57 protein-coding genes and 1 other RNA gene (2 of these 58 only partly in view) are annotated in these 53842 nt (G+C 70.3%); 35 read left to right on the forward strand and 23 right to left on the reverse strand.

Features of this window, described 5'->3' with window-relative positions; genetic code table 11:
- Positions 1 to 390 carry the 3' end of a diacylglycerol kinase family protein gene (locus tag AAFN86_RS05450; RefSeq protein ID WP_347542213.1) on the forward strand. 459 nt of this gene lie to the left of the window's left edge, so only the last 390 of its 849 coding nucleotides appear in the window; its start codon lies beyond the left edge, outside the window; it ends in the stop codon at positions 388 to 390.
- The gene (locus AAFN86_RS05455; RefSeq protein WP_347542214.1) at positions 387 to 1136 is read left to right on the forward strand and encodes a metallophosphoesterase; all 750 of its coding nucleotides are present in this window, start codon (positions 387 to 389) and stop codon (positions 1134 to 1136) included. The genes AAFN86_RS05450 and AAFN86_RS05455 overlap by 4 nt, the downstream gene beginning before the upstream one ends.
- Before the next feature lie 315 nt (positions 1137 to 1451).
- On the opposite strand, the gene AAFN86_RS05460 is transcribed toward AAFN86_RS05455, so the two are convergent.
- Positions 1452 to 2204 carry an IclR family transcriptional regulator gene (locus tag AAFN86_RS05460; RefSeq protein ID WP_347542215.1) on the reverse strand — a complete coding sequence of 251 codons (753 nt, stop codon included), beginning with the start codon at positions 2202 to 2204 and terminating at the stop codon, positions 1452 to 1454.
- An 81-nt stretch (positions 2205 to 2285) separates the two neighbouring features.
- On the opposite strand from AAFN86_RS05460, the gene AAFN86_RS05465 reads away from it, so the two are divergent.
- The 5 genes from AAFN86_RS05465 (at position 2286) to xdhB (ending at position 9664) form a co-directional block, all read left to right on the forward strand.
- Positions 2286 to 3251: a hydroxymethylglutaryl-CoA lyase gene (locus tag AAFN86_RS05465; RefSeq protein ID WP_347542216.1), complete on the forward strand. Its 966-nt coding sequence runs from the start codon at positions 2286 to 2288 to the stop codon at positions 3249 to 3251.
- Positions 3252 to 3300: 49 nt separating this feature from the next.
- Positions 3301 to 4452 carry a CoA transferase gene (locus AAFN86_RS05470; RefSeq protein ID WP_347542217.1) on the forward strand — a complete coding sequence of 384 codons (1152 nt, stop codon included), beginning with the start codon at positions 3301 to 3303 and terminating at the stop codon, positions 4450 to 4452.
- Positions 4453 to 4604: 152 nt separating this feature from the next.
- Complete coding sequence (locus tag AAFN86_RS05475; RefSeq protein ID WP_347542218.1) at positions 4605 to 5576, forward strand: tripartite tricarboxylate transporter substrate binding protein; 972 nt, start codon at positions 4605 to 4607, stop codon at positions 5574 to 5576.
- 405 nt (positions 5577 to 5981) lie between these two features.
- Positions 5982 to 7394: an FAD binding domain-containing protein gene (locus AAFN86_RS05480; RefSeq protein WP_347542219.1), complete on the forward strand. Its 1413-nt coding sequence runs from the start codon at positions 5982 to 5984 to the stop codon at positions 7392 to 7394.
- Positions 7391 to 9664, forward strand: a complete 2274-nt coding sequence (gene xdhB, locus AAFN86_RS05485; protein WP_347542220.1) for a xanthine dehydrogenase molybdopterin binding subunit — start codon at positions 7391 to 7393, stop codon at positions 9662 to 9664. The genes AAFN86_RS05480 and xdhB overlap by 4 nt, the downstream gene beginning before the upstream one ends.
- Positions 9665 to 10083: 419 nt before the next feature.
- Here the strand turns inward: xdhB and AAFN86_RS05490 are convergent, their stop codons facing one another.
- On the reverse strand, positions 10084 to 10797 hold the full coding sequence (locus tag AAFN86_RS05490; protein WP_347542221.1) for a trypsin-like serine protease: 714 nt from the start codon (positions 10795 to 10797) through the stop codon (positions 10084 to 10086).
- A 254-nt stretch (positions 10798 to 11051) separates the two neighbouring features.
- Between AAFN86_RS05490 and AAFN86_RS05495 the strand changes: the two genes are divergently transcribed.
- A complete protein-coding gene (locus AAFN86_RS05495) occupies positions 11052 to 11450 on the forward strand; it encodes a hypothetical protein (protein WP_347542222.1) in 399 nt (132 codons plus the stop codon).
- Positions 11451 to 11537: 87 nt separating this feature from the next.
- On the opposite strand, the gene AAFN86_RS05500 is transcribed toward AAFN86_RS05495, so the two are convergent.
- Positions 11538 to 11843 (reverse strand): phosphoribosylamine--glycine ligase, encoded by a 306-nt coding sequence (locus AAFN86_RS05500; protein WP_347542223.1) that lies wholly within the window; start codon positions 11841 to 11843, stop codon positions 11538 to 11540.
- Between the two features lie 26 nt (positions 11844 to 11869).
- Complete coding sequence (nth, locus tag AAFN86_RS05505; RefSeq protein ID WP_347542398.1) at positions 11870 to 12514, reverse strand: endonuclease III; 645 nt, start codon at positions 12512 to 12514, stop codon at positions 11870 to 11872.
- 111 nt (positions 12515 to 12625) lie between these two features.
- Between nth and AAFN86_RS05510 the strand changes: the two genes are divergently transcribed.
- Positions 12626 to 13129 carry a DUF2244 domain-containing protein gene (locus tag AAFN86_RS05510; protein WP_347542224.1) on the forward strand — a complete coding sequence of 168 codons (504 nt, stop codon included), beginning with the start codon at positions 12626 to 12628 and terminating at the stop codon, positions 13127 to 13129.
- Positions 13130 to 13148: 19 nt separating this feature from the next.
- On the opposite strand, the gene AAFN86_RS05515 is transcribed toward AAFN86_RS05510, so the two are convergent.
- The 4 genes from AAFN86_RS05515 to AAFN86_RS05530 form a co-directional block, all read right to left on the reverse strand.
- Positions 13149 to 13457: a hypothetical protein gene (locus tag AAFN86_RS05515; RefSeq protein ID WP_347542225.1), complete on the reverse strand. Its 309-nt coding sequence runs from the start codon at positions 13455 to 13457 to the stop codon at positions 13149 to 13151.
- Complete coding sequence (gene nudC, locus AAFN86_RS05520; RefSeq protein WP_347542226.1) at positions 13454 to 14377, reverse strand: NAD(+) diphosphatase; 924 nt, start codon at positions 14375 to 14377, stop codon at positions 13454 to 13456. The genes AAFN86_RS05515 and nudC overlap by 4 nt, the downstream gene beginning before the upstream one ends.
- Positions 14378 to 14443: 66 nt before the next feature.
- On the reverse strand, positions 14444 to 15043 hold the full coding sequence (locus AAFN86_RS05525; protein ID WP_347542227.1) for a hypothetical protein: 600 nt from the start codon (positions 15041 to 15043) through the stop codon (positions 14444 to 14446).
- A 361-nt stretch (positions 15044 to 15404) separates the two neighbouring features.
- On the reverse strand, positions 15405 to 15875 hold the full coding sequence (locus tag AAFN86_RS05530; RefSeq protein ID WP_347542228.1) for a YHS domain-containing (seleno)protein: 471 nt from the start codon (positions 15873 to 15875) through the stop codon (positions 15405 to 15407).
- Positions 15876 to 15975: 100 nt separating this feature from the next.
- On the opposite strand from AAFN86_RS05530, the gene ffs reads away from it, so the two are divergent.
- The 7 genes from ffs to AAFN86_RS05565 all read left to right on the forward strand — a co-directional run bounded on the left by ffs (position 15976) and on the right by AAFN86_RS05565 (position 23563).
- Positions 15976 to 16068: signal recognition particle sRNA small type (ffs, locus tag AAFN86_RS05535), an RNA gene on the forward strand.
- A gap of 64 nt (positions 16069 to 16132) precedes the next feature.
- Complete coding sequence (locus AAFN86_RS05540; protein WP_347542229.1) at positions 16133 to 18058, forward strand: DNA polymerase III subunit gamma/tau; 1926 nt, start codon at positions 16133 to 16135, stop codon at positions 18056 to 18058.
- A gap of 18 nt (positions 18059 to 18076) precedes the next feature.
- The gene (locus AAFN86_RS05545) at positions 18077 to 18400 is read left to right on the forward strand and encodes a YbaB/EbfC family nucleoid-associated protein (RefSeq protein ID WP_347542230.1); all 324 of its coding nucleotides are present in this window, start codon (positions 18077 to 18079) and stop codon (positions 18398 to 18400) included.
- Positions 18401 to 18517: 117 nt separating this feature from the next.
- Positions 18518 to 19114, forward strand: coding sequence for a recombination mediator RecR (recR, locus tag AAFN86_RS05550; protein ID WP_347542231.1), 597 nt, complete (start codon positions 18518 to 18520; stop codon positions 19112 to 19114).
- 242 nt (positions 19115 to 19356) lie between these two features.
- A complete protein-coding gene (locus AAFN86_RS05555) occupies positions 19357 to 20268 on the forward strand; it encodes an alpha/beta hydrolase (protein WP_347542232.1) in 912 nt (303 codons plus the stop codon).
- On the forward strand, positions 20268 to 22643 hold the full coding sequence (locus AAFN86_RS05560) for a hypothetical protein (RefSeq protein WP_347542233.1): 2376 nt from the start codon (positions 20268 to 20270) through the stop codon (positions 22641 to 22643). The genes AAFN86_RS05555 and AAFN86_RS05560 overlap by 1 nt, the downstream gene beginning before the upstream one ends.
- Positions 22640 to 23563, forward strand: coding sequence for a protein-L-isoaspartate O-methyltransferase (locus AAFN86_RS05565; protein WP_347542234.1), 924 nt, complete (start codon positions 22640 to 22642; stop codon positions 23561 to 23563). The genes AAFN86_RS05560 and AAFN86_RS05565 overlap by 4 nt, the downstream gene beginning before the upstream one ends.
- A 291-nt stretch (positions 23564 to 23854) precedes the next feature.
- Here the strand turns inward: AAFN86_RS05565 and AAFN86_RS05570 are convergent, their stop codons facing one another.
- Positions 23855 to 25477, reverse strand: a complete 1623-nt coding sequence (locus AAFN86_RS05570; protein ID WP_347542235.1) for an ABC-F family ATP-binding cassette domain-containing protein — start codon at positions 25475 to 25477, stop codon at positions 23855 to 23857.
- A gap of 96 nt (positions 25478 to 25573) precedes the next feature.
- Positions 25574 to 26317 carry a metallophosphoesterase family protein gene (locus tag AAFN86_RS05575; protein WP_347542236.1) on the reverse strand — a complete coding sequence of 248 codons (744 nt, stop codon included), beginning with the start codon at positions 26315 to 26317 and terminating at the stop codon, positions 25574 to 25576.
- A gap of 293 nt (positions 26318 to 26610) precedes the next feature.
- Here AAFN86_RS05575 and hemP point away from each other — a divergent pair, with 293 nt between their 5' ends.
- Complete coding sequence (hemP, locus tag AAFN86_RS05580) at positions 26611 to 26772, forward strand: hemin uptake protein HemP (RefSeq protein ID WP_347542237.1); 162 nt, start codon at positions 26611 to 26613, stop codon at positions 26770 to 26772.
- Between the two features lie 200 nt (positions 26773 to 26972).
- A complete protein-coding gene (locus AAFN86_RS05585; RefSeq protein WP_347542238.1) occupies positions 26973 to 27428 on the forward strand; it encodes a hypothetical protein in 456 nt (151 codons plus the stop codon).
- 9 nt (positions 27429 to 27437) lie between these two features.
- On the opposite strand, the gene AAFN86_RS05590 is transcribed toward AAFN86_RS05585, so the two are convergent.
- From AAFN86_RS05590 to AAFN86_RS05600, 3 genes are read right to left on the reverse strand one after another with little or no spacing between them, the layout of a single operon-like run.
- Positions 27438 to 27545, reverse strand: coding sequence for a DUF2474 family protein (locus AAFN86_RS05590; RefSeq protein ID WP_347542239.1), 108 nt, complete (start codon positions 27543 to 27545; stop codon positions 27438 to 27440).
- Positions 27545 to 28549 (reverse strand): cytochrome d ubiquinol oxidase subunit II, encoded by a 1005-nt coding sequence (gene cydB / locus AAFN86_RS05595; protein ID WP_347542240.1) that lies wholly within the window; start codon positions 28547 to 28549, stop codon positions 27545 to 27547. Before cydB ends, AAFN86_RS05590 begins: the two co-directional genes overlap by 1 nt.
- A complete protein-coding gene (locus tag AAFN86_RS05600; protein WP_347542241.1) occupies positions 28546 to 29958 on the reverse strand; it encodes a cytochrome ubiquinol oxidase subunit I in 1413 nt (470 codons plus the stop codon). The genes cydB and AAFN86_RS05600 overlap by 4 nt, the downstream gene beginning before the upstream one ends.
- A 66-nt stretch (positions 29959 to 30024) precedes the next feature.
- On the opposite strand from AAFN86_RS05600, the gene AAFN86_RS05605 reads away from it, so the two are divergent.
- A complete protein-coding gene (locus tag AAFN86_RS05605) occupies positions 30025 to 30525 on the forward strand; it encodes an Rrf2 family transcriptional regulator (protein ID WP_347542243.1) in 501 nt (166 codons plus the stop codon).
- Here AAFN86_RS05605 and AAFN86_RS05610 read toward each other — a convergent pair.
- Complete coding sequence (locus tag AAFN86_RS05610; RefSeq protein WP_347542244.1) at positions 30492 to 30761, reverse strand: metalloregulator ArsR/SmtB family transcription factor; 270 nt, start codon at positions 30759 to 30761, stop codon at positions 30492 to 30494. The genes AAFN86_RS05605 and AAFN86_RS05610 overlap by 34 nt on opposite strands.
- A gap of 123 nt (positions 30762 to 30884) precedes the next feature.
- Between AAFN86_RS05610 and AAFN86_RS05615 the strand changes: the two genes are divergently transcribed.
- The 5 genes from AAFN86_RS05615 (at position 30885) to yghU (ending at position 33945) form a co-directional block, all read left to right on the forward strand.
- Positions 30885 to 31103 (forward strand): DUF2892 domain-containing protein, encoded by a 219-nt coding sequence (locus tag AAFN86_RS05615; protein WP_347542245.1) that lies wholly within the window; start codon positions 30885 to 30887, stop codon positions 31101 to 31103.
- A 1-nt stretch (position 31104) separates the two neighbouring features.
- On the forward strand, positions 31105 to 31533 hold the full coding sequence (locus tag AAFN86_RS05620; protein ID WP_347542246.1) for a YeeE/YedE thiosulfate transporter family protein: 429 nt from the start codon (positions 31105 to 31107) through the stop codon (positions 31531 to 31533).
- A 29-nt stretch (positions 31534 to 31562) separates the two neighbouring features.
- A complete protein-coding gene (locus AAFN86_RS05625; protein ID WP_408906580.1) occupies positions 31563 to 32015 on the forward strand; it encodes a DUF6691 family protein in 453 nt (150 codons plus the stop codon).
- On the forward strand, positions 32012 to 32905 hold the full coding sequence (locus tag AAFN86_RS05630) for an MBL fold metallo-hydrolase (RefSeq protein ID WP_347542248.1): 894 nt from the start codon (positions 32012 to 32014) through the stop codon (positions 32903 to 32905). Before AAFN86_RS05625 ends, AAFN86_RS05630 begins: the two co-directional genes overlap by 4 nt.
- A 164-nt stretch (positions 32906 to 33069) precedes the next feature.
- Positions 33070 to 33945: a glutathione-dependent disulfide-bond oxidoreductase gene (yghU, locus tag AAFN86_RS05635; protein ID WP_347542249.1), complete on the forward strand. Its 876-nt coding sequence runs from the start codon at positions 33070 to 33072 to the stop codon at positions 33943 to 33945.
- Positions 33946 to 34271: 326 nt separating this feature from the next.
- Here yghU and AAFN86_RS05640 read toward each other — a convergent pair whose 3' ends face one another.
- Together AAFN86_RS05640 and AAFN86_RS05645 are read right to left on the reverse strand one after the other, a co-directional pair.
- Positions 34272 to 34931: a YdcF family protein gene (locus AAFN86_RS05640; protein WP_347542250.1), complete on the reverse strand. Its 660-nt coding sequence runs from the start codon at positions 34929 to 34931 to the stop codon at positions 34272 to 34274.
- Positions 34928 to 35815 (reverse strand): alpha/beta fold hydrolase, encoded by an 888-nt coding sequence (locus AAFN86_RS05645; RefSeq protein ID WP_347542251.1) that lies wholly within the window; start codon positions 35813 to 35815, stop codon positions 34928 to 34930. The genes AAFN86_RS05640 and AAFN86_RS05645 overlap by 4 nt, the downstream gene beginning before the upstream one ends.
- A gap of 369 nt (positions 35816 to 36184) precedes the next feature.
- Between AAFN86_RS05645 and AAFN86_RS05650 the strand changes: the two genes are divergently transcribed.
- The 6 genes from AAFN86_RS05650 (at position 36185) to AAFN86_RS05675 (ending at position 45380) form a co-directional block, all read left to right on the forward strand.
- Positions 36185 to 37153 carry a tripartite tricarboxylate transporter substrate binding protein gene (locus AAFN86_RS05650; protein WP_347542252.1) on the forward strand — a complete coding sequence of 323 codons (969 nt, stop codon included), beginning with the start codon at positions 36185 to 36187 and terminating at the stop codon, positions 37151 to 37153.
- A 4-nt stretch (positions 37154 to 37157) separates the two neighbouring features.
- Positions 37158 to 38210 carry an NAD/NADP octopine/nopaline dehydrogenase family protein gene (locus AAFN86_RS05655; RefSeq protein ID WP_347542253.1) on the forward strand — a complete coding sequence of 351 codons (1053 nt, stop codon included), beginning with the start codon at positions 37158 to 37160 and terminating at the stop codon, positions 38208 to 38210.
- A gap of 341 nt (positions 38211 to 38551) precedes the next feature.
- Positions 38552 to 38779 (forward strand): zinc-finger domain-containing protein, encoded by a 228-nt coding sequence (locus tag AAFN86_RS05660; protein ID WP_347542254.1) that lies wholly within the window; start codon positions 38552 to 38554, stop codon positions 38777 to 38779.
- Between the two features lie 43 nt (positions 38780 to 38822).
- Positions 38823 to 41651, forward strand: coding sequence for a DNA polymerase I (polA, locus tag AAFN86_RS05665; RefSeq protein WP_347542399.1), 2829 nt, complete (start codon positions 38823 to 38825; stop codon positions 41649 to 41651).
- A gap of 2 nt (positions 41652 to 41653) precedes the next feature.
- The gene (locus AAFN86_RS05670; protein WP_347542255.1) at positions 41654 to 42874 is read left to right on the forward strand and encodes an MFS transporter; all 1221 of its coding nucleotides are present in this window, start codon (positions 41654 to 41656) and stop codon (positions 42872 to 42874) included.
- A gap of 283 nt (positions 42875 to 43157) precedes the next feature.
- Positions 43158 to 45380, forward strand: coding sequence for an ATP-binding protein (locus AAFN86_RS05675; protein WP_347542256.1), 2223 nt, complete (start codon positions 43158 to 43160; stop codon positions 45378 to 45380).
- Positions 45381 to 45794: 414 nt separating this feature from the next.
- On the opposite strand, the gene AAFN86_RS05680 is transcribed toward AAFN86_RS05675, so the two are convergent.
- The gene (locus AAFN86_RS05680) at positions 45795 to 46214 is read right to left on the reverse strand and encodes a DUF2237 domain-containing protein (protein WP_347542257.1); all 420 of its coding nucleotides are present in this window, start codon (positions 46212 to 46214) and stop codon (positions 45795 to 45797) included.
- Complete coding sequence (locus AAFN86_RS05685) at positions 46214 to 46396, reverse strand: succinate dehydrogenase assembly factor 4 (protein WP_347542258.1); 183 nt, start codon at positions 46394 to 46396, stop codon at positions 46214 to 46216. The genes AAFN86_RS05680 and AAFN86_RS05685 overlap by 1 nt, the downstream gene beginning before the upstream one ends.
- 54 nt (positions 46397 to 46450) lie before the next feature.
- Between AAFN86_RS05685 and htpX the strand changes: the two genes are divergently transcribed.
- On the forward strand, positions 46451 to 47383 hold the full coding sequence (gene htpX, locus AAFN86_RS05690; protein ID WP_347542259.1) for a zinc metalloprotease HtpX: 933 nt from the start codon (positions 46451 to 46453) through the stop codon (positions 47381 to 47383).
- Between the two features lie 16 nt (positions 47384 to 47399).
- On the opposite strand, the gene AAFN86_RS05695 is transcribed toward htpX, so the two are convergent.
- Both AAFN86_RS05695 and AAFN86_RS05700 read right to left on the reverse strand, forming a co-directional pair.
- The gene (locus tag AAFN86_RS05695; RefSeq protein ID WP_347542260.1) at positions 47400 to 47585 is read right to left on the reverse strand and encodes a hypothetical protein; all 186 of its coding nucleotides are present in this window, start codon (positions 47583 to 47585) and stop codon (positions 47400 to 47402) included.
- Between the two features lie 160 nt (positions 47586 to 47745).
- Positions 47746 to 48303: a histidine phosphatase family protein gene (locus tag AAFN86_RS05700; protein WP_347542261.1), complete on the reverse strand. Its 558-nt coding sequence runs from the start codon at positions 48301 to 48303 to the stop codon at positions 47746 to 47748.
- 122 nt (positions 48304 to 48425) lie between these two features.
- Between AAFN86_RS05700 and AAFN86_RS05705 the strand changes: the two genes are divergently transcribed.
- Positions 48426 to 49091 (forward strand): Tim44/TimA family putative adaptor protein, encoded by a 666-nt coding sequence (locus AAFN86_RS05705; protein WP_347542262.1) that lies wholly within the window; start codon positions 48426 to 48428, stop codon positions 49089 to 49091.
- Positions 49092 to 49275: 184 nt separating this feature from the next.
- Positions 49276 to 50502: an MltA domain-containing protein gene (locus AAFN86_RS05710; RefSeq protein ID WP_347542263.1), complete on the forward strand. Its 1227-nt coding sequence runs from the start codon at positions 49276 to 49278 to the stop codon at positions 50500 to 50502.
- A gap of 7 nt (positions 50503 to 50509) precedes the next feature.
- Here AAFN86_RS05710 and AAFN86_RS05715 read toward each other — a convergent pair whose 3' ends face one another.
- Positions 50510 to 51475, reverse strand: a complete 966-nt coding sequence (locus AAFN86_RS05715; RefSeq protein WP_347542264.1) for a helix-turn-helix transcriptional regulator — start codon at positions 51473 to 51475, stop codon at positions 50510 to 50512.
- A 53-nt stretch (positions 51476 to 51528) separates the two neighbouring features.
- Positions 51529 to 51657 (reverse strand): hypothetical protein, encoded by a 129-nt coding sequence (locus AAFN86_RS05720; protein WP_347542265.1) that lies wholly within the window; start codon positions 51655 to 51657, stop codon positions 51529 to 51531.
- A 208-nt stretch (positions 51658 to 51865) separates the two neighbouring features.
- Between AAFN86_RS05720 and AAFN86_RS05725 the strand changes: the two genes are divergently transcribed.
- Together AAFN86_RS05725 and AAFN86_RS05730 are read left to right on the forward strand one after the other, a co-directional pair.
- A complete protein-coding gene (locus AAFN86_RS05725) occupies positions 51866 to 52891 on the forward strand; it encodes an NAD-dependent epimerase/dehydratase family protein (RefSeq protein ID WP_347542266.1) in 1026 nt (341 codons plus the stop codon).
- Complete coding sequence (locus AAFN86_RS05730; protein WP_347542267.1) at positions 52891 to 53529, forward strand: TetR/AcrR family transcriptional regulator; 639 nt, start codon at positions 52891 to 52893, stop codon at positions 53527 to 53529. The genes AAFN86_RS05725 and AAFN86_RS05730 overlap by 1 nt, the downstream gene beginning before the upstream one ends.
- Before the next feature lie 10 nt (positions 53530 to 53539).
- Here the strand turns inward: AAFN86_RS05730 and AAFN86_RS05735 are convergent, their stop codons facing one another.
- Positions 53540 to 53842: the 3' end of an FkbM family methyltransferase gene (locus tag AAFN86_RS05735; RefSeq protein ID WP_347542268.1), read on the reverse strand. Its footprint extends 474 nt past the window's final position; 303 of the gene's 777 nt are visible here — the last part of the coding sequence; the start codon falls outside the window, past its right edge; the stop codon is at positions 53540 to 53542.

A 53842-nucleotide genomic window follows, 5' to 3' on the forward strand; every position in this document is an offset into this window, starting at 1 on the left:
CCTGGCTGGCTGCCCCTGATCCGCGCCGCGCTGCGTGCGGTGGCCCGGCCGCCGCGCCGATCCCTGCGGCTGCGCGGGCAGGACCGCGCAATGCGCGCCGACGCCGTGGTGGTGACGCTGCCGCTGCCCGGCGCGGCGGCGCAATTCCAGGTGGACGCGGTGCGTCGCGGCGGCGTGCTGACCGGGCTGCGCCAGGCCTGGCGCTGGATCCGCGGTCGCCTCGCCGAGGATTCGGACGTCGCCTCCTTCGCCCGGCCCCATCTGGCCGTGCAGGGCCGCGACCGCATGCTGCGCGTCACGCTGGATGGCGAGCAACTGCTGCTGGCGCCGCCGCTGCGCTATCGGCTGCGGCCGGACGCGCTGCGGGTGTTGCGGCCGCGGAGCGCATGATCCGCATCGCGCATCTGTCGGACCTCCATTTCGGCGCCCATCGACCCGAGCTGGTCTCACCGCTGGTCGAGGACATTGCCCGCTTCGCGCCGGACGCCATCGCCATCAGCGGTGACCTGACGCAGCGGGCGCAGCAGGCGGAATTCATCGCCGCCGCCGCCTTCATCGCCGCGCTGCCGGCGCCGGTCGTCGCCGTGCCGGGCAACCACGACATTCCGGCCCATGCGATCATTGAACGGATGTTCGATCCGCGGCGGCGCTGGCGGCGCGTCATCTCCGGCACCACCGAACCGGTGTTGATGCTGCCGGGCCTCGCCCTGATCGGGGTCGACACGGTGCGCCGCGCCCAACCGCATCTGGACTGGTCGGCCGGTGGCCTGTCCGCCGCGCGGCTGGCCCGCCTCGCCACGCGCATCGAGGCCGCGGCTGACCGGACCGTGGTGGTGGTGGCGCACCATCCGCTGCGCCATCCGGCCGCGGCGGTCGGCCGCGCCAGTCCGATCGGCGCGCAGCCTGCGCTGGCCCTGATGCGCCAGGTCGGCGTTGCCGCGATCCTGTCGGGGCACCTGCACGTAAGCGCGCAGCCGATCGGTGAGCCGCCGGTGATGATCGTCGGCAGCAGCCTGTCGGTCCGCGTGCGCGGCGTGCCGAACGCGTGGTCACTGGTGGAGGTCGGGGACGGGCCGCCACGCCGCCATCTGCGTGTCACGGACGGGGCGCGGTGGCGGGACGCGTCGGAGGATTGAAGGGGCTGGTGCGGTGCTGGTGATTGGAGAGGGGCGCCGCCCCTCTCCAAGCCTCACCCCGCCAGGGTGCCAGGGCACCCTGGACCGCCGGGACCTGGTTCCGGGCTTGCATGTCGCGCCGGCAGAATCACTGTGTTGCGGGCATGGTGGCCGGATGGGATCCCGGTCCTCTCGCCGGAACGTCCATCCTGCCCGATGCCGGGGGATGGCGTCCGAAGGCTTTGGGCCTTTGGCGGGAGTGGTCTGGAGGGCAGGGCCCCGCCAAGCCTCGGCCCGTCAAGCCGGCATGGACGAAGCCCTGATCCGATGCGCGACCTACGCCCCCAGGTGCCGTGACAGTTCGCGCGCTTCCTCTGCGACCAGCGGCGCGATTGCCTCCGCCTCTGCCTTTCCCAGCCGCAGCACCGGCCCCGAAATCCCGAGCGCGCCGACCAGTCGCCCGCCACGGCCGAACACCGGCGCGGCAACCGCGGCGATTTCCGGGTCGCGCTGGCCGATCGAAATCGCCACCCCCGCCGCGCGCACCGCCGCATGGACCGGCAGCGTACCGTCGCTGAACGCCATCAGCACATGCGCACTGGCACCCCGGTCGAGCGGCATCGCCGCTCCTTCGTCGATATGCAGCCGGATCGGTCGCGGGGAGGGTTCGCGGAACAGGCAGATGCGGCGATCGCCCTCGCGTACGAAAAAGCCGCCGGTTTCCCCGGTGCGCGCCACCAGCCGTGACAAGGCCGGGCGAACCTGCGCCGCAAGATCGTAGCCGGCGCGATACTGCGCGCCGAGGCGAAACGGCGTCGGGCCGAGCCGGTAGCCACCCTCCGCACTGCGCGCCAGGTAGCCGAAGCGGATCAGCGACCCGGCGAGCCGCAGCGCCGTGCTGGGGTACTGCCCTGCATGCGCGGCCAGGTCAGTCAGCGTCAGGACCTTGGTGCCATCGGCGAAGGCTTCGAGCAGCGACAGCGCGCGCTCCACCGCCTCCACCCGCTGCTCGGCGGCGGGTGGCGCGGCACGGGCGGGGCGGCCGCGCCGGCGGGTGGGCGGTTCCGGATTGACATCGGGAGGAGTCATCTGGATTATTCTTTCCAGCAGAATTCAATTCTGTGCAACAGAATAATTAACGCTGGCTCCGGCCAGCCGGAGGAGACGGCGATGACCGACCTGCCGCGCAGCGTGCGCATTGCCGAGGAAGGCCCGCGCGAGGGCTTCCAGATCGCCACCACCCCTGTGCCGACCGCCGACAAGATCGCGCTGATCGATGCGCTGTCGGCGACCGGCGTATCGCGGCTTCAGGTCGCGTCCTTCGTCAGCCCGAAACGGGTTCCGGGCTGGGCGGATGCCGACCAGGTCGTCGCCGGCTTCACGCCGCGGCCCGGCGTCACCTACCACGCGCTGTGGTTCAACCCGCAGGGCTTGCAACGCGCGCTGGCGTTCCGCGACCGCCTGTCGATCCATGGCTCGATCACCGTCGCGGCCTCCGAGGCCTTCTCCCTGCGCAACCTCAACCGCGATCGCGCCGGGCAGATCGCCGCGATGCGCGCGAACATCGCCGAGCACCAGGCGGCCGGCGTGGCGGTTACGCGTGCCTCGGTCCAGGCGGCCTTCGGCTGCAATTTCCAGGGCGAGGTGACGCCGGCCCAGGCGATTGCCGCGGTGACGGACGCGATGGCGCTTGCGGCCGAGACCGGTTGCGCCATCGAGCGCATCTCGCTGGCCGACACCATGGGCTGGGCGAACCCGTTGCAGATCGAACGGGTGGTCGGCGAAGTGCGGTCGCGCTGGCCTGGCCAGGCCGTTTCGCTGCATCTGCACGACACGCGGGGCCTTGGCATCGCGAATGCGCATGCCGGCCTGCGCATGGGTGTCGCGGAATTCGACGCGGCGGTGGGAGGCGCCGGCGGCTGCCCCTTCGCCGGGCATCCAGGTGCGCCAGGCAATATCGCGACGGAAGAACTCGTCCTGCTGTGCGAGGAGATGGGCATCGCCACCGGCATCGACATCGACGCGCTGATCGCGGCGGGGCACCTGGCGGAGAAGATACTCGGGCGCGCGCTGCCGTCGGCGCTGCTGCGCGGTGGGTCGCTGACGGCGTTCCGGGCGAAGGCGCGGGCGGCGTGAGGGCGTATCAGGCAGGGTATGGCCCGGCGACGAAGCAAGGACTCATCGCATGACCGCCCCGCTCCCCCTCGCCGGCATTCGCGTCGTCGAATTCTCACACATGGTGATGGGCCCGACCTGCGGCCTGGTGCTGGCCGATCTTGGCGCCGAGGTCATCAAGGTCGAACCCCCCGGCAGGGGCGACCGCACGCGCTACCTCACCTCCTCCGGCACCGGATTCTTTCCTGCCTTCAGCCGCAACAAGAAATCCGTGCGGCTCGATACGGAAGACGAGGCCGATCTCGAGACGCTGAGGCGGCTGATCGACACCGCCGACGTGGTGCTGGAGAATTTTCGCCCCGGCGGGCTCGAGGCGAAGGGCCTGGGCTATGAGGCGCTGTCGGCGCGCAACCCGCGGCTGATCTATCTGTCGCTGAAGGGTTACCTGCCCGGGCCATATGAGAACCGCACCGCGCTCGACGAAGTGGTGCAGATGCAGTCGGGCCTCGCCTACATGACCGGCCCGCCGGGGCGGCCGCTGCGCGCCGGCGCGCCGGTGAACGACATGATGGGCGGCATGTTCGGCGCCATCGCCGTCATGGGCGCGCTGCGCCAGCGCGACGCGACCGGACGCGGCCAGCACCTGCAATCCGGGCTGTTCGAGAATGCCGCCTTCCTCGTCTCCACGGCCATGCTGCAACAGGCGCTGACCGGGCAGGAGCCCACGCCGATGCCCGCCGGCCGCCGCGCCTGGGGCGTGTATGACGTGTTCGACACCGCCGATGGCGGGCAGATCTTCATCGGCGTCGTCACCGACCGGCAGTGGGAGATCTTCCTGCGCGAACTGAACGAACCGGTGCTCGACAATCCCGACTACGCGACGAACACCGAACGTGCGAAGCGCCGCGACACGCTGATCCCGCTCGTGCAATCCCTGCTGGCCAAGCACGACATCGCGGCGCTGGAGACGATGTGCGAGCGCGCCGGCCTGCCCTTCTCCCGCATCGCCAGGCCGTGGGACCTGTTCGAGGACCCGCATCTGAAGGCGAGCGGTGGCCTGCTGACGGTGACGCTGCCCGATGGCCGGCCCGCCACCGTGCCTGCCCTGCCGATCCAGTTCGGCGCCGAGCGCCTGGGCGTCCGGCTCGACCTGCCGAGTGTCGGCGAGCATGACGAGGAAATCCTGGGGCCGCTGCGTGCGAGCCCCAATGCCGCCGACTGATCCCGAAAGCCGTCGCGGGCAGCCATGCGTCGTTGTGCCACACCGCAGGCGTCCGCGTCCGTGCGCGTGGCCTGCGCGCCATGCACGGGCGCATTCGTGGCCCAAGGCGCCGTGACCGCGACGGCCGCATGACCTCTGGAGGAGCCACCCCGATGCTTCGACGCCACATGATGGCCGCGACCGCGCTGGTCGCCGCGATGCCCGGCACCCTGCGTGCCCAGGCCCTCTGGCCTGACCGGCCGATCCGCCTGATCGTCCCGTTCCCGCCCGCCGGCGGCACCGATGTCATCTCGCGCGAGATGGGCGGGCGGATCGCCGCGGCGACCGGCTGGAACATCGTCATCGACAACCGGCCCGGCGCGGGCGGCAATATCGGCCTCGATGCCGTCGCGAAGGCGGCGCCGGATGGCTATACGATTGGCATGGGGCAGGCCTCGAACCTTGCCATCAACCCCGCGCTGTATCCGCGCATGCCGTTCGATCCGCTGACCGACCTCGCGCTGATCTCGCTGGTGGCGACGCAGCCGAATGTGCTGGTGGTGGGGAAGAATTCGCCGTTCCGCGCGCTGGCCGACATCGTCGCCGCCGGCCGCGCCCGCCCCGGCACGCTGACTGCCGGCAATGCCGGCAACGGCACCACCGGGCACCTGACCGGCGCGCTGTTCGCCCGCGCCGCGGGCATCGAGATCATCCACGTGCCCTATCGCGGCGCGGCGCCTGTCGTGACCGACCTTCTGGCCGGGCGGGTGGACATGTTCTTCGCCAATCCGCTGGCGGTGAAGGGCGTGCTGGAGTCAGGCGATGTGCGCGCCCTGGCGGTCTCGTCGCCTGAGCGCAGCAGGACCTTCCCCACCGTGCCGACCGTGGCCGAAAGCGGCTATCCGGGGTTCGAGGCGGTGAACTGGACCGGCCTGGTCGCCCCCGCCCGCACGCCGGAGCCGATCATCGACCGGCTTTCCGAGGAAACCCGCAAGGCGCTGGCCGCGCCCGAGACGATCGCCCGCCTTGCGGCGGAGGGCAGCGAGCCGTTCGGATCCACCCCGGCGCGCTTCCGTGCCTTCCTGGCGGAAGAACACGCGAAGTGGGGGCACGTCGTGCGGGAGGCGCGGATCCAACTGGATTGAGCGGCTCGCGCGCAGGCGGGCAGGGGCCGGCGCGCATGACGCCGTGGCGGGCCGGACAGCGCCCTGCACCGACCCGTTCCGCACGCCGCGCGCGGTGGCCCCGCCAGCGGCGCGCCACGGCGCCAGGCATGGTCCGGCCTTCGCGGCGCGGGGTCCTGGCCAGGCGGAAGCGCCTGATCGGGCAAGGATGCTCGCGAAAGTAAAGGTTTGGGGCCGCTTCTTTGCGCCTGGGCGAACGGCAGCGTCGCCGATGCGCGGCCCTGCCGCCGTGGCGCCCGTATCTGGCCCGAAACGCGCCGACAGGCGGCGGCGGATGCTGCGCATTCACACCGGCGACGGCCGCGCGACCCGCCATGGGCGGCATGGTGCTTGCGTGCCCGTTGCGGGAAGGAGCACATCGACAGCATGGCCGGACCGATCCGTTTCACCCTGAACGGGCAGCAGGTCACGCTGCCGGCGGGCACCTCGCCCACCATGACGCTGCTCGATTGGCTGCGCGGCCCCGCGCGGCTGTCCGGCACCAAGGAAGGCTGCGCGGAGGGCGATTGCGGCGCCTGCACCGTGGCGATCGAGGACGGCGCGGCCCGCATCCCGGCCAATGCCTGCCTGATGCTGCTTGGCCAGGCAGCGGGCCGCGCCATCCGCACGGTGGAAGGGCTGCGCGGGCAGGATGGCGGGGCGCATCCCGTCCAGCGCGCACTGGCGGAAGCCGACGGCACGCAATGCGGCTTCTGCACGCCAGGCATCGTCATGTCCGCCTGGGCCTGGACGCGCGAAGGCGGCGATGCGCATGACGCGCTGGCGGGCAATCTGTGCCGCTGCACGGGCTATCGCCCGATCCTCGATGCCATGGCGGCGACGGAGGATGACGGCGTCGCCGCGCCGGCCGCGCCGCTGGCGGCGACCGAGGTCTGCACCGCCACGCAACGCTTCTTCCTGCCACGCCGGGCGGCCGAGGCGGTGGCACTGCGCGCCGCCCATCCCGACGCCTGGCTGCTGGCCGGCGGCACCGATCTCGGCTTGCGCGTCAGCGAGCATCGCGAACAGCCCGCGACGGTGATCTGCCTGCTCAACGTTGCCGAGATGCAGACCTTCGACCATGACGAGGCCGGCGTGACGATCGGTGCCGTGGTGCCCTATGCGCGGCTGCTCGATGCCTGCTCCGACGATGCCGATTTCGCGCCCTGTGCAGCGCTGCTGCGCCGGCTCGGCTCGCGCCAGATCCGCGGCATGGGCACGCTGGGCGGCAATCTCGGCACGGCGAGCCCGATCGGGGATGCGCTGCCGCCGCTGATCGCGCTCGGGGCCGTGGTGACGCTGCTCTCGCCACGCGGCGAGCGGCGCGTGCCGGTGGAGGATTTCATCACCGGCTACCGGGCGACGGTCCTGGCGCCCGATGAACTGATCCTGCGCGTCACCATCCCGCGCCCACCGAAAGATGCGCTGCTGGTGTGCGAGAAGCTCTCGAAGCGCCATGACCAGGACATCGCGACGGTCGGCCTGTCGGTGCTGCTGGAGCGTCGGGATGGCGTAGTGGTGGCGGCGCGCATCGCCCATGGTGGATGCGGGCCGCGCGCCGCGCGCGCCCAGGCGGCCGAGGATGCGCTGGTGGGCGTGCCGTTCGACGCCACCTCGGCCGACCGCGCGGCGCGCGCGCTGGAAGCGGAGGTCGCGCCGCTGTCCGACCTGCGCGGCAGCGCGGACTACCGGCGCATCGCGGTGGGCAACCTGCTGCGGCGGATGGCCTTGCGTGGGCCGGGAATCCCCGGCGACGTCATGGCGATCGATGCGCCGCATGCGCCGGGGTTCGTGGCATGAGCATCGGCCACCCCGTCGCGCATGACAGCGCCCTGGCCCACGCCACCGGCGCCGCGCGCTTCGCCGATGACCTGCCGGAACCGCCCGGGCTGCTGCATGGCGCGCTGGTCCTCTCGCCGGTCGCGCGCGGCGTGCTCGAAAGGCTCGACCTCCCCACGCTGCCCGGCGTGGTGCGGGTGCTGACCTTCGCCGACATCCCCGGGCCGAACGACATCTCGCCTTCGGGCAACGGTCGCGAACCGCTGTTCGCCGACGGCACCATCCGCCATCACGGCCAGCCCGTCGCCCTGGTGCTGGCGGACACCCGCGACGCCGCGCTGCGCGCCGCCGCCGCCATCAAGCCGATCATCACGCCACAGCCTGCGCTGCTCGACCCGGAGGAAGCGCTGGCCCGCGGCGACTACCTGATGCCGCCGCAGGTGATTGCCCGTGGCGATGCGCCGGCGGCGCTGGCCGCCGCACCACGGACCGCCGAGGGCCGTTTCAGCGCCGGCGGGCAGGAGCATTTCTACCTCGAATCCCAGATCGCCATCGCCATTCCGGGGGAGGATGGCGAGATCGCGATCACCGCCTCCACCCAGCATCCGACCGAGGTGCAGCACGTCGTCGCCCGTATCCTTGGCTGCGACTACGCCCGCGTGCCGGTCGCCTGCCGGCGCATGGGCGGCGGCTTCGGCGGCAAGGAGAGCAACGCGTCGTGGATCGGTGCCGCCGCCGCACTCGGCGCCCATCTCACGGGCCGGCCGGTGAAGCTGCGCCCGCCGCGCAGGACGGACATGGCGGCGACCGGCAAGCGCCACCCCTTCCTGTTTCGCTGGAAGGCTGGCTTCGACGCCACCGGGCGCATCCTGGCACTCGACGCAACGCTTGCCGCCGATGGCGGGCACAGCCTCGACCTGACGCCCGGCGTCGTGTTCCGCGCCCTGACCCATGCGCTGAACTGCTATGACGTGCCGGCGGTGACGCTGACGGCGCTTGCGCTGCGCACGGACACCGTCTCCCACACCGCGTTCCGCGGCTTCGGCGGGCCGCAGGGCGTGCTGCTGATGGAAGACGTGATCCGTGCCGTCGCACGGGCTACCGGCCTGACACCCGAAGACGTGCGCGAGCGCAATTTCGCCGGCACGCCGAACGACGCGCGCACACCCTACGGCCAGGCGCTGGAAGGCGATTTGATCCGTCGCGTCTGGGCCGAATGCAAGGCCGATGCGCGCTGGGACGAACGTCGTGCGGAGATCGCCGCCTTCAACGCGACGCATCCCTTCCTGCGGCGCGGCATCGGGTCCTTCGTGCTGGCCTTCGGCATTTCCTTCGGCATCCGCCACATGAACCAGGCCGGCGCGCTGGTGCATGTCTATGCCGATGGCTCGATCCGCCTGAACCATGGCGGGACGGAGATGGGGCAGGGCCTCAACGTGAAGATCGCGCAGGTGGTGGCGGAGACCTTCGGCGTGCCCCTGCAGCGCGTGCGCATCACCGCGACCAGCACGGCCGAGGTGCCGAACACGTCACCGACGGCGGCCTCCACGGGGTCCGACCTGAATGGCTGGGCCGCGCACCTGGCTGCCATGACGATCCGTGGCCGCATGGCCGAGGTCGCCGCCGCGCTGTGGGAGGTGCCGGCCGACGCCATCGCCTTCGCCGAGGATCGCGCCTTCGTCGCCCGCCCCGGCGACAACCGCGCCATGGGTTTCGGCGAGCTCGCCCAACGCTGCTGGATCGAACGCGTCTCGCTGTCCGCCACCGGCTTCTACCGCACGCCCGACATCCACTGGGACCCGGTGGCGATGCGGGGCGAGCCGTTCTTCTACTTCTCCTACGGCGCCTCGGTCGCCGAGGTGGTGGTGGACACGCTCACCGGCGAACACCGCGTGCTGCGCGCCGACCTGGTGCAGGATTGCGGCCGTTCGCTGAACCCCGCCATCGACCGCGGCCAGATCGAGGGCGCCTTCGTCCAGGGCCTTGGCTGGATGACCTGCGAGGAACTGATCTGGGACGAGTTGGGCCGGCAGCGGACACTCGGCCCGTCCACCTACAAGATCCCCGGCTCGCGGGACGTGCCGCCGGCCTTCAACCTACGCTTGCTTGCGGATGCGCCGGCGCGGTCGGACACGATCTTCCGCTCAAAGGCGGTGGGCGAACCGCCGCTGATGCTGGCGACCGCGGTGTGGAATGCGCTGCGCGATGCGACAGGTGCGGCGCGACTCGACCTGCCCGCGACACCCGAGCGGATCCTGCGCGCGATGCGGCCGCCATCCGGCACAACGTGACGGTGCCCGCCACCGATGGGGCTGCGCACCGAAGCAGCCGTCCTGGAAGTCGTGCCGGGGCCGCGAATGCGGCCGCCTGAAGTCCGGCGGAGGCCAGGTAAACCAACGGTTTGCCCCCGGCGTCTGGGGACGCGCCCATATGGATTCCGGCGATCGCGGAATGCGGCCTTTGGCATCAGGCACATCCGCCATTCGAATCGTGGCTTGCTTCGATTCGGAAGCGCTGGAGCATGCTGCATTCGCATGCGCTCAAGCCACATGCTCCAGCCTATTGTTTTGTGAGCATCGTCACGCGTCCAGATGATTCCATCTGAACGCGATCTGCTCTTGGCGCGACCGTGTCCGGGCCATCAACCCGGCCAAAACAACTGTGCAGGGCGCGCATGCCGCGCGCGCTGGCGTCGGAGGTTCACGGATCCTCAGGGCGCCGGGATCGTGAAGGCCGGCACCGCGACGCCCAGCGGCTGTCCCAGGGCGGCCTTCACCTGCACGCCCGCCACCGCATAGCCGCCGGTCACCGGCACCAGGATCGGCGCGCCGCTGCTGCCCACAGTGCCGGCGCAATTGTGCCCCACCAGGATGCCCTGCACGCCGAAGGTGCTGACGGTGACGACGCGGCACGCGCGGTCGGCCATCAGCACATCCGGCCGATCAAACTGCCAGGCGGCGAGCGTTGCCGGCGTGCCCTGGTGCGGCGGCTCGCGCAGCATCGGCAGCGCATGGCCGCCGCCGGGTGGCCCGGCAAGCGTCACCAGCGCCCAATCGGCGCGCCAGGGTTCCTCCCGTGACGGATCGAAGCCCTGGCCGCTGCGCACCGTGACACCCCGCACCGTCCGTCCGCCAAGCCGCACGGTGACATCGCCCGGCGCCACCAGTCGGGTCGCGTCGCCCGTCACCAGGCAATGCGCCGCCGTCAGCACCACGCGCGCGGCGACGAGCGCGCCGGTGCAGCGCCCGCCGGCGGTGGTCTCGATCAGCGCGATCGCATCGAACGGCGCCTGGTCCGGCGACACCGGCCGGCGGGTATCGACCGGGCCGAGTCCGGGAACCTCCGCAACGCCGGGCAAGGCGGTGAACATGGCGGTCAGCGCCAGCACGCCGGCGCCGCCCCATGCGGCCACGGCCTTGCGCATCACGTGGTCGGTGGGGCCGGCGGGGGCTGGCAGGATCGCGGCGGTGGCGGCGCCGGTGGGGCGGTGGGCGGTGCCGGGGTCTGCGTCTGATGCTGCGCCAAGGCCGCCCCCACCGGCAGGGCGGCGGGCAGCAGGCCGGTCATCAGGGCAAGGCCAAACGCGACAGGGAACCGCATCCGCGGAGGCTAAGGCGGATCGGGGCCCGAAGGGAACTGTGTTGCGCCGCGATCTGGCCCATTGCGCCCCTCCGGGCCATGCTCGCGCCCGTGATCCGCGCCGTCATCCTGCTCGCCGTTCTGGCCGCCCTGGGCGCGGGGGTGGCGTGGCTGGACCGCCGCCCGCCGCCGCCGGGCGCCAGCGCGCCTGCCCGGCTTGCCGGTGAGCGCCCGCCGGCCCCGGTCGGCGCGCCGTCGGGTGACCAGGCGGCGCTCGCAACGCCTTTCGGCGACGCGCTGTTCCGCTGGCGCTGCACCACCGGGCTGCGGGATGCGCTGGGTGAGCGCACGGATTGGCCGCTGGAACGCATCGCCAGCCTGTGCCTGTGCGCCGCCAATCGGCTGCGCGAGGACGGGCCGCGCGACATCGTGATCGGCACGGGAGAGGTCGCGCTGGCGCTGGAGACTGCCGAGGCGCGGCTATGCCGGCGGCGGTAGGACCTGTGCGCCATGTCCGGAAGGTTGGCGGGGGCGGCGCCCCTCCAATCGTCCCGCGCGGGGGCCAGTGCCCTTCTGCGCAAACCCTCAGAACGTAACGCGATCCCGTGGCATCGGCGTGCCGGCCGGGATGGCGCCGCTGCGGACCATGCAGTCGTGGTAGATCTGCGGGAGCAACACCAGAAGCTGCTGGCGCATCTCCTCGTTGTTCGCCGCGTTGCCGCCGGCCGTCTCGCCATACAGCCGGTATTGCGGGCTGTTCTCCGCCTCGCGCCGGCAGGCGGCGGCGGCGGGGCCGGGATCATCGGGCACATTCGCCCAGACCCCGCCCTGGGCGCAGCCGGCCAGGGCCAGGAGGGCCAGCAGCGGCCCGGCATTGCGGCTGATCGTCATGCGCATCTCCTCATCTCGTCGGGCCGTCATGCCGGCGGCGCCAGGACCTTGTCGCGATAGTTGCAGAAGGCGCGCGCGACGCAACGCCAGCATTCCGGAGCGCGCGCCTTGCAGATGTAGCGACCGTGCAGGATCAGCCAGTGATGGGCGTCGCGCAGCAGTTCGGGCGGGCAGCGTTTGACAAGCCGTTCCTCGACCTCCCGCGGGGTCTTGCCTGGCGCGAGGCCGCACCGGTTGCCCAGGCGGAAGATGTGGGTGTCCACCGCCATGGTGGCCTGCCCGAAGGCGATGTTGAGGACGACATTGGCGGTCTTGCGTCCGACACCGGGCAGGGCCTCCAGCGAATCCCGGTCGCCGGGCACTGCGCCGCCATGCTTGTCTACGAGGTCGCGGGCCAGGGCGGCGACGTTCTTCGCCTTGGCCTGCCACAGGCCGATCGAGCGGATGTAGCGCCCGATGCCCTCGGCGCCCAAATCCGCCATTGCCGCCGGCGTCGGCGCGGCCGCGAACAGCCCCGGTGTGCAGCGATTCACCGCGGCATCGGTGGTCTGGGCCGACAGCACCACCGCCACCAGCAGCGTGAAGGTGTCGTGGTAGAGAAGTTCCGTCTCCGGCGCCGGGTTGGCGGTGGCCAGCGCGCGGATGAAGGCTTCCGCCTGGGCGGCCGGCATCAGCCGCGCGCGGCGCGGTTCGCTGGCGGAGCCATGGTCGGGGCGCTTCGGGCGGGCGGGCTTCAGGGGCATGTCTGGCGTCGGACCGATCCTGGCCTATCTTGCCCTGCCATGGCACCCCCCGCTGAAACCGTGCTGTTCCAGGCCGTGTGCACGCCGCCGCGTTCATTCACGCCGCAGGGCTTCCGCGTGCTTGCCGTGCTGCTCGCCCTGTTCGCCGGGGTGACGGCGACGCTGTTCCTGTTGCTCGGGGCCTGGCCGATCCTGCCGTTCCTGGGGCTTGAGGTCGGCTTCGCGCTGGCGTTGGTGGCGTTTCATGCGCGCGGCGCGGCGCGCATGGCGGAGGTGCTGGTCCTGACCCCGGACCGGCTGACCATCACGCGCACCGATGCGCGGGGCCGACGGAAGGAGATCGTTCTCGACGCCTATTGGGCGCGTGCGGTCTATCGGCCGGATCCCGCCCATGCCGGCGTGCTGCGGCTGGAAAGCCGGGGCCGCAGCGCGGAGGTCGGGCAGCACCTGGCCGCTGAGGACAAGGCGTCGCTGCACGATGCCCTGGCCGGTGCGCTGGCGCGCGCCCGACGGCCGGATTTCGACAATCCGCAATTGCGGTGAGCGGCGGCCCCGAGCCAGGTCAGAACGTCGAGCGGCGCACCGCCTCCACCCCGCCGCGGATCGCGCCGCGCCGCTGCATGCAGGCGCGCCACAGCCGCGGCAGCAGCACCAGCAGTTCCTGCCGTACCTGTTCGTCATAGCCGACATTGCCGGAGGTGGCCGACGCGGCAATGCGCTTGGCTTCCGGGTCGTTCTCGGCTTCCACGCGGCAGGCCTGGCCGTCGGGCGAATTGTCCACCGGGACATTGGCCCAGACGCCGCCCTGCTGGCAGGCGCCAAGGCCGAGCATCGCCGCGACCAGCGCGACGGAGGTCCGGGCAGCGTTCACGATCCCATCCAATCCTCGATCAGGCGGCGCGCGATCGAATCGGCGCGCGGCAGGGAAAAGCCGAGCGTCTGGTGGTTGCGGATCTGATCGCGCGAGAACCACCGCGCATCCTTCAGTTCGTCATGGTCGATGCGGATCTCCTCCGACAGACCCTCGGCATGGAAGCCGAGCATGATGGAGGACGGGAAGGGCCAGGGCTGGGAGGAGTGGTAGAGCACCTCGCCGACATCGATGCCGGCTTCCTCCTTCACCTCGCGGCGCACGGCTTCCTCAAGGCTTTCGCCCGGTTCCACGAAGCCGGCCAGCGTCGAATACATCGACACGTTGGGGAAGCGGTGGGAATGGCCGAGCAGGCATGAATCGCCACGCACCACCAGCATGATCACGGCCGGGTCGGTGCGCGGGAAATGCTGCGCGCCGCAGCCCTGGCAGACCATGACATTGCCGGCCGAGCGCGGTTCGCAGCGGCTGCCGCAGATGCCGCAGAACCGGTGCTTGGTGCGCCAGTGCATCATGCCGCGGGCATGGGCGAGCACGCTGGCCTCGCCCGGCGGCAGCAACCCTGCGACCTGGCGCAGGTCTGTGAAGGTCCCCATGCCTTCGGGCAGCAGGGGCAGCGGGTCGTCGGCGTGGGAACAATCCACCGCGAAGACCGGCCGGCCTTCCCACAGGCCGAGGAAGGCCCATGGGCCATCGGCCATGCGCACCGCCTCGGCCGCGCCGCCGGTCAGCAGCACCGCTTCGGGGTGGCCGTCGGACACACCCTTCATCAGGCTGCGGGCGCGCCAGACCGGGGCGAACAGCGTGTCGGGATGGGCCAGCGCGGCGCCGATGAATTCGGCGTCGTCGCGCTTGTCACCGGCACGGTCGAGCGGGCTGCCGGTATAGGCATTGGGGCGGCTGGCGGGGATGGAGAGCATGCGCTGCGGACCCTGCCACGGGGTCCGCCGCCCGTCCATCCGGCAGGGCCCCGGCGGCCCGACCCGTCAGTGGCGGCGGTCGCCGGTGCCGGCACCGCACCAGCGCGGCCAACCCAGGCCGTCGAGCAGGCCCCCCGGCAAGGCGCCGCCATCGCCGCGCCGCCAGCGGGCCAGCGCCGCCAGATCCGCCGCGGCGGCCAGCATCCCCTCGGCGAAGCCTTCGCCGACCGCCATCGAGCCGCCGGCGACGAGATCGGTCGTGAGCTGCTCGGCCGCCTGCCGGCCATAGGCGAGATCGTGCAGCATCATCAGGGTACTGGCGACTTGCCGCTCGGAGCGCTGCGCCGCGTCCGGTTCGCTGCTGCCGGAGGCCAGGCCGAAGAAGTAACCAAGCGCGTGATCGGACCGCATGGCGGCGCGCGCCTCGGCGGCGGGCAGGCCAAGGGCGCGGACCACGCCGCGGGCGACCACCAGCTGGTGCAGCAGGGCAAGGCTTGCCGCGGTACGGCCGACGAAGGCCGCGCTGCCCCGGCGACGACTTAGGTCCAGCGCCTCCGCCTGCATCGCCTCCAGCTCGGCTTCGGGCATGGTCAGCCAATCATCGTCCGCCGCGCTGGCGGTGCTGCACGGCGCCTCGGGCGCCAGGGCAAGTGCGTTCTGCATCATTCGCGAATCCATCCGGATCCGGCGCCATGCCGATCCGCAGCCGGAAGAAAGCCCAAAATCGCCGCGGGACGTGATAGCCGATCATGCATGTTGCGATCTGGCGCGGTGCATAGAGCGTGATGGCCGCAGGTGCGAATGCGCCGGAGGTCTGAATCGCGCGATCAAACAACAAGTTGGAGCGTGATGGCCGCAGGTGCGAATGCGCCGGAGGTCTGAATCGCGCGATCAAACAACAGGTTGGAGCGTGATGGCCGCAGGTGCGAATGCGCCGGAGGTCTGAATCGCGCGATCAAACAATAGGTTAGAGCGTGATGGGTGAACGAATGTGAACCCATCGTGCTCGCATGCGGCGCCCCGCCGGCTATTGCGCCGAAAGCCGCGGCCAGTTGGCATCCGCGCGCGCGACGCGGCCGGGGATGTCGCGTTCCCAGCGGCGCTGCACCGACCGGTCGTAGTTCAGGAACAGGCGGCCATCGACGATCCGCCAGGCCGCCGGGTCGATCGGCGCGGTGTAGCCCTCGCTGACGGCATAGGCGCAGAACCCGCCATAGGCCGGGGCGTAGCGCGCGGGGTCGGCGGCGAAGCGGTCCCGGTTGGCCGCCGAGGCGAAACGCCAGGTCGCACCCTGCCATTGATGCGTGAATTCGCGGCGGCCCGGCACTGGCCGGCCGTCGGTGACATAGGCCACGACATCGGTGCCGCGCACGGCGACGCCGTCCTCGGCATTGACCTGCGCTGCCGTCGCGGGGGCAGGAAACAGCAATGCCCCCATCGGCACGGCGACCGTGGCGCCGGGCACCATCCAGAGCATCAGTCGGCGGGAAAAGGCCATGGCGGTGTCTCCTTCACCAAGCCCTTCGCCGCCTTTACTGGTCCGGTTACGCACCCCCCATTGGCGTGGAGGCCCAAGCGCATGATATGATGCCCTCGGAAGGTCGGCGGCGGACGGGCTCCCCGCCAACCCGGTCAGGTCCGGAAGGAAGCAGCCGTAACGGGTTCTCGCCCGGGTCGCTTGCCGGCCTTCCACCCATATCGCCACACCGGCAAGCCATTTCCGCCCCTGGGGCGGCCGCGTCGCACAGGGAAAGCATGGCCCCCGACCTTCTCGGCAACCCTTCTGTGCAGGATGCGGACGCCGCCGCGCAGGACGGCCTGCCGGAGCCGCCGGCGCCCGAGGGGCCGGGCCTGTTCGGCGATCCTGACCCGCCGCCCGCGGCCATCCAGGCACCAACCACCCCCGCCGCCCCGGCGACCGGCCCGTATCGGGTCCTGGCGCGCAAATATCGCCCGACCAATTTCGACGACCTGATCGGCCAGGAAGCCCTGGTGCGCACCCTGCGCAATGCCTTCGCCCAGGGGCGCGTGCATCACGCCTTCCTGCTGACCGGGGTCCGCGGCGTCGGCAAGACCACCACCGCCCGCATCATCGCCCGCGCGCTGAACTGCGTTGGCGTGGACGGCAAGGGCGGCCCGACCGTGGACCCCTGCGGCGTCTGCGCCGAATGCCGCGCCATCCTGGCCGACCGCCACCCCGACGTGACCGAGATGGACGCCGCATCGAACAACAGCGTCGATGACGTCCGCGAACTGCGCGAGGCGCTGCGCTTCCGCCCCGCCCAGGCGCGGCAGAAGGTCTTCATCCTGGATGAGTGCCACATGCTCTCGGGTGCCGCCTTCAACGCGCTGCTGAAGACGCTGGAGGAACCACCACCCTCCGTCACCTTCGTGTTGGCAACGACGGAACTGCGCAAGGTTCCGGTCACCATCCGCAGCCGCTGCCAGACCTTCTCCCTGCGCCGCGTACCGGTGGATGTGCTGCGTGGGCATTTCGGCCGCATTGCGCAGAAGGAAGCGGTCGAGGTCGAGGACGAGGCACTCGGCATGGTGGCGCGCGCCGCCGACGGCTCCGTGCGGGACGGGCTCTCCCTGCTCGACCAGGCCATCGGCCTTGCGGGCGGCGGGACGGTCACCGGGGAGAGCGTGCGCGACATGCTCGGCCTCGCCGACCGCTTCATGGTCTATGACCTGATGGAGGCGGTGATGGGCGGCGATGTCGCCGCGGCCCTCGCCATTCTCGACCGCACGCATGAGGTCGGCGCCGATCCCCTCGCGGTGCTGCAGGACCTCGCGGATTTCACGCACCTGCTGACCCGCTTCCGCGCCGCGCCGGCGCTGAAGGACGATGCGACGCTGCCCGAGGCGGAACGCACGCGCGGCGCGGCGCTGGCGCTGCGGCTGTCGGTGCCGACGCTCGGCCGCGCCTGGCAGATGCTGCTGAAGGGCATTGCCGAGGTGCAGCAGGAAGGCATCGATCGGCGCGCCGCGGCCGAGATGGTGCTGATCCGCCTCGCGCATGTCGCCGACCTGCCGACGCCGGGCGAGATCGTGAAGCGGTTGACCGAAACCGGTGGAACCGACGCCGCGCCGCGCCCCTCCCCAGGCGGTGGTTCCGGCGGCCTGCGCGCCATGGCCGGCGGCGGCGCGGTTGCCGCGATGGCGCCTGCCCCCGCGCCATCCCTGCCGCAGCCGCGCGAATGGCGGGAGGTCGTCGCGCTGGCCTCCGGCGTCCAGCCGATGCTGCACGCGAATCTGCTGCACTATGTGCATCCTGTCCGCATCGCCCCCGGCCGGGTCGAGATCCGGCCGGAGCCGGCCGCGCCGCGCGATCTCGCGGCGCAGCTCACCGGGTTCCTGGCCGATCGCACCGGCCTGCGCTGGACCGTCACGATCAGCAATGAGGAAGGCGAGCCCACCCTCGCCCAACAGGGCCGCAGCGCCGAGAGCGACCGCCTGGAGGCCGCCCGCAGCCATCCCGTCGTGCAGGCCATCCTCGCCGCTTTCCCCGGCACCACCATCGAGGCGGTGCGCGACGCCGCGGCCGATGATTACGGCCTGGTCGCGACTCCGGCCGCCATCACCGCCGAACCCGACGACGACGGCATGGACGGCCGCGACTTCGCGCCCCCCGAGGCCGAAACCGCCTGGTCCGACGACGATTCACCCAACGATGATTGAGATGAGGCACGCCCCGCGATGAAGAACCTCGGCAACATGCTGAAGCAGGCGCAGCAGATGCAGTCCCGCATGCAGGAAATGCAGGCGAAGCTTGAAGCGACCGAGGTCGAAGGCCAGGCCGGCGGCGGCATGGTCAAGGTGCGCCTGACCGGCAAGGGCGACCTGCGCCGCGTGACCATAGACCCGTCGCTGATGAACGCCGACGAGCGCGAGGTGCTGGAAGACCTGCTGGTCGCCGCACATGCCGACGCCAAGCAGAAGGTCGAGGCCACGATGGCCGAGGAGATGCAGAAGGCGACCGCCGGGATTTCGCTGCCGCCGGGGATGAAGCTGCCGTTTTGAAGGCGCGCCAGGCACGGCCAGAGGGGCGCCGCCCCTCCGGACCACCCCGCCAGGGGGCAACGGCCCCCTGGACCGCGGAGACCTGGCGCCTGGCATGGCGAGGGTGATTCGGTCGCGATGATCCAGAACGATCCGATCGAGCATCTGATCACGCTGCTGTCCCGCCTGCCCGGTCTTGGCCGGCGCAGCGCGCGGCGCGCCGTGCTCAAGATGCTGATGGACCCCGGCGACAAGATGCTGCCGCTGGCGGACGCGCTGCGCAGCGCGGCCGAGGCCGTGCGGCCCTGCGAGGTGTGTGGCAACCTCGACGCGGAATCACCCTGCCATATCTGCACCGACCGGCATCGCGACCGCCGCCTGGTCTGCGTGGTGGAAGGCGTCGCCGACCTCTGGGCGCTGGAACGTGCGCATGCCCATCGCGGCACCTATCACGTCCTCGGCGGATTGCTCTCGGCGCTCGGCGGCACAGGTCCGGACGACCTGTCCGTCACCCCCCTGCTGCGCCGCATTGAGGCCGACGGCATCGAGGAAGTCATCCTCGCCCTGCCCGCCACGGTCGATGGCGCCACCACCAACCATTACCTGACCGACCGCGTGAGGCCGACCGGCTGCACCGTGACCCGCCTGGCGCAGGGCGTGCCGATCGGCGGCGCGCTTGACGTGCTGGACGACGGCACGCTGGCGGCGGCGTTCAAGGCGAGGCGGGCGCTGTGACGGCGCAGGGCGCTGGCGGGGGGCCTGCCCCCCGGACCCCCCGCTGGGGGCATGCGTGCCCGCAGACCCGCGGAGATTTCATGGCTGGTTTGGAGGAGGGGCTTGCGCGCAGGCCCATCGTTGAAGATGCACCGCGCGCCTCTCTCGATCCGGCGACCGATAGACCCCCGGTTTGGGGGGCTGGTGGCCCGCAGTATCGGGGCTCAGTCGCGGGCGCAGGGCATCCGCGATCGGGAAGCCGCATGGGTTCGGGTGGGCAGAGGCATCCCGGCAACCATCCGTCCCCGTTCGCAGCGACGCGCCGTGGCCTGCTCGCCGCTGCCTTCACGGCCCTCGCAGCGCCCGGTCTGTGTGCCGCGACCGGGGCGCAGTGGTTCCGCACGAGTGATGGCGTGCGCCTGCGCTACCTGGAGGCCGGGTCAGGCCGGACGGTCGTGTTCGTGCCGGGCTGGTGCATGCCGGCCAGCATCTTCCAGCCACAGATCGATGCCCTGTCGCGGCGTTGGCGCGTGGTGTCGCTCGACCCGCGTGGGCAGGGCGAAAGCGAGGTGCCGCGCGGCGGCTACGACCCGACGCGGCGCGGCGAGGACATCCGCGACCTGCTCGCCCATATCGGCGGCGGCCGGGTGGTGCTTGCGGGGTGGTCGCTGGGCGTGCTGGATGCGCTGTCCTATGCCGACATGGCCGGGGATGGACGGCTCGCGGGGCTGGTGCTGATCGACAATTCGGTGGGCGAGGGGCAGGCACCGCCCCCCCGCTCCGTGCCATCGCGCTTCTTCATCAATCTGCGGCAGCGGCGCGACGCGACGGTGCGTGGCTTCGTCACCAGCATGTACCGCACGCGGCAGGACGCGGCGTATCTCGACGCGATCGCGCGGCAGGCGCAGCGCATGCCGGTCGAGGCGTCGATCCGGCTGCTGTCCTATCCGCGGCCGCGGGAATTCTGGAAGCAGTCGCTCTATGCCGTGCGGCGGCCGGTATTCTACGCGGTGACGCCGCGGCTGCGCGACCAGGCGGCGGCGGTGGCGCAGAACCATCCGCAGCCGATGGTCGAGATCTATGACGGCGCGGGTCATGCCCTGTTCGTCGATGAACCGGCGCGCTTCAATGCGTCCATGGAAGAATTTCTGACGCGCAAGGCGGCCTGGAGCTGATGCAATCGCTGATACCGCTGTTTCTCATCGCCGGCGCGGCTGTCGGCGTGGAGATCGCGCTCACCCGTTTCTTTGCCGTCGCGAGCTGGTCGGAATATGGCTACTGGGTGATCTCCATCGCCATGACGGGGTTTGCCGTCTCGGGCGTGGTGATGGTGCTGGGCCGGGAGGCCTTTCTGCGCCATGCGCGTTGGCTGCTGCCGCTGCTGCCGATCGCGATGCTGGCGGTGGGTGGGGCCGGGTGGATCGGCGCGACGCTCAACGGGTTCAATCCGCTGGAATTGCAGAACCCGGCGACGGCCGAGGGCCAGTTGGTCAACATCGCGCTGTATTACGCGGCGCTGTTTCCGTTCTTCTTCCTCGCCGGCCTGGCGGTGTCGCTGAACTTCGTCGTGCATGCCGGCGAAGTCGGGCGGGTCTATGGCTATGACCTGCTGGGCGCGGGCACGGGCGCGGTGCTGGCGCTGCTGCTGATGTTCGTCCTGCATCCCTTCGCGTTGGTGCCGGCGCTGCTGCCGTTGCTGGCGGTGGCGGCGATGATCGCGGGCGGGACGCGCTGGCGCATCGCGGCCCTTGTCGTGCTGGCGGGAACCGAGGCCGCAGTGTTCGGCCTGGCCGCGCCAAGGGTGAACGAATTCAAGGCGATCTACGCGCCGCTGAACGTGCCCGACAGCCGCGTGGTCGCGGAAATCATGTCGCCGCGTGGCGTATACCAATTGCTCGACAATTTCACCGAGCGGCTGGACACGGATGTGTCGAACAATGCGGGCGGGCTCGGCGTGCCGGCGCCGCCGCGATCCTTCGGGCTGTATCGCGACGGATCGCGCATCGCGGCGCTGCCGAATGGCCAGCCGGATGCGGCGCATGCACCGGCTGCGCTGGATGGCGCACCCTATGCGCTGCTCGATGCGCCGCGCGTGGTGGTGCTGGGTGGCGCGGGCGGCTTCCGGGCGGCCGAGGCGCTGGCGCTCGGCGCATCGCATGTCACGGTGATCGAACCGGAGCCGGTGCTGCGGGCGGCGCTGCTGCAGGGGCTCGGTCCATCGCCGGCGCCGGCGGCCGATCCGCGCGTGGTGATTTCCGCCGCGCATCCGCTGACGGCGGCGGGGCAGTACGACCTGGTGGATATCGCCGGAGATTTTCTCGGTGCCGATGACCAGAACCGCAATGTCTTCACGGCGGATGCGCTGGCGGGGTTCCTCGCGCGGCTGGCGCCGGATGGGATGATCTCGGTGCCGATCGGCATCCGTGAATTGCCGGTCTATGCCGTGCGCGTGCTGGCGACAGCGCGGGAGGCGCTGCGCATCGCAGGCGTCGCCGACCCGGCACGGCATGTCGCGGTGATCCGGTCGGCGTGGAACCTGCGCGTGCTGATCGCGCGCCGGCCCTTCGACGAGGCGCGGGTGCAGCGCCTGGCCGCCTTCGCGGATGAGCGGTCCTTCGATCTGTCCTACGCGCCGGGTCTGGCCGTCGAGGGCCGGGAGATCTGGAACGACCTGCCGCCGATCTCGCTGGAGAGCACGACGGTCGAGCAGAGCGGCGACGCGCAGGACGCGGTCGCGCGGGAGGCCGAGCAGGTACTCGCCGGCACGCCGCCCGCCGACGCCTTCGATCGATCTCCGGTGACCGCCGACCGGCCCTGGCTCTCGCCGCTGGTGCGGCTGCCATCGCTCGGCGCGGCGCTGGATCGCATCGAGATCCTGCCGCAGCAGGAGATCGGGCTGCTGGTGAATGTCGCCGTGCTGGCGCAGGCGATCATCCTCGCGCTGGTGGTGTCGCTGCTGCCTTTGCTCGCACGCGGCGCGCTGCGCGTGCCGGTCGCGGTGCTGGGCCGCGCGCTGGTGTATTTCCCGGCCCTCGGCCTGGGGTTCCTGCTGATCGAGATCGCCTTCATCGAACACGCCGCGCTGCTGCTGGGCGACCGGACCTCCGGCTTCGCGCTGGTGCTGACGACGATGCTGGTGTTCTCCGGCATCGGTGCGATGTGGGCCGGGCGCGTGACCGCCCCAGTCCGGGCGCTGCGGGTCGCCGTGCTGGTGGCGGTGGGCTGTTCGGCGCTGGCGCTGCTGGGCGTGCGGCCGGCGGTGCTGGCCTCGCTCGACCTGCCCTGGATGCTGCGGGTGGCGTTGCTGGTGGTCGCACTTGCGCCGATCTCGCTCGCCCTCGGCTTTCCCTTCCCGCTCGGGCTCGACCGCTTCCAGCAGGAAGGGCCGTCGCTGCTGCCCTGGGCCTGGGCGCTGAACGGCGCCTTCTCGGTCGTCGCCACGCCGCTCGCCAATCTCCTAGGCCACGGCATGGGACTATCGTGGCTTCTGGCGGCGGGCATGATTTGTTACACAGGGGCCCTGCTGTCCTGGCCAAGGAAACGCCCATGACCATTTCTCGCCGTCCCCTGCTGCTCGGCGCCCTTGGGGTGCTGGCCGCGCCGCCGCTGCTTCGTGCCCAGACCAGCAGCACGGCCTGGACGCGCGAGGCCTATCTGGCGGCGATGCGCGCCTCCGGGCGCGAGACCACCATCAGCGACCAGACCTTCAACGCCATCCAGGCGCGCAAGCCGGCGGCGATGCGGCGCATCGAGAGCTACCTCAAGGCCCGCTTCAACGGCGAGGCCGACCCGGCGGTGATGCGCGCCTTCGAGTCGCTGCCCCGCGAATACTTCCACTGGAACTACGAGGGCCGGTCGAACGGTGCGGTCAATGCCTATGAGTCGGAACCGAAGCCCTGGGGGCTCGGCTATGGCTCGGCGCTGTCGGACTATCTCGGCCAGGCGTACATGACGCAGGTCTGCGCACCGAAGCCTGAGCATGTGGTACTCGAGATCGGCACGGGGTCGGGCTACCAGTCCTCGCTGCTGTCGCGCATCGTCGCGAAGCAGTATTCGATCGAGATCATCAACCCGCTGGGGTCCGCGGTGCGCCACATCTTCGCCCCGCTCGGCTACAGCAATGTGGAATCCCGCGTCGGCGACGGCTTCTTCGGCTGGCCGGAAGTGCAGGGCGGCTTCGACACGATCATTGTGACCTGCGCTGCGCAGTATGTGCCGCCGGCGCTGCTGCAGCAGATCAAGCCGGGCGGGCGGCTGGTGATCCCGATCGGGCAGCCGTTCCGCCGCGGGCAGTTCCTGTACATCTACACGAAGGATGAGGACGGGCGCGTCCGCAGCCGCAAGGATGTCGGCGTCTACTTCATTCCTATGACGGGCGCGATGATGAACCGGCCACGGCCGGCTGGGGCGCCGAACCCGGAACCAGCGGCACCCGCCGCACCGGCGCAGGCGGCTGAGCCGGCCGGCTGAAGGGTGGGGGCGCGCCGGCCCATCGGCGCGGGGGAGGTCTGCGGTAGGATGGAACCGGAGAGGGCTTTGCCCCCTCCGGACCTCCCCCACCAAAGGCTTAAGGCCTTTGGAAACCTCGACTTGGTGTCGGGTTGGCGGGTTGGCCGCGACGACGGGCAGAAGGCCCACTCCGGGCACCGATCCTGACTGTCGTGCCCCGCGCCAGGTGACGGTTTCCAAAGGCCCACCGGCCTTTTGTGGGGTGGCTTGGAGGGGCAAAGCCCCTCCATCCTTCAGCCCGTCCCGCTGCTGTCACCCATGCAACCCCGGCGCCTCATGCCCGGTCCGCGCGACGTATTCCGTGTACCCGCCATCATACTGGTGGATGCCGTCCGCGGTCAGTTCCAGCACCCGGTTGGACAGCGCGGCGAGGAAGTGCCGGTCATGCGAGACGAACAGCATCGTCCCCTCATAGGCCGCGAGTGCGGTGATCAGCATCTCCTTGGTCGCCATGTCCAGGTGGTTGGTCGGTTCGTCGAGCACCAGGAAGTTCGGCGGGTCGTATAGCATGCGCGCCATCACCAGCCGCGCCTTCTCGCCCCCTGACAGCACGCGGCACCGCTTCTCCACATCGTCGCCGGAAAAGCCGAAGCAGCCGGCGAGTGCACGCAGCGAGCCCTGGCCGGCCTGGGGGAAGGCGTCCTCGAGGGACTGGAAGATGGTGCGGTCGCCGTCCAGCAATTCCATCGCGTGCTGCGCGAAATATCCCATCTTCACGCTGCCGCCGACGGCGACGCTGCCTTCATCGGGTTCGGTCGTGCCAGTCACCAGCTTCAGCAGCGTGGACTTGCCCGCGCCGTTGACGCCGAGCACGCAGCAGCGTTCGCGCCGCCGTACCAGCAGGTCGAGCCCGTCATAGATGACCTTGCTGCCATAGCGCTTGTGCACGCCGCGCAGGTTCACCACGTCGTCGCCCGACCGCGGCGCCGGCGGGAAGTCGAAGGTGACGGTCTGCCGACGCTTCGGCGGTTCCACGCGGTCGATCTTGTCGAGCTTCTTGACCCGCGACTGCACCTGTGCGGCGTGGGAGGCACGCGCCTTGAAGCGCTCGATGAACTTGATCTCCTTGGCCAGCATCGCCTGCTGGCGCTCGAACTGTGCGAGCTGCTGCTGTTCGTTCATCGCGCGCTGCTGTTCGTAGAAATCGTAGTTGCCGGAGAAGGAGGTCAGCGTGCCACCGTCGATCTCGATGACCTTGTTGACGATGCGGTTCATGAATTCGCGATCGTGCGAGGTCATCAGCAGCGCGCCGTCGTAGTTCACCAGGAACTGCTCCAGCCAGATCAGGCTTTCGAGGTCGAGGTGGTTGCTCGGTTCGTCCAGCAGCATCACGTCCGGGCGCATCAGCAGGATGCGCGCGAGTGCCACGCGCATCTTCCACCCGCCCGACAGCGCACCGACATCGCCGTCCATCATCTCCTGGCTGAAGCCGAGGCCATCGAGCACCTCGCGCGCCTTGCTCTCCAGCGCATAGCCGCCGAGTTCCTCGAAGCGCGCCTGCACCTCGCCGAAGCGTTCGAGGATCTGCTCCATGTTGTCGGCTTGCTCGGGGTCGGCCAGGGCGGCTTCCAACTCCTGCAGCTCGGCGGCGACGCCGCTCACGTCGCCGGCGCCGTTCATCACCTCGGCGGCGGCGGACCGGCCTGACATTTCGCCGACATCCTGGCTGAAGAATCCGATGGTCACGCCGCGATCGACCAGCACCTGGCCTTCATCCGGCTGGTCCTGGCCGATGATCATGCGGAACAGCGTCGACTTGCCGGCGCCGTTGGGGCCGACCAGGCCGATGCGTTCGCCCTTCTGGAGGGCGGCGGAGGCCTCGACGAAAAGAAGCTGCTGGCCGTTCTGCTTGCTGATGGAGTCGAGGCGGATCATGGAGGTCCCGGGCGCGGCGAAAAAGCGGCGCTGACGCCGCAGGAGCCGCCCGAGACCACGTCCGGGGCCGGCGCGTCAACCGCGCCTGGCGGAAATTCAGGCGTGGCGCGGCATCACGCCCGTGCGCAATGCATGCGCCCAGCCGGGCCGGCCAGCCGCTTCCGCCTGCGTCGCCGCCCCTTCATGGTCGTAGCCGAGGGCGATCATCTCGCACCCCAGCAGTCGGCCGCCTTCGATCTCGGCGATGGCGTAGCGCGCCAGGGGCGACCCTGCCTCGGAGACATGCGGCGATGGCGGCGTGGGGTCCACATAGGCCGGGCAGCCGACGCTGCCGGGGTTCAGCACGACCCGCCCATCCGGCAGCCGCAGCAGCCCAGCGAGGTGGCTGTGGCCGCACAGCAGCAGCGTCGCCGCCGTGGCGCCAAGCCGGGCCGACACGGCCTCCGCGGAGGCAGGCAGCAGGCGGCCGGCCACCACCTCCTCCATCAGATAGGCATTGTCGTCGCCGGGCTGCGCATGGAAGGCAAGCACCCCCGCGGCGGGTTCGAGGGCCGGTGGCAGCGCACCAAGCCAGGCCGCCTGCGCCGGGTCGAGCCGGTCGCGCGCGAAGGCATCCGATCCGCCGGTGCTTCCTTCGGCAACCCAGCGGTCATGGTTGCCCCGGACGGTGGGGATGCCGCGGGCCAGGATCCGTTCAAGGCAATCGCGCGGCCGCAGCGGGCCGGACACCACGTCGCCGAGATTGAGGATGTTCCGTACCCCGCGGCGATCGATATCCGCCAGCACGGCGTCGAGGGCGAGGATGTTGCCGTGGATATCGGCGAGGACCGCGAGATGCATGACGTCAGCATAGGCGTGGCCATGCTGCTGCGGCCAGCCGGGGCGCCGGCGACAGCACGGCCAGGGGTGGGGGCAGGGTGCAATTGTTAATTGCGAATGAGTCGCAATAACATTATGCTCGTGTTGCCATTGCCCGGCGGTATGTCCGTCCGGGCGAACCCATCCGGGCAAGGGATCCGATGCGACATGAACTGGACCGAAGCCGGCATCATGATGATGTCGCTCGCCTATCTCCACCTGGTCTGGCGCGTGTCGCGCCTGGCGGCCCCGGCACCGCGCAGGTCCGCCCGCCGATGAATGCCGGCGAATCCTCCATCCCGCCACCGGACGGCCCGCCGGCCATGCTCGACAGCGCCGCCCTGCTCGGGGACGCGCGGGAGGTTCTCATCCGCCATGGCGCCGAGACCTACTGCCTGAAACTGACGCGCCACGACAAGCTCATCCTCACCAAGTAGGAGCCACAGATCGCATCAACGCGCGCCGCGTCCCGCGTGAGCCCGGCCTCGGATCATCGCCCTGGCGCGTCTTCGCCTGGCGCCCCGCTCGTAGCCCTGGCGTTGCGCAGGGTGACCTGATCGGCCGCCGCACGCCGTTGACCCTTCATCGCAACAGGAGGAGGCTCCGCGCCACGATCTCCATCCAAAGGCATCGTCCCATGCTTCGTCGCGCATTCTGTTCCGCAGCAATCCTCGGCGGCCTGGCGGGGTGTTCCGTGGCGCCGCCCGTCCCGACGGAGCGCAACATCGCCGGCGAAAGGCCGGTCGGCACCGTCACCCTGTCGGAGAACTTCATCGGCGGCGCCGGCGCCGGCAACGGCACGCTGACCTTCCGCGGGCAGTTCTATCCGTTCCGGATGGCCGGCACCGTGGTCGGCCCGGGCGGTGCGTCACGCATCAACGCCAGCGGCAATGTGTATGGCCTCACGCGGGTCGAGGACTTCGCCGGCATCTACACGCAGGGCACCGGGCGGCGCGGCCTCGATACCGCCAGCACGGAAGACCTGTGGCTGCAGAATTCCGCCGGCGTCATCATGCATCTGCGCGGCACGCAGATGGGGGTCACGCTCAGCCTCGGGCGCGACGAACTGCTGATCGAAATGGCGCCACGCTGACCACGCGGATCAGCGCAGCATCATCTTGATGAGGCTGCCGACCACGCCCAGGGCGAACACGCCGCCCGCCCAGATCAGCACGAACCAGCCGATCCGGGCGGCGCGCGACGCCGCCATCAATGATAGCCGCCGGAAGCATTCACCTTCCCCCTGAACACCCAATAGGCATAGGCGGTGTAAGCCAGGATCATCGGCACCAGCACGGCCGCGCCGACCAGCAGGAAGCCAAGGCTGTTATCCGGTGCGGCGGCGTCGCGGATGGTCACCGAATGGGGCACCATATAGGGGAAGAAGCTGATCCCCAGCCCCACGAAGCACAGCACGAACAACCCGAGCGACGCGAAGAAGGGCGAGGCCTCGCGCCGTGCGGCGAGCCCCTTCAGCAGCAGGAAGCCGATGCCAAGGACGGCAAGCGGCACCGGCACCACCAGCAGGACCTGCGGCCAGCCGAACCAGCGCTGCGCGTAGATCGGGCCGAGGAAGGGCGTCCACAGGCTGACGACGCCGATCAGCAGCAGCGTCGCCGGCGCCACCCAGATGGCGATGGCGTGGGCGCGGTGCTGCACCTGGTCCTCCGCCTTCCAGTTCAGCCAGGTGGCGCCGAGCAGCGCATAGCCGATCACCAGCGCCACGCCGGTCAGCAGGGAGAACGGCGTCAGCCAGTCCCACCAGCCGCCGGCATAGGCGCGGTTGGCCACCGGGATCCCCTGCACCAGCGCGCCGAGGGCGATCCCCTGCGCAAAGGCCGCCATGGTCGAGCCGAAAGCGAAGGACCAGTCCCACAGGAACTGTCCGCGCACGGTCTTCCAGCGGAATTCGAAGGCGACGCCGCGGAACACGAGGGCCAGCAGCATGACGATGATCGGCGCGTAGAGCGCCGACATGATGATCGAATAGGCCAGCGGAAACACCGCGAGCAGCCCGCCGCCGCCCAGCACCAGCCAGGTCTCGTTGCCGTCCCAGACGGGGGCGACGGAATTCATCGCCTGGTCGCGCTCCGCCTCCCCGCGCATGAAGGGGAACAGGATGCCGACGCCAAGGTCGAAGCCGTCGAGCACGACATAGGCGAGCACGGCGAAGGCGATCAGCGCGGCCCAGATCATCGGCAGGTCGAGGGTCATGACGCGTCTCCCTGGGCTGGCAGGCTGGGCATGGCCGGTGCGGGCACGATGCCGGCGGCGCGGATCGGCTCGTCATGCGGCAGCCCGGGTTCGTCATGCTCCGGCGGCTTGTTCATCAGGCGCAGGACATAGAAGGTGCCGCTGCCGAACAGCGCGAAATAGACGACGATGAAGGCGATCAGCGAGGCGCCCACGGCGGCGGCATCGATCGGCGAGACGGAATCGGCCGTGCGCAGCAGGCCATAGACGGTCCAGGGCTGGCGCCCGACCTCGGTGGTGATCCAGCCGGCCAGCACGGCGGCGAAGCCGGCGGGGCCCATCAGCACCGCCGCGCGATGCATCCAGGGCGTGTCGTACAGCGCGCCGCGCCAGCGCAGCCACAGGCTCCACATCCCGATGGACAGCATCAGCATCCCGATGCCGACCATCACCCGGAAGCTCCAGAAGATGATGCCGACGGGCGGGCGGTCCTCCGCTGGCCAGGTGTCCAGGCCACGGATCGTGCCATCCAGCGTGTGGGTGAGGATCAGGGAGCCGAGATAGGGGACCTCCACCCGGTAGTCGATGCGCGAATTCGCGGCGTCGGGAATGCCGAACAGGATCAGCGGCGCGGCGGAGACGGTTTCGAAATGGCCCTCGATGGCGGCGATCTTGGCGGGCTGGTGGGTCAGCGTGTTCAGCCCGTGCTGGTCGCCGGCGAGGATCTGCAGCGGCGCGACGATCGCCGCCATCCACATCGCCATCGAGAACATGATGCGCGCCGCCGGGTTCGCCCTGTCGCGCAGCAGGTGCAGCGCGCCGACGCCACCCACCACGAAGGCGGTCGTCAGATAGGCGGCCAGCACCATGTGCACGAGGCGATAGGGGAAGGATGGGTTGAAGATCACCGCCCACCAGTCGAGCACGATGAACTGGCCGACCTCGTTCATCCCATGGCCCGCCGGCGTCTGCATCCAGCTGTTCACCGCCAGGATCCAGAAGGCCGACATGAAGGTGCCCAGCGCGACCATCAGCGTTGCCAGGAAATGCAGCGTCGGCCCCACGCGCGTGCGCCCGAACAGCATGACGCCGAGGAAGCCGGCTTCGAGGAAGAACGCCGACAGCACCTCATAGCCCATCAGCGGGCCGATCACCGGGCCGACCTTGTCCGAGAAGACCGACCAGTTGGTGCCGAACTGGTAGCTCATGACGATGCCGGAGACGACGCCCATGCCGAAGACGACGGCGAAGATCTTCTTCCAGTAGTTGAAGATGTCGAGGAACACCTCTCGCCCGGTCCACAGCCGCAGCCCGTTCAGCACGGCCAGGTAACTGGCCAGCCCGATGGTGAAGGACGGGAAGATGATGTGCGCGCTGACCGTGAAGGCGAATTGCATTCGCGCCAGGGTGAGGGCGTCGAAGCCGTCCATGAGATGTCCTCGCATATGCGTTGCGCGCGACGAACGATATTGCAGCGGGAGCCTTAAATCAATATCATGAATACTGGTTCAGGGATCGGAGCGTCGCTGTTGCGCCTCACCCAATATTCCAATTTCGCCTTGCGCATCCTGCAAATGGTCGCGATCCGGACGCCTGCAATCGTGACGATCGATGACGTCGCGCGGGCGCATCGCATCTCCAAGGCGCATCTGGTCAAGATCGCCGCGGAACTGTCGCGGCGCGGCTATATCGAGGCCACGCGCGGCCGCCGCGGCGGCATGCGCCTCGCACGGCCGGCCGAACAGATCACGGTCGGCGAGATCATCCGCTGGACCGAGGCGCCGCTCGACCTGGTGGAATGCTTCGACGCCGACAGCAATACCTGCCGGCTGATCGGCGCCTGCCATCTGTCGCGCGGGCTGCAGCGCGCGCTCCGCGCCTTCCTGTCGGTGCTGGACGACCTGACCATCGCGGACATCGCGATCAACCGCGATGCGCTGCTCGAAAGGCTCGGCCTTGCTGATCAGCCGCCATCGGAGCCGGCAGGGGCGCAATAGAGCCGGTGCAACGTCTCAAGGACCATGCCGACCTCGGGGCTTGCCAGCCGATAGTGGATGGTCTGGCCGCCGCGCCGTGTCTCGACCAGCCGAAGGGCGCGCAGGCGCGCCAGGTGCTGCGACAGTGCCGACGGCGCCAGGCCGACGAGCTCGGCCAGTTGCCCGACGGATTTCTCGCCGTCGAGCAGATGGCACAACGCCATCAGCCGCTTTGCGTTGGCGAGGGCCGAAAGCATCCTCGCCGCGTCCGCCGCCCTCTCCTCCATCGGTAAAGCGGTATTCAGCTTATCCTTTAGCATCTTGACATATTAGTATATTCGAAGATAAAAACCAACATCGATCCATTGGAGGGCGTCGCCATGGTCAATGTCGGTTCGGTCGATCGAATCCTTCGCTTCGTCCTGGGCGCGGTCCTGCTGGCGGCACCGATCCTGCTGCCGGCCGCCTTCGCGCCGCTCGGCGCCTGGCGCTACGCGGTGATGGGCGCCGGCGTCGTGATGCTGGCCACGGCCGCATTCCGCATCTGCCCGGCCTATCTGCTGTTCGGCATCCGCACCTGCGCACGCGGCCAGGCCTGACGTGGCGGCGACGGCCTTCACGCCGCTCGCCTCCCTGGCAGGCGGGGCGCTGATCGGCGTGGCGGCGGTCCTGCTGATGGCCGCCCAAGGCCGCATCGCGGGCGTCAGCGGCTTCGCGGCGCGGCTGCTGCCGCCCTATGCCGACGATGGATTCTTCGGCCGGTTCGCGTTCATTCTCGGCATCGCGTCGGCGCCTCTTGTCATCCGCCTTGACGGCGGCTGGGTTCCGGTGCCCGACATTGCCGCCGGGCCGATGCTGCTGGCCATCGCCGGGGTGCTGGTCGGCTTCGGCGCCGTCTGGGGCAATGGATGCACATCGGGCCACGGCATTTGCGGGCTGTCGCGGTTGTCGGTGCGGTCGGCGACTGCCACCGCCGCCTTCATGGCCACGGCCTTCGCCACTGTGTTCACGATCCGGCATCTGCTGTGAGGTCGGCCGCTTCCGTCCTCGCACAGTTCGTGATCGGGCTCGTCTTCGGCCTCGGCCTGGTGATCGCCGGCATGTCGAACCCGGCCAAGGTGCTCAACTTCCTCGATATCGCGGGCGGCGTCTGGGACCCCAGCCTCGCCTTCGTCATGGTCGGCGGCATCGCCGTGACCGCCATCGGCTTCCGCCTGGTGCTGCGCCTGCGCAAGCCGATCCTCGACCTTGCCTTTCACCTGCCGACCGCCACCCGGGTCGATGCGCGGGTCGTCGCCGGGCCGGCGATCTTCGGCATCGGCTGGGGGCTGGCGGGTTTCTGCCCGGGTCCCGCCTTCACCGCGCTGTCCAGCGGCAGTATGCAGGGAGTGCTGTTCGTCGCGGCCATGATGGCCGGCATGGGCGTGGCACGCCGGCTCACCACCCGGCCCGCGACGCAACTGCCGGCTGCAGCGCGCCATTCAGCCACGGACAATGGGGGCACCGCATGAACGCCAATCCCGACCGCGTCGCTGATTCGGCCAAGCCGGAGGTGACGGCCTTCTTCGATCCGGCCACGAACACCATCAGCTACATCGTCAAGGATCCGGGCTCCGACGCCTGCGCGGTATTCGATTCCGTGATGGACATCGACTACGCCGCGGGCCGCATCACGCATCAATCCGCCGATGCGGTGATCGCCGACATCCAGGCGCGCGGGCTGCGCCTCGAATGGCTGATCGAGACGCATGTCCATGCCGACCACCTCTCCGCGGCGCCCTATATCCAGGGCCGGCTCGGCGGCCGCATCGGCATCGGCGAGAAGATCACCGTCGTGCAGGACGTCTTCGGCAAGGTGTTCAACGAAGGCACCGAATTCCGTCGTGACGGCAGCCAGTTCGACCGCCTGTTCCATGATGGCGACACCTACGCCATCGGCGGCATGGCGGCCTTGGTGCTGCACACGCCGGGGCATACGCCGGCCTGCATGACGCATGTGATCGGCGACGCCGCCTTTGTCGGCGATACCCTGTTCATGCCCGATGGCGGATCCGCCCGCGCCGACTTCCCCGGTGGCGATGCGCGCACGCTGTACCGTTCCATCCGCCGCGTGCTGGACCTGCCGCTGCAGACGCGGTTGTTCATGTGCCACGACTACGGGCCGAATGGACGCGACATCCGGTGGGAGACCACGGTCGCCGAGGAGCGCGCTCACAACATCCACGTCAAGGACGGCGTGACCGAGGATCAATTCGTCACGCTGCGCGAAGCGCGCGACAAGACGCTTGCCATGCCGCGGCTGATCCTGCCGTCGCTGCAGGTGAACATGCGGGCTGGCGCCCTGCCGCCGGCGGATGCCGATGGGCGGGTCTTCCTCAGGGTGCCCGTCAACGGGCTGTGACTCTGGGCCGTATGGTGCGATCGCGGACTTTCGCGGCGCCGTCCGCCCGCGCCGGATCGTGGCGGCGTGTCGCATGCACGCGCCTGCCCTGGCGCGGCGCCTGAAGCGACCCACTTGATGCGCCGGCACCATTGCCTCTCCGCCACTGCCGAGGATCCGGCCCGATGAACACCTCGTCCGAATACACCCCGCCCAGCGTCTGGACCTGGAACAAGGCCAATGGCGGGCGCTTCGCCAACATCAACCGCCCGATCGCCGGGCCGACCCATGACAAGGACCTGCCGGTCGGCCGTCACCCGCTGCAACTCTATTCGCTGGCCACGCCCAATGGCGTGAAGGTCACGGTGATGCTCGAGGAACTACTCGCGCTTGGCCACTCGGGCGCCGAATACGATGCCTGGCTGATCCGCATCGGGGAGGGCGACCAGTTCGGCAGCGGATTCGTCGCGGTCAATCCGAACTCGAAGATCCCGGCACTGCTGGACCGCAGTGGGCCGAAGCCGGTCCGCGTGTTCGAATCCGGCGCCATCCTCGTCCATCTCGCGGAGAAGTTCGGCGCTTTCCTGCCGACCGAAGCGGCCGCGCGCGCCGAATGCCTGTCCTGGCTGTTCTTGCAGATGGGCAGCGCGCCCTATCTCGGCGGTGGCTTTGGGCACTTCTACGCCTATGCGCCGAGCAAGATGGAATACCCGATCGACCGCTTCACCATGGAGGTGAAGCGCCAGTTGGACGTGCTGGACCGTCGCCTGGCGGAATCCGAGTACATCGCGGGTCCGGACTACACCATCGCCGACATGGCGATCTGGCCCTGGTATGGCGGGCTGGTGAAGGGCTGGCTCTACGGTGCCGCGGAATTCCTCGACGTGCAGTCGTACCGGCATGTGCAGCGCTGGGCCAACCAGGTCGGCGAACGGCCCGCCGTGAAGCGCGGACGCATGGTCAACCGCGTGCAGGGCGAACCGGCGAGCCAACTGCGCGAGCGCCACGATGCAAGCGACTTCGACACCAGGACCGAGGACCGGCTGCAGGCCGCCGATTGATGGCGTGACGATGGAGGGCGCCATGCCGTTGGGCGCCGACCCGGTGAAGGCGGGTGGGGCGACGCTCCGGCGGTGCCTTGCATGGCTCGACGGCTGATGGAACCGGAGGGGGCATTGCCCCCTCCATGCCTCAACCTGTCCCGGTGCCCATGCGGCCGTGCCCCTCCCCCGCTAGGAGGCCATGGCTCGGCTGGCCCATGATCCGTTGATGCCGGGTGCCGTGATCCTGCAGGCGCCGCCGCCCGGCACAGGTGATGGCCTGGCAAGGCCCCTTGGCGCTGGGCGGCGTTGGCCGGAGTGGGACAAGGCCCCGCGCGGTTCCGACTTCAGCTGATCCGCGCCAGCCAGCCGCGATGGTGCAGCAACCGCGCCAGCAGTCGTCCGGTCACATACCAATGCAGGCGGAAGCCCTCGCCCAGCAGGCGCGCCGGCTCGAACCGCAGGCGCTCTTCCGCCGCCACCGGCATGGGGGATAGCCCAAGCCCGTTGGCCATCAGCATGGCGCGATGCAGGTGACAGCGGCTGGTGACCAGCGCCTCGGGGCCGGCGGTGCCGTGCAGGGCGCGGTGATTGTGCAGGTTCTCGAGCGTGTGGCGCGAATCCGTCTCCAGCGTGATCCGCGCGGGATCCAGCCCGCGTGCCGCCAGCCAGTCGCGTCCGGCCTCGGCTTCCGAGGGTTGTTCCGGCGCGCCGCGACCGCCGAGCAGGACCACCTCAGCCCCCGGAAACTGTCGCGCCAGCAGCGCCGCGCGCGCCAGGCGCTGTTCGAACACCACGGAGGGCGCGCCATCCGCCAGCCGGTGTCCGAGCACCAGGATGCGGCGCGGCGCAGCCGAGGGAAAGACCGGGCTGCGCCAGGCGCGACGCAGCACGGCCAGCGTCGCGACGGCCGGCGCCAGGCCCGCCGTCAGCACCACCGCACCCAATGCCGCGACCAGGGTGATGGTGCCGTCGCGGCCGATGAAGGAACCGTCCAGCCGGCTCACGCCGCCAGCCAGTTGCGCGCCGCCGCCTCCGCCCCCGAGGGCAGCAGCGCGCGCTGGTCCTTCACCCAGGCCGTGATGTCATAGGCGACCATCTCGCCCTGGGTGTCGCGCAGCAGCATGTGGTAGCCATTGGGGTAGAAGCCGGCGCGCTGGCGGGCCGGATCGGGCATCGCCGCGAGCAGCGTCCGCGTCGGGCTCGCCGGCACCAGCCGGTCGCGCCCGCCATACAGAAGCAGTGCCGGGGCGTGGAAATGCGGCGCCGCCGCGACCGCGGCATCCATCAGGTCCACCAGCCCCGCCAGGGCATCGACCCGGGTGTGGCGGATCAGCAGCGGGTCGCCCGACCACCGCCGCCAGGCCGCGACATTGTCGGTCGGCTGGAAGCCCGGGGCGCTGTTCTGGAACCCCATCATCGGCACCACGGTCACCATCACGTCCAGCAATCCGCGGGCGAACCAGCCGAGGCTGGCGCGCGTGACCACCGCCGGGGCCAGCAGCACATAGCCGTCGACCGGGGGGCGGTGGGCCGAGGCGCCGGCGACCAGCAGTACCGCGCCGCCCATGCTCTCACCCATCATCACCACCGGCACGCCGGGGTGGCGGGCGCGGATCAGGCGGGCGGCTTCGGCGGCGTCGGCGGCCATGGTGTCGTGCCCGGCCCAGATGCCGCGATTGGGCGACCCGCCGAAGCCGCGCTGGTCATAGGCATAGAGGCCGACGCCTTCCTGCGTGAACCAGGGGGCGGCGTCCTCGGCAAAGGCGCGGCCATGTTCGTTCATGCCGTGCAGGCCGATCACGATGGCGCGCGGGGGGGTAGGCGGCAGCCAGGCATAGACCGGCAGGCGCACGCCATCGGACATGACCAGCGCGTCGGGCGTCAGCATGGGAACCGCGACGGCGGGTCCCATCGGCAGCCGGGCGGGGGCGCAGGCGGATGCGGCCAACGCCGCCAGGACTGCGCGGCGCGGCAAGGCAGGCGCCGTTGCGTCCTTCATCGTCCGGGAACTGCGCCATGCTGCCAGGATCATGGTCTCCATGCCTCGGGCCGGTGCGCCATCGCGCCGGCTCATCGTGCCGCCGCCGCGGCCGCAGGGCCAATGTAGTGCTTCGGCGTCCGCCCCGCGCCATCTTCGGTTAAGCGGCATTGCTGGAACATGCCTTGCTTGTCAGTCCTGCTGGCCGCGTGGCATGGGCGAGCAGTGCGGTGAAGCGTGTCCGTCCGGCACGCCCGACCGCCCCGGAGATTATCCATCATGACTCTTCATCGCCGTGCCCTGCTGCACGCCGCGGCGGCCCTGCCGCTGGCCGCCGTCGCCGCCCATGCCGCGCCTTCCGGCCCGATCCGCATGGTGATCCCCTGGGCGCCTGGCGGGTCGACCGATGTGGTGGGTCGCTTCTTCGCCGAATCCTGGGGCCGGCGGCTCGACCAGACCGTGGTGATCGAGAACCGTTCCGGTGCCTCGGGCACCATCGGGCATGCCTATGTGGCCAATGCACCGGCGGATGGGCGCACAGTGCTGCTGGCGACCAACAGCACCTATGCGATCGCGCCATCCCTGCTGCGCGGCATCCCCTATGTGCATGAGACGGCCTTCGCGCCGGTCACGCTGCTGGCGCGCAGCCCGCTGGTATTGTGCGTGAATGCGCGGGCGCAGGCGACCGACGTCGCCTCCCTGATCGCCATGGCCAAGGCGCGGCCGGGTGGGCTGAACATGGGCATCGGCGGTATCGGCGCGACCAGCCACATGGCGAGCGAGCTGTTCATGGCCCATTCGGGCACGCAGTTCACGCTGGTGAACTACCGCGGCAGCGGCCAGACCGTGCAGGCCATCGCCGCCGGCGAGATCGACGTCGCCTTCCTGTCCGCCACCACGGTGCGAGCGCTGGCCGAGCAGGGGCTGCTGCGCGTGCTCGGCACGACGGGGACGGGACGTTCGGTGACCTTGCCGGCGGTGCCGCCGATCGCCGAGGCCGGGCTGCCGCAGTTCGAGGCAACCACCGCCTATGCCCTGTTCGTGCCTGCCGCCACGCCGCCGGCCGAAATCGCCCGCCTGCACGCCGCCGCGGTCGAGGCGCTGGGTGAACAGGGTCTGCGCGACAAGCTCGCCGTCGAGGATATCGAGGTGGTCGCCGGTGGCCCCGACGTGCTCGCCGCCCATGTGCGGGAGGAGACGGCCAAATGGGCCGAGGTGATCCGCACCCGCAACATCAGCCTGGGCTGAGCATATGCGTATCGCGGTTCTAGGTGCCGGCGCGATCGGCGCGGTGAGTGCGGCCCTCGCGGCATCGCGCGGGCATGAGGTGGCGATCGTCGCCCCGCGCGGTGCGCCGCGGCTGGGCCAGGCGGGCGGCGGGCGGCTGGCCTTTCGCTGCGCCGGCGGCTTCGCCTGGGAAGGCGAAGTCACCCTGCTGGATGGCATCGCCGCGCTGGCGGATTGGCCGGTGATCCTGCTGGCGACACCGGGGGATGCCTATCCCGCCGTCCTGCCGGCGTTGCAGGCGGTGCTGCGGCCGGGCCAGACGGTGATCTGCAGCGGGGCGCTGTCGCTCGCGCCATTGTGGTTGGCCGAACGCACCCCGGCCGAGGTCGTCGCCTGGGGCACCACCCTCGGCACGGCGCGCATCCTGCCGGACCGTTCGGTGCAAGTCGGCACGCTGCGCGGGCGCTTCGAGCAGGCGGCGCTGCCGGCAGCGCGGGCCGAGGCGCTGCTGGCGCTGACCCATGCGCTGTTCGGTGACCACGTCGTTCCAGTGGATTCCCTGCTGGTGCCGTTGCTGTCCAACATCAACCCTATCGCCCATGCCGGGCAGGTGATCCCGAACCTGTCGCGCATCGAACAGGGCGAACCCTGGCAGCTGTTTGCCAATTTCCGCGAGACCGGGGCACGCATCGCCGGCGCGATCGATGCCGAACGCATCGCCGTTGCCGCAGCCTTCGGGGTGGAGGTGCGCAGCCTGGCCCGGCACTACCACCTGTCCTACCACGTGCCGGAGGGCAGCATCGCCGAGATCGCCGCCGCGATCGAAGCCGCCGGGCGCGGCCCGCGTGGGCCGGCCAGCCTGGTGCACCGATATACCGAGGAAGACATCCCCTTCGGCCTGGTGGTGTACGAGACGCTGGGTGCGATGGCCGGCGTGCCGACGCCGAACCTGACGGCGGCGATCACCCTGCTGTGCTGTGCGACGGGGCGCCCGTTCAGGACCCTGAATCCCCTGCTGGGGGAGCTTGAACTGGACGGGTGCAGCCCGGCGGAATTGCTGCGGCGCTGCGCCGGGTAGGGGGTTGTCGGCGCAGCGATGATCGGAGGGGCTTTGTCCCTCCAAACCACCCCACCAGGGGCCAGCGGGCCCCTGGACCGCGGGGATTTGGTGCCCGTTCTGTCCAGCCATCGGAACCTGACCCATGGCTGCGCGGGGCGGGTCCGGATCGTGGCTTTCCTCCCGCCGTGCCCGGCGCCCGGATGAAGGTTTCCAAAGGCCTTAAGCCTTTGGAGGGGAGAGGTTTGGAGAGGGGCAAAGCCCCTCTCCAACGGCGCCCGCCCTGCCCATCCGGCAGCGCCGCCCCGGGCCCAACCCCCCCCGTCCCGACTATGGTGGCGGCAACCAGACTGAGGCCCGTCATGCGCGACCCCCTGATGACCGGATATGCCCCCAAGCTCGTGGAGGGTGTGACGCCCGACCAGCGGATCGAGGTCCATGCCCGCAAGGTGGCCTGCGACGGGGAGGCCGCTTCCGGCTTGGGCCACCCGCGCATCTGGCTGCATATCGAGGACCACGAGATCACCTGCCCCTACTGCTCCATCACCTACGTCCTCGCCGAGGGCGCAGGCGAGGACCATGGACACTGACGGGGACCGCGCCCCGGAGGCCGGTCGGCCGCGGGGCAGCGCGATGGCGGATGCCGCGACCGAGGCGCTGCCCACCGTCAAGCCAGGCGAGCGCCACCTGATCCTGGTGGATGGCTCCGGCTACATCTTCCGCGCCTATCACGCGCTGCCGCCGATGACGAACCCGGAAGGGGTTCCGGTGAATGCCGTCTATGGCTTCACCACCATGCTGTCGCAGTTCCTGACGCGGCATGCGGGCAGCCATATCGCGGTGGTGTTCGACGCGGCCCGGCTGAATTTCCGCAACGAGATCTACGCCGACTACAAGGCGCACCGCCCCGACCCGCCCGAGGATCTGATCCCGCAATTCGCGCTGATCCGCGACGCGACGGATGCGCTGGGCGTCGCCAAGGTGCAGCAGGAAGGCTTCGAGGCGGATGACCTGATCGCCGCCTACGCCAAGGCATACCTCGCTGAGGGGCCGGGGCTGGTCACCATCGTCTCCTCCGACAAGGATCTGATGCAACTGGTGCGGCCGGGCGTGCAGCTGCTCGACCCGATCAAGCAGAAGCCGATCCGCGAGCCGGAGGTGCTGGAGAAGTTCGGCGTCACCCCGGACAAGGTGGTGGAGGTGCAGGCGCTGGCCGGTGATTCCACCGACAATGTCCCGGGCGTGCCGGGCATCGGCATCAAGACCGCCGCGCAACTCATCAACGAGTATGGCGATCTCGAAACCCTGCTGGCGCGCGCGACCGAGATCAAGCAGCCCAAGCGCCGTGAATCGCTGATCGAGAATGCCGAGAAGGCGCGCATCTCCCGCCGCCTGGTGCTGCTCGATGAGGACGCGCCGCTGCCTGCGCCGATCGCGGATTTCGTGGCGGGCCCGCCGGGCGACGGCAAGCTGGAGCATTTCCTGCGCGCGATGGGTTTCCGCTCGCTGCTCGCACGCATGGGCAAGCTGGGCGAGGGCAACGACCCGCCGCGCCGTGGCGCGCCCCCCGTCGCGGTGAAGCACGCACCCGCACCGGGACCGGTCGCGCCCGACCTCGCCGCCGCCTTCGGGCCGTATGAGACGGTGACGACCGAGGAGCAGTTGGCACGCTGGGTGTCTGATGCCACCGCGGCCGGCGTGGTCGGGCTTGATACCGAGACGGACAGCCTGGATGCGCGGCGGGCCAAGATGGTGGGCTTCTCGCTTGCCACCGCGCCGGGCCGGGCCTGCTACGTGCCGATCCGCCATGGCGATACCGGCGACATGCTCGCCGGCCCCGCGCCGGTGCAGATCGAACCGGACCGCGCCTTCGCGCTGCTGCGCCCGTTGCTGGAAGACGCCACCGTGCTGAAGGTGTTCCAGAACGCGAAATACGATCTGGAAGTGATGGCGCGGGCGGAGAATGGCGGCTTCGCCACCATCGCGCCGATCGACGACACGATGATGCTGTCCTACGCCATGGAGGCCGGGAAGCACGGGCATGGCATGGACGAGCTGTCGGTCCTGCATTTCAACCACGCCCCCATCAAGTTCGACGAGGTGACCGGCACTGGCAAGGCGCGCATCCCCTTCGGATTGGTGCCGCTCGACCGCGCCACCGCCTATGCCGCCGAGGATGCCGACGTCACGCTGCGCCTGTGGCTGCTGCTGAAGCCGCGTCTGCGGGAAGACGGCGCGCTCGCGCTGTATGAACAGGTCGAACGCCGCATGGTCGGCGTGCTGCGGGAGATGGAAGCCAACGGCATCAAGGTCGATGGCGCGGAACTCGCCCGCATCGGGGAGGATTTCGCCGCCCGGCTCGTGGTACTGGAGAAGGCGATCCATGACCTCGCCGGCCGCGCTTTCAATGTCGGCTCGCCCAAGCAGCTCGGCGAGATCCTGTTCGACGAGATGAAGCTGTCGGGCGGGCGCAAGGGCAAGACCGGCGCCTATTCGACCGATGCCGCGGTGCTGGAGGATCTGGCCGCGCAGGGCGTGGAACTCGCGACCCGCGTGCTGGAATGGCGGCAGCTGGCGAAGCTGAAATCCACCTATGTCGAGGCGCTGGCCGCGCAGATCGATCCCTCGGACCGGCGCGTCCATACCTCCTACGGCATGGCGGGAACCTCCACTGGCCGGTTGTCCTCCAACGATCCGAATTTGCAGAACATTCCGATCCGGTCGGAGGAAGGGCTGCGCATCCGCCGCGCCTTTGTCGCGGAACCCGGCCATGTGCTGCTCGCCGCCGACTATTCCCAGATCGAACTTCGCCTGCTCGCGCATCTGGCGGATGTGCCGACGCTGCGGGACGCCTTCGAACACGGCGAGGACATCCATTCCCGCACCGCGGCGGAAATCTTCCATCTCGAACCCGGCAAGGTGGACAAGGAAGCGCGTCGCCGCGCCAAGATGATCAACTTCGGAATCATCTACGGCATGTCCGCCTTCGGGCTGGCGACGCGCCTGGGCATCCCGCCCGGCGAGGGGCGCACCATCATCGACGCCTATTTCGCGCAATACCCCGGCATCCGGCAGGAGATGGAACGCTGCAAGGAGGAAGCCCGCATCCACGGCTTCGTCCGCACGCCCTTCGGCCGGAAACTCTGGATCCCCGACATCGCCACCAAGGACCCGGTGCGCCGCGCGGGGGCCGAACGCGCCGCCATCAACGCCCCCTTCCAGGGTGGCGCGGCCGAGATCATCAAGCGCGCCATGGTCCGCCTGCCGCGCGCACTGCGCGAGGCAGGGTTGTCGGCGCGGATGCTGCTGCAGGTGCACGACGAACTGGTATTCGAAGTGCCTGACGCCGAAGTGGAAGCCACCGCCGCGGTGGTCAAGGACATCATGGAATCGGTTGCGACGCTGCGCGTGCCCTTGTCGGTCGAAATCGGCACCGGCCATTCCTGGGCGGAGGCGCACTGACCATGGCGGCCGGCTGGACCACGCAGGAACGCCGCACGCTGGCGCAGATCTGCGGCGCGCATTTCGTCAGCCATGTGCATCACCTGACGCTGGCGCCGCTGTTCCCGCTGCTGCGCGAAAGCCTTGGTGTGTCCTATGTCGAGCTCGGCCTGGCGCTGACCGCCTACAACATCGTCTCGGCGGTTACCCAGGCGCCGATGGGCTTCATCGTCGATCGCGCCGGGCCGCGGCGGATGCTGGCGGCCGCGCTCATCCTCGGCGGCATGTCCTATATCCTGCTCGGCCTGACCGGCAGCTATGCCTGGCTGATCGCGGCGGCCGGCATGGCCGGGCTGGCCAACAGCGTCTACCACCCGGCGGACTACGCCATCCTCGGGTCGTCGATGGCCGAGGAACGCGTCGGCCGCGCCTTCTCCATCCACACTTTCGCCGGCTTCATGGGCGGTGCGATCGCGCCGGCCTTCGTGCTCGGCATCGCCGCCTGGCTCGGCATGGGGGCGGCGCTGATCGCCGCCGGCCTGCTCGGGCCGATCGCCGCGCTGCCGCTGATCTTTGCCCGCGCGCCGGAAGCGGTGCCGCGCCCGGCCCCGGTAAAATCCGCCGCCGCCGCCGGCGCCGTGCCCGTGTCGGTGATTTCGCCCGCCGTGCTGGCGATGACGCTGTTCTTCGTCACCCTCGCGCTGTCGAATGGCGGCATCCAGAACTTCTCCGTCGCCGCCTGGGTCGATGGGCAGGGGATGTCGCTGACCATGGCGAATGCGGCGCTCACGACGTTTCTGTTCGCGAGTGCCGGCGGCGTGCTCGCGGGTGGCGTGATCGCGGATCGTACGCGCAACCATGGTTTGGTGGCGGCCTTCGGCTTCGGCTCCTCGGCGACGCTGATGCTGCTGGTCGGCAGCGCGGCGGTGTCGGGCATCGCACTGGTTCCGGTTATGGCGCTGGCGGGTTTCCTGTCGGGCATGATCATGCCGTCGCGCGACATGCTGGTGCGTGCCGCCGCCCCGCCAGGCCAGGCGGGGGCTGTGTTCGGCATCGTCTCCACCGGCTTCAATATCGGTGGTATGGCCGGGCCTCCACTCTACGGATGGTTGCTCGACAGCGGCAGGCCGATGCTGGTGTTCTACGCGGCCGCAGCCTTCATGCTGCTGACTGCGGTGATGGCACTCGCGCAGGAGTTGCGGCTGCGGCGGCGGCGTGCGGCCGCCGCCGCGCCCGCAGAGTAATCTCCGCCTTCACCTGCCCTTGACGCACGATCGTGTCATACTGCGCGCGCCCGGAACGGCGTCAGGCTGCGCCTGCGGCGTCCTGCCCGCGACGATCCCCGCATCGGCGACGAAGGTGCCGCGGTGCCAGGACGCCGCATGCAGGGATTGATGGGCCGGCGATGACGTCCTGCGGACGTTGCCACCGGGACTTGGGGGGGGCTGATCGCGCCGCGATGGGCGTGGTCGGCGGTATGGTCAGGGAACAGGTCGCTTGGTGACTCGGCCGATCACGACGCGCTTGATGGACCGGCCGCTGCGGCCCGGCGCCATTCTTGCCGCCGCGGTGGTTCTGCCGGCCCTGCTGTTCGCCGTCCTGCGGCAGCACGACATGGGTCATCGGCGCGACGCCCTGCGCGACGAGGGCGTGGTCGCCACGCAGCTTGCCGGTGAGCAGGCCCAGCGCCTGATCGACGGCGGCATCCTCGCGCTTGACCGAGCGGAGGACGCGATAGCCGGGCTAAGCTGGGTGCAGATCCAGGCACGCCGGGCGTCCGTGCAGGCGGATCTGCGACGCATCGAGGCCGCGCAGCCAGCCATACTGGGTCTCCTGGCGCTGATCCGCCCCGACGGGCGCGTCGCTGCCGCCGGCGGGCCGGACCAGGCACCGAACGCGGATGCGAGCGGCTTCGAGGCCATGCGCGCGGCGCGCGAAGCAGGCCGGTCCGTGTATTTCGAGGCCGCGTCGCGCGAACTGGCGGCGCAGGGCGCGGGTCTCGTCATCGGCCGGGGCCGCGCGGCGGAAGGGCGGCCCTTCGACGGCCTCATCCTGTCCGTGCTGCGCGCCGAAGCCTTTTTCACGGCGTGGTCGCAGGCCGGTCACCGACCTGGCGGCCGTTTCGCCCTGGTGCGCAATGACGGCACCATCCTGATGCGCCAGGGTGCCACCGCCGCGACGCCGGCATTGCTCAACGCGTCGGATCCGCTGCGCCAGGCCATGTTGGCCGACCGCCCACAATCCGCGCCGCTGGCCACTGATTCCTTCGGCGACGGGGAGATCCAGTACGTCGCTTGGCGGCGGATCGGCACCCTGCCGCTCAGCATCGTCTACACCATCCCGGGGCTGCCGGAGCAGCGCATGGCCTCGCTGAGCCTGGCGCTGAACGGCATTGGCTGTTTCATGGCCGGGCTGCTGCTGGCGCTGTTTGCCTTCAGCGGTGGCCGGCGGGCCCGGCGCGACCGCGAGACCCTGAAGCGGCTGGAAGCCAATGCCTCGGACCTGCGCGCCGAGATCGCCCGGCGCGAGGCCGCGGAGGACGGGCTGCGCAATGCGCAGCGGATGGAAGGGCTCGGGCGGCTGACGGGCGGCGTCGCGCACGACTTCAACAACCTTCTGACCGCCATCCTCGGCACGGCGCGGGCGCTCGAACGCCATCTCGGGTCACGCGCGGATGAAAGGACGCGCCGCCTGCTCGGCGCCACCGTGGCCGCGGTGGACCGCGGAGCGCGGCTGAATGCCAGCTTGCTCGCCTTCGCGCGGCGCCAGCCGCTGGTGCTCGCCAGTGTGGATGCGAACCTGCTGGTGCAGGATTTCCGGCCTCTGCTGCGCCGCGCGCTCGATGAATCGGTCACCCTGGATCTCACGCTCGACAAGAAACTGCCGCCCTGCCGCGCCGATGCCGCGCAGCTGGAGGCGGCGCTGCTGAACCTTGTCATCAATGCGCGCGACGCGATGCCGCGGGGGGGGACCATCCGCATCGTGTCCCGCCGCGCCTGGCTGCAGGAACAGGCGCTGGCCGGCAACCCCGAGGCACAGCCCGGCCCCTATGTCGCGATCGAGGTGCGCGACACCGGCGAGGGCATGCCGCCCGAAGTCCGTGAACGCGCCTTCGAGCCCTTCTTCACCACGAAGAAGGACGGCCAAGGTACCGGGCTCGGCCTGTCGCAGGTCTTCGGCTTCATGCGCCAGATCGGCGGGCATGTGGCCATCCAGTCCACGCCGCGGCGCGGCACCACGGTCACGCTCTATCTGCCGCTCGGATCGGAATCCGACGGCGCGCCGGGCCGCACCGCGTCACCGACGCTCGCGGCACCGGTGTCGGGCAAGGGCGTTTCGGTCCTGGTGGTCGAGGACGAGCCCGCCGTGCGTGGCGTGGCGGTGGAGATGCTGACGGATGCGGGCTTCTCGGTGCTGGCCGCACCTGATGGCCCGACGGCGCTGCAATTGCTGCGGGAGGGTGTGCCGGCGGACATCATCTTCTCGGACGTCGTGATGCCTGGCGGCATGAGCGGGGTGGACCTGGCGCGGGAGGCGCGAACGCTGCGCCCGGGCGTGGGCGTGCTGCTCGCCTCGGGCTACGCGGCCGAGGCGTTGGCCAAGCACGGCGGCGCCGGGGAATTCGACTTGATCGGCAAGCCCTACGACATGGACACCGTGCTCGGCCGCATCGCGGCGCTGGCCCAGCGACGCGCCCCCGAGGCGGAGGCGAAGGAATCGGAGCCGGCGGTGCTGGCGTCGCCGAGATGACGCGTGCGGGCGCTGGGCGCGACAATTCCGCCCTTCTACCCACCAAAGCCTGGCGGGCTTTCTGAAGCCCTCGCTTGGCGAGCGCCATGCCTGGATGGCGAAGGCCCCGTCATCGGCCTCCTCGGCGGCTTGCGTGGCTTCTCGCGCCAAGATGGGGATCTGGTCGGACCTTGGTGCTCTGCACGACGCATCCTGGTGTCGTCGAAACCCCCGCCGCGCCCCTCGCCAAGTCGAGGTTCCCAAAGGCCTTAAGCCTTTGGTGCGGGAGGTCCGGAGGGGGCAAAGCCCTCTCCGGCTCGCCCGCCAAAATCCGCGCCTCCGGGGTGGCGCCCCTCCGCTTCCGATCACCGAATACCGCGCGGATGCCACAAGGCCATGGCGTTCGTGGCCTCCCCACATCCGCGCGCCCGCGCCTCAGCCTGGTGGCGCCCGGTCCAGTGCATGGGCCAGCAGGTGGTCGCGGCGGCAGACCTGCAGCGCCGCCTCATGCGTCGCTTCCGGCAGCACGGGCGGGGCGAAGCCGCCGCGGCGCGCTTCTTCCCACCGATCGGCGCACAGGCACCATCGATCGCCGGGCTTCAGGCCGGCAAAGCCGTATTCGGGGCGCGGCGTGGACAGGTCGTTGCCGGCGGCCTGGCTGAAGGCGAGGAAGCCGGCGGTGACCTCGACGCAGACAACGTGCAGGCCGACATCGGCCGGGCCGGTGTTGCAGCAGCCGTCGCGGAAAAATCCGGTCAGCGGCGCGACCGAACAGGGCAACAGAACGCCGCCCAGGACGTTGCGGGACTGGGGCCGGGGCGGCAGGTCGCGGATGGGGCCTTCGTCGAGCGGCATCAGAAGTCGCTGACCCGGCCCTTGCGTTCCCAGTCGCCGAAGCGGGTGGGCTCGGGGCCGGCGGGGCCGCCGATCTCCTTCGGCAGCTTGGGCGCGGCAGGCTTCGGTGCGGGGTGCGGCGCCGTGGCGGCGGCGGGCGGGGCGCCGGCGGGGGCGGTGTCGTCGGGGGGCGTCTTGGTCATGGTAGGGATGATGTAGTCTGTCGTGGCCCGCGACGCAGCAGTGAGGACGAGGCGATGGGTGGATATGTGAAGACGGCGGTGCTGCTGGCGGCGCTGACGGCGTTGTTCGGGGGGATCGGCTTCGCCATCGCCGGGCAGCAGGGGATGATCCTGGCGTTGTTGTTCGCCGGTGGCATGAACCTGTTCGCCTGGTGGAACAGCGACCGGATGGTGCTGCGCATGCAGAATGCGCAGCCGATCGGCCCGCATGACGCGCCGCGGCTGTATGAGATCACGGCCCAGCTGGCGCAGCGCGCCGGGCTGCCGATGCCCGCGCTCTATGTGATCCATGAGGACCAGCCCAATGCCTTCGCCACGGGGCGCAGCCCGTCCAGCGCGGCGGTGGCGGTCAATACCGGCCTGCTGAACCTGATGAGCGAGGAGGAGGTGGCCGGCGTGATCGCGCATGAGCTCGCGCATATCAGGAACCGTGACACGCTGATCATGACGGTGACCGCGACCGTTGCCGGCGCGATCTCGATGCTGGCGAATTTCGGCTTCATCTTCGGCGGGCAGCGCGACCGCAACCAGAGCCCGTTCGGGCCGATAGCGATGATCCTGATGCTGATCCTCGCACCACTGGCGGCCGCGGTGGTGCAGATGGCGATCAGCCGGTCGCGCGAATACGAAGCCGACCGGGTGGGGGCCGAGATCACCGGCAATCCGCTCGGCCTGGCCTCGGCGTTGCAGCGGCTGGATGGCTACGCGCACCAGATCCAGAACTACGGCGCGGAGGCCAATCCGGCGGCGGCGCACATGTTCATCATCAACCCGCTGTCCGGGGCGCGGATGGACAATCTGTTCTCGACGCATCCGAGCACGGCGAACCGGGTGGCAGCGCTGCACGACCTGGCGGGGCGGATGGGCCAGGGTGGCGGCGGATGGTCGGCGCCAGCCCCGGCCTCCGGCGGCCCGTGGTCGCAAGGCCGGCGCAATCCCTGGGGGTGACGCGCGGCGCCGCCTGTCACATGACGCCGAGCCCTGCCTCCAGCACGGCCAATTCGAGGCTGTTCTCGGCTGGCGGCCGCACGGCGTGAAGCCACAGGCCCAACCCGGCCGCAAGCCAGCCTGTGGCCCAGACCAGCACCTCGGGGCTGGAAAGCAGGGTCGTCCCCACCACCATGATACCCGGCGCCAGGACATACGACATGGCGATGCCTCCTTCGCGAAGGCGGCGCCGGGGCACGGCGGGCGCCGCGCTGCCACTGCGAACCCGTTGCGGGCGGATATGCAACCGGAATCCGCACGAATGCGTGATGACGCTTGGAGAATCGCGATCCCGGGCGTCGCCTGCGGTCGGGATCAGACCGTCAATGATGCTTCCACGGCACCAGCGCCGGCCCCGGCTCGGTCGGGTCCACACGCAGGATCTGCCCATTCGTCACGCTGAGCCCGGTCAGCGCCATGATGAATCCCCAATGGGATACCACCAGCGTGTGGGCCCAGTCGTCCAGCGCAGCCATTTCCGCGCGGAACAGGTTGGCGCGGCCTTCGACCTGGTCGGCCGGTTCCTCCTGCGGCGGCCACCAGACTTCCTCCAGATGCTCGAAGTCCACGTCGGGGAAGGTCTGCGCCAGGGCCGTGCGCGGGCTGCCGATGTCGCAGGTGAAGGCATAGCGCTCGCGCACCACCGGCGTGATGGTCAGCGGCAGCCGCAGCCGCTGCGCCGCCGGCAGCGCCGTCTGGATGGCGCGGCGATAGGGGGAGACGACGATGCGCCGGATATCCTCATCCGCCAGTGCAACCGCGGCGGCGGCGGCCTGTTCATGCCCCAGCGGCGTCAGCACGGGGTCAACGATCCCCGGGTCCTTCCGCGTCTGGGTAAACAACAGGTTGAACTCGCTTTGTCCGTGGCGAAGAAGGATCATCCGGCGCGTCCCTGTTGGCTACCCCACCGCGTAGCGGCCCGTAAAGCCGCCGGCAACCGCAGGGACCGCATGTTGCGGCAGCGACCCGGCAGCCCTAAGTGAAGGGGCCTGAGGAGATAGACATGAGTGGCGGCCTGCCGATCGATCTGATCCTGTTCGCGATGGTCGCGGCCTTCCTGGTGCTGCGCCTGCGCAGCGTGCTCGGCCGGCGCACCGGCTTCGAGCGCCAGCCCGGCGAGGCCGCGCCGGGCGCGGCGCAGCCCGTGCCCGCGCGGGAGGCCGAATTGCCCCCGCCCGTCCCGGCGGGCGCCGTCGCGCGGTCGCTACCCGACCCTCGCTCGCCCGTCGGCCAGGTCCTCATGCGCATCCGCGGGCTGGACCCGGCCTTCGATCCGGCGGTCTTCCTGAACGGCGCCGAGGGCGCGTTCCGCATGATCGTGCAGGCCTTCGCCGCCGGCGACCGCGACACGCTGCGGAACCTGCTGTCGGAAGAGTCCTTCGCCGGCTTCGACCAGGCGATCTCCGCCCGCGAGATCGCCGGGGAGACGCAGCGCACCGAACTGCGCGCCATCAACGGCATCTCCATCGAGGAAGCGGAACTGCGCGACACCGTCGCCGACATCACGCTGCGCATCGTCTCGGACCAGGTGAACCTGATCACCGCGAAGGATGGCTCGATCAGCGCGGGGGCCGAGGCTGTGACCGAAATCACAGACCTTTGGACCTTCCAGAGGGACACTCGGGTATCCGATCCCACCTGGAAACTGGTGGGAACCCGGTCCGTCTAGCCCCGGACCGGGGCGTCCGCGACCCTCCAACAGCCCCCGGAGAGTCGCGGCGCCGGCCGGGCCGGAGTATACACCCCCCATGTACCGGTCGGGCCACCATGGTCGCGCGGCGTGGGCCGCGGCGCTGCCTTTGCTGTTTTGGCTGCTCCTCCGGGTGTCGGCCCTGGCACAGCAGGTCGCACCGGTGCCCGAGCCCGAACCCCGGCCCGAGGAAGCGCCGCTTCCACCCCTGCGCCCCGTCACCTTCGCCGACCTGCCGGGTTGGGAGGCGGATGGCCATGCCGAGATCCTGCCGACACTGCTGGCATCCTGTTCCGCCCTGCGGCCGATGCGCCCGGAGGCGCCGCTCGGCGGCCAGGGCGAGGCCGCGCTGCGGGCCGGCACCGCTTCGGCCTGGCAGGCCGTTTGCCCGGAATTGCGAGCGCTGGAGCGCAGCCTGCCACGGCCACCGCGGCTGGTCGGCAGCGCGACGCCAGGGCCCGCCTTCGAACGCCGCATGAATGCCTGGCGCGCCAGCCGCAATGCCGTCGTCCGCGCCTTCCTGGAGCTGCACTTCGAACCTTTCGCCGCCGGCAATGGCGTGATGACAGGCTATTACGAGCCGATCCTGCGCGGTTCGGTCGAACCGAACGACGCGTTCCGCACGCCGCTTTTCGCCCGCCCGCCGGAGCTGGTGGAACAGCCGGTGATCGGCAATCCGCTGCGGCGCCGCTTCGGCATGCTGGTGGAAGGGAGGCTGGAACCCTTCTACGACCGCGCGGCGATCGATACCGGCGTGCTGGCCGGGCGCGGGCTGGAACTGGTGTGGGTGGACGATCCGGCGGATGCCTTCTTCCTGCACATCCAGGGATCCGGCCGGGTGGTGCTGCCGGATGGGCAATTGCTGCGCGTCGGCTATGCCGGCCAGAACGGGCGCGCCTATGTGCCGATCGGGCGGGTGCTGATCCAGCAGGGCGAACTGACGCGCGACCAGATGTCGATGCAGGCGATCCGCGGCTGGCTGGCTGGCGCGGGGTATGATCGCGCCACGGAATTGCTGCGCGGCAACCCGTCCTACATTTTCTTTCGCGTCGTGGAGAACCTGGGTCCGGACCAGGGGCCGATCGGCGCGCTCGGCGTGCCGCTGACCCCGCAGCGGTCGGTCGCGGTGGATCGCAGCTTCATCCCGCTTGGCGCGCCGCTGTTCGTCACGGTGCGGGACCCGATGGCCCGGCGGGATGCCCCGGCCGTCGGCCGGCTGGTGGTGGCGCAGGATACCGGCGGGGCGATCCGCGGCCCGGCCCGGACCGACTTCTTCTGGGGCTGGGGCCATGAGGCGGGCGAACGCGCCGGCCGCATGCGCGACGAAGCGGAGGTCTTCATCCTGCTGCCCCGTGCGCTCGAAGTCGCCGCGGCGCCGGAGACGCGGTAGGAGCCGGTCAGGATGCCTGAACCGTGCCGAGTACCTCGGCGAAGAGCGAGCGGGCCACGCCCAGCGCCTCGATCGCATGGCGGCAGGCCGGATCGCCGCGGCGCACCTCCCCCATCGCCCAGGAGGTATCCGCGTCCAGCGAGATCCAGTTCGCCTCCGCCATGTCGCTCGGCGGCCGCTGGAACGCCGCGCGCATGGCCGGGGGGAGGCGCTCCTCGAATCCTTCGAGGTAGAGCGCACCGGCGCGGGCAATGGCGGCGCTGAGCGCCGCTTCCTCCACCGAGGTGCTGAGACGGAAAGCGAGCACGCGGACGGCGAAGATCCGGTTTGTGATGCTCCGCGTCGCCAGCACGCCGTCGAGCACGAGAGCGCGGTCGAGCGTCGTCCCCTGCAGCACGAATGTGCCCATGTTGGCGCGCAGCCTGGAATCCATATGGCCGTAGAGCCGGTCCTCGATCGCGAAGGCCGGCCCGTGCATGTCGACCAGGATCCGGTTCAGGTATTCGATCTCGAGGTTGAGCGCCACTGGCCTGCGCATGATGCGTATGGCGAAGGGGAAGATGCGCCCGCGTTCGGTCGGCGACGGGAAAGCGAGGAGCCAGAGGGCGGCATAGGTCGCCTCGGCATGGGCGATCGCGCCGCTCGTGGCCGCCATCGCACGGGGAAAGGGATAGGCCGTCTCGGGCGATGCCGCCGCCGCGGGCAGGACCGGTGCGACGCCGAGCCGGTCGGCCAGCGCGGTCATCGGAAGGTCCCAGTCAGCCCGCCGGAAGCCGCCGATCGCCTTGCCGAGCCCGGCCGTCAGCGCGGTCAGCGATTGGTCGCTCGGCCCCAGTGCGCCATTGAGCCAGCGCGCCACCACCGACTTGTCCACGCCCACGGCCTGGGCCAGCTGCGCGCGGGATAGATTCGTGCTCGCCAGGGCGAGGCGAAGCTTCTCGGGGAAATCGGCGATTTCCGGCCCGCGCGCCATCGTACCCCGTCCTCGCTGGAGACGGGCCAGATAGCCATCGTGCTCCTGCACGCTCAAAGGATATGCGGGCCGAAGGCGGGGTCCGCGGTGATGCGGAGGCGCTCTTCCTCGAGCGGGGACAGCCGCGGGAAGATGATTTTGAGGATCGCGACGCCGCCGATCAGCAGCAGAAGGTCGAGCATCTTCGGGAACTCCACCTATCCGCAGGCGATGAATTCCGCCTGTTGCGATGGCGCCACCGTCGCGCTGCGACCGGGCATGCCCGTAGGCGCGCCACATGCCGCCAGACGGCGCATCGCGATGCGCATGGCGCTGCGCCCTGCGTTGGGCGCTCAGCCGATGGACAGGCCTCCGGACCGGGGGCAAGGATGGCCGGCAGGAGGACCCGCCGTGCCGCAACTGCCCGCTGTCATCGCCGACGAGTCCGCGCTCGAGGAGATGCTCTCCTGCCCCGATCCCGCACTGGTGGCCGACCTCGCCGACGTGCCGGGGGACATCCTGGTACTGGGCGCGGCCGGCAAGATGGGTCCGACCTTGTGCCGCCAGGCCAGGCGTGCCGACCCATCACGCCGGGTCATCGCCGTGGCGCGCTGGTCGGAACCGGGGCTGCGCGCGCGGATGGAATCCTGGGGCGTCGAATGCCTCGCCGCCGACCTGATGGACCGCACCGCGCTGGCCGCCCTGCCGGATGCGCCCAATGTCGTGTTCATGGCGGCGATGAAGTTCGGCGCCACCGGCAACGAACCGCTGACCTGGGCGATGAACGTGCTGCTGCCGGCGATGGTGGCGGAACGCTATGCATCGTCGCGCATCGTGTTCTTCTCGACCGGCAATGTGCAGCGGCTGGTGCCGGTGATCTCCGGCGGTGCGACCGAGGACATGCCGCCGGCGCCGATCGGCGACTACGCGGCGTCCTGCCTCGGGCGCGAACGCGTGTTCCAGCATGCGGCGGCGACGCGCGGGACGGCCTGCTTCGGCATCCGGCTGAACTACGCGATCGACCTGCGATACGGCGTGCTGCACGACGTCGCGGCCAAGGTGCGGGACGGCAAGCCGGTGCCGATGGCGATGGGCCACGCCAATGTCATCTGGCAGGGCGATGCCAATGCCTGGACGTTGCGCGCGCTGTCCCGCGCCGATGCATCCTGCCCGATCATGAACGTGACCGGGCCGGAGACGGTGTCTATCCGCTGGGTGGCCCAGCAGCTTGGCGCGCGGCTCGGTACCGCCCCGCTGCTGGATGGCGAGGAAGCGCCCGATGCCCTGCTGTCGAATGCCGGTCGCGCCTTCGCCGCCTTCGGCTATCCCGCCGTGCCGCTGGTGACGATGCTCGACTGGGTGGCGGATTGGGTGGGGCGCGGCGGACGCTCGCTTGGCCGCGCGACCAAGTTCGAAGTGCGGGACGGGAAGTTCTGATGGAAGACCGCGCGCCGCGACCGCTTTCGGCACGCGCCGCGGCGACGCGGCAGCGCATCCTGGATGCCGCGCTGGCGGAATTCGCGCTGAACGGGTTGGCCGGCGCGCGGGTGGACGAGATCGCGGCGCGGTCCGGTGCGAACAAGCGCATGCTCTACGCGCATTTCGGGTCGAAGGAGGAGCTCTGGCTGATCGTGCTGGAGCGCGCCTATGCCGCCAAGCGCGCCGAGGAACGCGAGGTCGATGTGGAGTACCTGGCGCCGCCCGAGGCGATGGCCCGGCTGGTGCGCTTCAACCTGCGCTACACCGCCGCGCACCCCGAATTCGTCGCCCTGCTGAACCAGGAGAACATCCACCGCGCGGCGTATCTGCAGCGCAGCGCCGAGGTGCCGGCGATGTATTCGCCGCTGGTGGACAGCCTGCGCGCGGTGCTGAAGCGCGGCGAGCAGGCCGGCGTGTTCCGCCGCGATGTGGACCCGATGCAGCTGTATGTCACCATGCTCGGGCTGGGGCATTTCTGGGTGGCGAACCGGCATACGCTGTCCACCATCTTCGGCCAGGACCTTGGCACCGAGGCCGCGCTCGAAGCCCGCGAGCGGCATGTGGTCGAGGTGGTGCTGGGGTATCTGCGGCCGTGACGGGTGCGTCCTACGCCAGCCGTTCCCGCACCAGGCTGGCATAGACATCGCCGCTGTTTGCCGCGTGCGGCAAGGCCTTGATCCAGTCGCACATCATCGCCGCATCGATCGGCGCGCCATGCGCGAAGGCCATGCTTTCGCCGAGGCAGGCATTGAAGGCGCGGTAGCCGAGCGCCGACAGCAGGCCCAGGCATTCCGCCGCCACGTCCCGCTGGATGGTGGTGAATTCGAAGGAGAGCGCCCGCGGTGGCCGCGTCAGGCCGCGCAGAACCTCGGCCTCGAAGCCCTCGACGTCGATCTTCACGAAGGCTGG

The sequence above is a fragment of the Roseomonas sp. CAU 1739 genome (genome assembly GCF_039839775.1).
Lineage (GTDB): Bacteria > Pseudomonadota > Alphaproteobacteria > Acetobacterales > Acetobacteraceae > Neoroseomonas.

What these genes read in the sequence shown, in the direction of transcription:
- AAFN86_RS05455 (WP_347542214.1), top strand. Translation starts at nt 387, where the DNA reads ATGATCCGCATCGCGCATCTGTCGGACCTCCATTTCGGCGCCCATCGA.
- AAFN86_RS05460 (WP_347542215.1), bottom strand. Translation starts at nt 2,204, where the DNA reads ATGACTCCTCCCGATGTCAATCCGGAACCGCCCACCCGCCGGCGCGGC.
- AAFN86_RS05465 (WP_347542216.1), top strand. Translation starts at nt 2,286, where the DNA reads ATGACCGACCTGCCGCGCAGCGTGCGCATTGCCGAGGAAGGCCCGCGC.
- AAFN86_RS05470 (WP_347542217.1), top strand. Translation starts at nt 3,301, where the DNA reads ATGACCGCCCCGCTCCCCCTCGCCGGCATTCGCGTCGTCGAATTCTCA.
- AAFN86_RS05475 (WP_347542218.1), top strand. Translation starts at nt 4,605, where the DNA reads ATGCTTCGACGCCACATGATGGCCGCGACCGCGCTGGTCGCCGCGATG.
- AAFN86_RS05480 (WP_347542219.1), top strand. Translation starts at nt 5,982, where the DNA reads ATGGCCGGACCGATCCGTTTCACCCTGAACGGGCAGCAGGTCACGCTG.
- xdhB (WP_347542220.1), top strand. Translation starts at nt 7,391, where the DNA reads ATGAGCATCGGCCACCCCGTCGCGCATGACAGCGCCCTGGCCCACGCC.
- AAFN86_RS05490 (WP_347542221.1), bottom strand. Translation starts at nt 10,797, where the DNA reads ATGCGCAAGGCCGTGGCCGCATGGGGCGGCGCCGGCGTGCTGGCGCTG.
- AAFN86_RS05495 (WP_347542222.1), top strand. Translation starts at nt 11,052, where the DNA reads ATGCTCGCGCCCGTGATCCGCGCCGTCATCCTGCTCGCCGTTCTGGCC.
- AAFN86_RS05500 (WP_347542223.1), bottom strand. Translation starts at nt 11,843, where the DNA reads ATGACGATCAGCCGCAATGCCGGGCCGCTGCTGGCCCTCCTGGCCCTG.
- nth (WP_347542398.1), bottom strand. Translation starts at nt 12,514, where the DNA reads ATGCCGGCCGCCCAGGCGGAAGCCTTCATCCGCGCGCTGGCCACCGCC.
- AAFN86_RS05510 (WP_347542224.1), top strand. Translation starts at nt 12,626, where the DNA reads ATGGCACCCCCCGCTGAAACCGTGCTGTTCCAGGCCGTGTGCACGCCG.
- nudC (WP_347542226.1), bottom strand. Translation starts at nt 14,377, where the DNA reads ATGCTCTCCATCCCCGCCAGCCGCCCCAATGCCTATACCGGCAGCCCG.
- AAFN86_RS05525 (WP_347542227.1), bottom strand. Translation starts at nt 15,043, where the DNA reads ATGATGCAGAACGCACTTGCCCTGGCGCCCGAGGCGCCGTGCAGCACC.
- AAFN86_RS05530 (WP_347542228.1), bottom strand. Translation starts at nt 15,875, where the DNA reads ATGGCCTTTTCCCGCCGACTGATGCTCTGGATGGTGCCCGGCGCCACG.
- AAFN86_RS05540 (WP_347542229.1), top strand. Translation starts at nt 16,133, where the DNA reads ATGGCCCCCGACCTTCTCGGCAACCCTTCTGTGCAGGATGCGGACGCC.
- AAFN86_RS05545 (WP_347542230.1), top strand. Translation starts at nt 18,077, where the DNA reads ATGAAGAACCTCGGCAACATGCTGAAGCAGGCGCAGCAGATGCAGTCC.
- recR (WP_347542231.1), top strand. Translation starts at nt 18,518, where the DNA reads ATGATCCAGAACGATCCGATCGAGCATCTGATCACGCTGCTGTCCCGC.
- AAFN86_RS05555 (WP_347542232.1), top strand. Translation starts at nt 19,357, where the DNA reads ATGGGTTCGGGTGGGCAGAGGCATCCCGGCAACCATCCGTCCCCGTTC.
- AAFN86_RS05560 (WP_347542233.1), top strand. Translation starts at nt 20,268, where the DNA reads ATGCAATCGCTGATACCGCTGTTTCTCATCGCCGGCGCGGCTGTCGGC.
- AAFN86_RS05565 (WP_347542234.1), top strand. Translation starts at nt 22,640, where the DNA reads ATGACCATTTCTCGCCGTCCCCTGCTGCTCGGCGCCCTTGGGGTGCTG.
- AAFN86_RS05570 (WP_347542235.1), bottom strand. Translation starts at nt 25,477, where the DNA reads ATGATCCGCCTCGACTCCATCAGCAAGCAGAACGGCCAGCAGCTTCTT.
- AAFN86_RS05575 (WP_347542236.1), bottom strand. Translation starts at nt 26,317, where the DNA reads ATGCATCTCGCGGTCCTCGCCGATATCCACGGCAACATCCTCGCCCTC.
- hemP (WP_347542237.1), top strand. Translation starts at nt 26,611, where the DNA reads ATGAATGCCGGCGAATCCTCCATCCCGCCACCGGACGGCCCGCCGGCC.
- AAFN86_RS05585 (WP_347542238.1), top strand. Translation starts at nt 26,973, where the DNA reads ATGCTTCGTCGCGCATTCTGTTCCGCAGCAATCCTCGGCGGCCTGGCG.
- AAFN86_RS05590 (WP_347542239.1), bottom strand. Translation starts at nt 27,545, where the DNA reads ATGGCGGCGTCGCGCGCCGCCCGGATCGGCTGGTTCGTGCTGATCTGG.
- cydB (WP_347542240.1), bottom strand. Translation starts at nt 28,549, where the DNA reads ATGACCCTCGACCTGCCGATGATCTGGGCCGCGCTGATCGCCTTCGCC.
- AAFN86_RS05600 (WP_347542241.1), bottom strand. Translation starts at nt 29,958, where the DNA reads ATGGACGGCTTCGACGCCCTCACCCTGGCGCGAATGCAATTCGCCTTC.
- AAFN86_RS05605 (WP_347542243.1), top strand. Translation starts at nt 30,025, where the DNA reads ATGAATACTGGTTCAGGGATCGGAGCGTCGCTGTTGCGCCTCACCCAA.
- AAFN86_RS05610 (WP_347542244.1), bottom strand. Translation starts at nt 30,761, where the DNA reads ATGCTTTCGGCCCTCGCCAACGCAAAGCGGCTGATGGCGTTGTGCCAT.
- AAFN86_RS05615 (WP_347542245.1), top strand. Translation starts at nt 30,885, where the DNA reads ATGGTCAATGTCGGTTCGGTCGATCGAATCCTTCGCTTCGTCCTGGGC.
- AAFN86_RS05630 (WP_347542248.1), top strand. Translation starts at nt 32,012, where the DNA reads ATGAACGCCAATCCCGACCGCGTCGCTGATTCGGCCAAGCCGGAGGTG.
- yghU (WP_347542249.1), top strand. Translation starts at nt 33,070, where the DNA reads ATGAACACCTCGTCCGAATACACCCCGCCCAGCGTCTGGACCTGGAAC.
- AAFN86_RS05645 (WP_347542251.1), bottom strand. Translation starts at nt 35,815, where the DNA reads ATGCTGACGCCCGACGCGCTGGTCATGTCCGATGGCGTGCGCCTGCCG.
- AAFN86_RS05650 (WP_347542252.1), top strand. Translation starts at nt 36,185, where the DNA reads ATGACTCTTCATCGCCGTGCCCTGCTGCACGCCGCGGCGGCCCTGCCG.
- AAFN86_RS05655 (WP_347542253.1), top strand. Translation starts at nt 37,158, where the DNA reads ATGCGTATCGCGGTTCTAGGTGCCGGCGCGATCGGCGCGGTGAGTGCG.
- AAFN86_RS05660 (WP_347542254.1), top strand. Translation starts at nt 38,552, where the DNA reads ATGCGCGACCCCCTGATGACCGGATATGCCCCCAAGCTCGTGGAGGGT.
- polA (WP_347542399.1), top strand. Translation starts at nt 38,823, where the DNA reads ATGGCGGATGCCGCGACCGAGGCGCTGCCCACCGTCAAGCCAGGCGAG.
- AAFN86_RS05670 (WP_347542255.1), top strand. Translation starts at nt 41,654, where the DNA reads ATGGCGGCCGGCTGGACCACGCAGGAACGCCGCACGCTGGCGCAGATC.
- AAFN86_RS05675 (WP_347542256.1), top strand. Translation starts at nt 43,158, where the DNA reads ATGGACCGGCCGCTGCGGCCCGGCGCCATTCTTGCCGCCGCGGTGGTT.
- AAFN86_RS05680 (WP_347542257.1), bottom strand. Translation starts at nt 46,214, where the DNA reads ATGCCGCTCGACGAAGGCCCCATCCGCGACCTGCCGCCCCGGCCCCAG.
- AAFN86_RS05685 (WP_347542258.1), bottom strand. Translation starts at nt 46,396, where the DNA reads ATGACCAAGACGCCCCCCGACGACACCGCCCCCGCCGGCGCCCCGCCC.
- htpX (WP_347542259.1), top strand. Translation starts at nt 46,451, where the DNA reads ATGGGTGGATATGTGAAGACGGCGGTGCTGCTGGCGGCGCTGACGGCG.
- AAFN86_RS05695 (WP_347542260.1), bottom strand. Translation starts at nt 47,585, where the DNA reads ATGTCGTATGTCCTGGCGCCGGGTATCATGGTGGTGGGGACGACCCTG.
- AAFN86_RS05700 (WP_347542261.1), bottom strand. Translation starts at nt 48,303, where the DNA reads ATGATCCTTCTTCGCCACGGACAAAGCGAGTTCAACCTGTTGTTTACC.
- AAFN86_RS05705 (WP_347542262.1), top strand. Translation starts at nt 48,426, where the DNA reads ATGAGTGGCGGCCTGCCGATCGATCTGATCCTGTTCGCGATGGTCGCG.
- AAFN86_RS05715 (WP_347542264.1), bottom strand. Translation starts at nt 51,475, where the DNA reads ATGGCGCGCGGGCCGGAAATCGCCGATTTCCCCGAGAAGCTTCGCCTC.
- AAFN86_RS05720 (WP_347542265.1), bottom strand. Translation starts at nt 51,657, where the DNA reads ATGCTCGACCTTCTGCTGCTGATCGGCGGCGTCGCGATCCTCAAAATC.
- AAFN86_RS05730 (WP_347542267.1), top strand. Translation starts at nt 52,891, where the DNA reads ATGGAAGACCGCGCGCCGCGACCGCTTTCGGCACGCGCCGCGGCGACG.